The organism is Mesorhizobium sp. RCAM 06353, from assembly GCF_059683585.1.
Genome location: NZ_CM185031.1, coordinates 3429376 through 3485077, shown reverse-complemented (window position 1 = coordinate 3485077; position 55702 = coordinate 3429376). Strand labels below are relative to the sequence as shown.

Genomic DNA, 55702 nt, shown 5'->3' with positions numbered 1-55702 from the left:
CAGAGCGACCGGCTGGTCGACCTCGTGCGCGAGGGCGTCGACTGCGTCATCCGTGTCGGCGAGCCGCCCGACAGCGGCATGATCATGCGGCGGCTGGCCATGATCCGCGAGATGACTTGCGCCAGTCCCGCCTATCTCTCTCGCCACGGCATACCCGCCTCCCCCGACGCACTCGACGGCCATCAGGCGGTCGGCTTCGTCTCGTCGCGCAGCGGCGAGGTGCTGCCCTTCGAATTCACCGTCAACGGCAAGACGCGCGAAGTCCGGATGCCGGGCCGCGTCGCCGCCAACAATTCCGACACCGCCGCCGATCTGGCGCGGCTCGGCCTCGGCCTCATCCAGGCGCCGCGCTATCGCTTCGAGAAGGACCTGGCCGACGGCACGCTGGTCGAGGTGCTGGCCGACTACCCGCCCTCGCCGACGCCGCTGTCGGCACTCTACCCGCAGAACCGCCAGCTCTCTCCACGCCTGCGCGTCTTCCTCGACTGGGCGGCGCGCATCTTCGCCGAGGCGAACCTTTAAAAGCAATTCCAGGAAAAGTGTGCAGCGGTTTTCCGTCCGGAATTGCGTCAAAAGAGAGAGTAGGCATGCAGCCATCGGTTCCGTTGCCCATCATGGTAGCTCGCCGCTATCGACCCCATCGCTGACGAAACCGTAGGTGTTGAGGCAAAATGGCATTACTCTGCAAAATCTGGGGTCTTGGGGCAAAAGGATGGATTTCAGCACAGGCCATGGCTACCTCCTCATCGGCGGCCTCATCCTGGTCGGTGCCGGGCTGCTGATCCTGTCGCTAATCGTCAATCTCCGCGTCGCTCACAGCGTGCGCGACGACGTGCGCCATCGCGAAAAGCTGCTCGAATATTACCGCAACATCTTTTCACAGCTGGGCGTGATCCTGATCGGCATCGGCGTGTCCCTGTTCATCTTCTTCTTCCAGCAGAACTATCAGGACCAGCGCAGACGCGAGACGGAACTGCAGCAGGTTCTCGCCAAACTGGCGGCGCGCATTGCCCGCGGCGCTCCCGTCGTCGGCTCGCTTGGAGAATTCGACGCGCTGCTGGATGAAGGCGGACCCTATGTCAGTCCGGAGCTTGGGGGAACGAACGCCGCGGTCAGCGCGCAGGGAACCGAGCTCGGCAAGCAGGTCGCCGAGGTCCTTCTGGTCGAGCGCGACGTCGATATCAGGGACTTCGACATCCTGAACCTGTCGCGCGATTTCGAATCCTCCTTCGTCGTCAACGAACTCGATCCGACGCTGTGGTTCAACATCGTGCGCGACGAGAGCGAGATCAAATACGCCACCACCCAGCTCGCCCTCGATTACAAGGACCTGCAGGACGCGATCGGTGGCGATCCGGTCGAGGTCGCGCTCGCCGATCCTGAAAAGCAACGCAAGGTCAAACATGAGGTGCTCGACATCTTTTACGATGCCGACCTGCTGCGCCAGCGCAGCAGGCGATTCCTCGGCCGTGCGTGCTGGCTCCTAGGCAACGGGCGTGGTTTCGTCGGCCTTCGGCCGATCGATGCCATCGAGGCCGATGCGAGATCGCACCAGGAGTGGATCGAGCGCTCGAAACCGCTACTGACGCAGGCAAAGTCGGGCAGCGGCGATTGCTTCAAACTGCTCCAGTACGGCCCGCCGGCATGAGCTGAGAACGAGAGGGCAAGGCCCGCCACTCTGGTGTCAAATCCAATCACTCTCAACAACCGGGCTCGACCCATTGCGCCCCTGCGAATGAAGCCAGTCGTCCTAATCCCTTTTCCCGCCTATCCGCCCGCGCCCGTCTGCCGGCATCTGCCCCGATGAGCCCAACGCAGCTTGTATGACTCCAAGCTAATATGATACCCTTGCATAATGCGCGGACTGCTGGCACTTGGGATGCTGGTACTGGCGGCTACAACGGCAGCCGCAGGTGAGCAATTGTTCGACTCCATCGCCGCCGGCGACAAGGGTGCCGTCGAGCAAGCCCTGGCAGGCGGTGCCAACGTCGACAGCCGGGCACGCGACCAGGCAACCCTCCTCATCGCTGCAGCGCTCGACAACCAGCCGGAAATCGCCGAATTCCTGCTGAGCAAGGGTGCCGACGTCATGGCGCGTAACTCGGGCGGCTTTACCCCGCTTCATGCTGCGGCCTTCTCGGGAAGCCTGCCGATCGCCAAGCTGCTGCTGGAAAAAGGCGCGGTGCTCGACGATGCCGCCAACAAGGCGGGCGCTACGCCGTTGTTGGTGGCCGGCGAGGAAAACCACGTTGAACTGGCCGAATTCCTTATCGCGAAAGGCGCCGATGTGAACCATCCCGAGGGTCATGGCTACATGCCGACAACGCGCGCATTCTGGAAGGGCAACACGGATATCTTACGACTGTTCAAACGCCATGGTGCTACCTGCCAAGTCAAAATCCTTGGCGAGGCGAACGCGGCGAAGTGCGCGGAGATCCACGATTAACGGAGGATGCAGATGAGCACGATGATCAAGTCACGACTGGTTCGGAATTTGGGAGCGGCTGCCTTGGTCGCGGTAGCTGCGGTCGCCGGGGCGGGATCGGCCTGGGCCGACGATTCGGTAAACACCGGCTATTTCGGCGGTGTGGCGATCATGGGCTACGACACGGTCGCTTACTTCACTGACGGCAAGGCGGTGAAGGGCTCCGAAGAATTCACTTATGAATGGCTGGGGACACCCTGGCATTTCGCCAGCAAGAAACACAAGGAAATGTTCATGAGCGAACCGGTCAAGTACGCTCCTCAATATGGCGGCTACTGTGCTGGCGAAGTCGTGGGCGGCGGGGTCACGATCAATGTCGATCCGGAAGCATTCAAGATTATCGACGGCAAGCTCTACCTGATCTACGACGTCGGCAATGCGGACGATTTCGCCGCGCATGCGGCTGAAAACATACCGAAAGCCGATGCCAACTGGCCGAAGGTCGCGGCCAATTTGGAGCTCGACAAGTATCACTGAGACCAAGGTCGCCTACTGGACGACCGTGAAGTGAAACACCTTACTTGTATTGACAAAGGAGTAGCCTTTGCCGGCTGCGTCGTTGCGTCTGTAGACGGGACCGCAGTCGGGGCGCCCGAACAGGTTCTCGCTCTGCTCGCACAAGAGATCGCCATCGACGTAGACGGTCTCTGTGACCAGCCGCGTCGTCGTGCGGAAGGCCGCCTTGCCGTCGCTCCCGATCTGAAGGAAGGCTGGTTGTAGTGCGGGTTCGATCTGGCCTTGCAGTGTATGGCCAATGACGAGGGACGCGATCTCCGCACCCTTCAAATGGTCGTGTTCGTCCGGGGTAAAGCCGTAGGGCCATTCGGGTAGTCCTGCCTGGCGCAGCGCATTGACGATGGTCGCCAGATCCTGCGGGTTTCGGAAATGTTGAGTCATCTGCCACCCAGCCAAGGAGTCCACGTAGCTGGACCCTGCTCCGAGGCGGAGCCCATCGGCAATTGCGGCTTTCGCATCCGGTAGACGGCCGCCGCGGACATACGCCGCAGCGAGCGTAAACCGAAAGTTGGCAACGGTGGGCGCGTCGTCGCGTGTGCGTTCGAGAGTCTCGATCGCTTTCTCGACATTCCCCTGCAGAAGAAAAGCCAGCCCAGCAGCTTCCCGGTTGATGGCGGAAAGGTCGGGGTCGAGCCTGAGCGCCGTCTCGACCGCATTGGCCGCTTCGGCGTGATTGCCGGCGTATAATTGAACATATCCAAGGGCAGCTTGCGCGTCTGCATCGCCCGGACCGATTGAAACAGCCTTCTTGGCAGAGGCAATCGCATCTTCGTAGCGGCGATTCACGACTTGCATGATACCGAGGATCGCATAGGGCGACGAAAGGTCCGGTTCGAGTTCCAAAGCTCGGCTCGCCTTCTCATAGGCGCGCTTTCGTGCGGGCGCGCTCTGGATGATGTCGTTGAAGGACTCGCGCCAGACATAGACGGTCGTGCGCGCGTCGGCCGCAAAGGCTTCTGCGAAGGCGGAGTCGAGCCCCTCCGCCTTTTCATAGAGCGCAAGCGCCTCCCGCAGACCGGCCAGCAGGCCGCTGCGTGACGCCGTCTCGGCTTGTAGATAGTAATCGTAGGCCTCGAGATTATTCGTCGGCGGGCGTGCCATGCGCTCGCTCTCCGCTGCCGAAGCCTGGATACCGAGCGCTTTGGCGATCTCCCCGCTCATCTCGTCCTGGACGGCAAACACGCCGGCCATGCCACGGTCGAACCGATTGGCCCACAGATTATCGCCGCTTGCTGTGTCGATGAGCTGAGCATTGACGCGGATTTGCTCGCCGGTGCGGCGGACGCTGCCCTGAACGACATAGCGGACGCCCAAGTCGCGCGCGACATCGGTTAGCACCGCAGGCTTGCCCTTGTAGGCGAACACCGAGTTGCGCGCGATGACGTCCAGACCGGAAAGCTTGGTGAGGTCGGTGATCAGATCCTCGGTGATGCCGTCAGCGAAATAGTCCTGGCCTGGATCGCCGCCGAGGTTCGCAAACGGCAGCACGGCAACCGATGGCCGCGATGGCATCGAGAATTTGTGCCATGCGAAAACGCCGGCAAGCACGGCAAATGCCAGAGCCGCGACACTCGCCAGGATCATGACGCGCGAGACCGACCGGTGGGGCGCAGCCACGACCTTGCCCGAGGCTGCGGGATCCAGCAGCAGCCGATAGGCGCGAACGGGATCAGCGATGTTCTTGAGGCGCTGCTCGCCAAGACTGGCAAAGCCGACATCAACCTTGTGCACCGCGTGATCGAACGCCGTGCCCGAGATACATACTCCGCCTGGCTCGGCCATAGCCTCAAGGCGCGCGGCGATGTTGACGCCATCGCCGTAGATGTCATTTTCCTCGACGATGACGTCGCCGAGATTGACGCCGATGCGAAACCGGATCTGCCGGGCATCACCGGTGCCTTTGTTGCGATCGGCCATCCGACGCTGGATCATGGCAGCACACTGGACGGCATCGACGACACTCGCGAACTCGACCAGCGCGCCGTCGCCCATGAGTTTGACCATGCGACCGTGGAATTCCTTGATCGCTGGGTCGACCAGTTCGCGACGGCAACTTTTCAACCGCTCGAGCGTACCGACCTCGTCCTCGCCCATGAGCGTGCTGTATCCGACCACGTCGGCAGCAAGGATTGCGGTAAGCCGTCGCTCCATACCTGCCTGCGCCCTCCCGGTCGATCACGCGGCTTCGCTGCAGCCTATTCCAGTCCCGCGTCGGACGCGAGCGTAAGCAGCCGCTTTCACTGAGACGCGTGCATCTACTGAATCACCGCGAAGTGGAACACCTTGCTTGAGTTGACGAAGGAATAGCCGCCGCCTCCATCGTCACGACGTTTATAGACGGGTCCGCAGTCCGGGCGCCCGAACATATTCTCGCTCAGCTCGCACAAAAGGTCGCCATCCACACGGACAGTCTCGGTGACCAGCCGCGTCGTGGAGCGGAAGGCAGCCTTGCCGTCGCTCCCGATCTGGAGGAAGGCTGGTTGGAGACCAGGTTCAAGCTGGCCCTGCAGCGTATGGCCCAGCACCAGCGAGGCGATCTCCTCGCCCTTCAAGCGGTCGTGCTCGTCGCCGGTGAAGCCGAACGGCCATTCGGGCAAGCCGGCCTGCTGCAACGCGTCGATGATGAGAGCCAAATCGCGCGGGTTACGGTATTGGGCACCGTTGAGCCGATATGCAGACAATGAATCGGACCCAGCTGTCGACGTGGAACGTAGTCCCTCGGCGACCGCCGCTCTTGCATCGGGCAAACGGCCGGCGCGGGCGTAGGCCGCAGCGAGGTCAATCCTGAAATCTCCAACTGACGGCGCCTCGTCGCGGGCGCGTTCGAGCGCCTCGATCGCCTTGTCGGTGTTGCCTTGAATGAGAAAGACCAGACCGGCAATTTGCCGGTTGATGGGGGAAAGGTTGGGATCGAGCCTGAGCGCCGTCTCGACGGCAACGGCTGCCTCGGCATGATTGCCGGCAAACAGCTGGACATATCCCCGCGCGATCTGTGTCTCGGCATCTCCGGGGCCGAGCGCGACGGCTCGCTCGGCCGAAGCGATGGCTTCCTCGTAGCGACGGTCCACGACCTGCATGACGCCGAGAATCGCATAAGGCGACGAAAGGTCCGGGTCGAGTTGCAGCGCACGGCTTGCCTTCTCATAGGCGCGCTTGCGCGCGGGCGCGCTCTGCATGATGTCGTTGAACGATTCGCGCCAGATATACACTGTCATGCCTGCATCCGCCGCGAAGGCTTCGGCAAAGGCGGGGTCAAGCTCCTCCGCCTTGTCGTAGAGCGTGAGCGCCTCCCGCAGCCCGTCGCGCCGGCCGGTCCGCGCCGTCTGCTCGGCCCGAAGATAGAAGTCGTAGGCTTCGAGGTTTTCGGTCGGCGGGCGCGCCATACGCTCGCTTTCCGCTGCCGAAGGTTGCATGCCAAGCGCCTTGGCGATCTCCCCGCTCATCTCGTCCTGGACGGCAAATACGCCAGCCATGCCACGGTCGAACCGGTTGGCCCACAGATTGTCGCCCGTTGCCGTGTCGATGAGCTGGGCATTAAGGCGGATCTGCTCGCCGGTGCGGCGGACGCTGCCCTCGACAACGAAGCGCACGCCAAGGTCGCGCGCGACGTCCGCCAGTGCTGTAGGCTTGTTCTTGTAGGCAAATACCGAGTTGCGCGCGATGACGTCCAGACCGGAAAGCTTGGTGAGGTCGGTGATCAGATCCTCGGTGATGCCGTCAGCGAAATAGTCCTGGCCTGGATCGCCGCCGAGGTTTGCAAACGGCAGCACGGCAACCGATGGCCGCGATGGCATCGAGAACTTCTGCCACGCAAACATACCGGCAAGCACGGCAAATGCCAGAGCCGCGACACTTGCCAGGATCATGACGCGCGAGACCGGCCGGTGGGGAGCGGCCGTGACCTTGCCCGATGCCGAGGGATCCAGCAGCAGCCGATACGCACGAACGGGATCGGCGATGTTCTTGAGGCGCTGCTCGCCAAGACTGGCAAAGCCGACATCAACCTTGTGCACCGCGTGATCGAATGCGGTTCCGGAGATGCAGACTCCGCCTGGCTCGGCCATAGCCTCGAGGCGCGCGGCGATGTTAACGCCATCGCCGTAAATGTCATTTTCCTCGACGATGACGTCGCCGAGATTGACGCCGATGCGAAACCGGATGTGGCGGGCATCAGCGGTGCCTTTATTGCGATCGGCCATCCGGCGTTGGATCATGGCAGCACACTGGACGGCATCGACGACGCTGGCGAACTCGACCAGCGCCCCGTCGCCCATGAGTTTGACCATGCGGCCGTGGAATTCCTTGATCGCAGGATCGACCAATTCGCGACGGCAACTTTTCAACCGTTCGAGCGTACCGACCTCGTCCTCGCCCATGAGCGTGCTGTATCCGACCACGTCGGCAGCAAGGATTGCGGTGAGCCGTCGCTCCATGTGATGGTGTCCTGCCTCGTCCACCCAAGCTTCGCCGACGAGCGTATTCGACTGGCATACCGAATGCGAGCGTGCTCAGCACACTGGGCAGCGATAATGCAACCACGTCGTTTTTGCGGCCATTGCCCACATGGATCAGTTTACGAGCCAAAAGCGGATGCTGCCGAATGGATGCCCTGGGCCTACGAGATCGGACCTTTGAGGTTGAAGGTCCGCTATCGTTCTTCCCTCCCCATAAGCGGACCTACTGCTCTCGGCCCAAAACCGGACGCTCCTGTCTGGCGCTGAGCGTCGGCAGTTGGCGCGCAACAGCCTTTCGGACGCGCCAAGAGGGGCGACGTTCGCTCCAACATCCATGCCGCGGGAACGGCCGGCTAGGTCAAGGTAACGGCCACGATGCTGGGCATTGCCGAAATGGTGCGCCCCAAATTGATCGTCGACGGCATGTTCCTAGTCGGTCTCGACATCGTCGGCGACAGGCTTCTGGAAATCAACGTCTTCACACCAGGCGAGCTGACCTGGCTCGCCGACATGTACGTGACAGACTTTGCCGCGAGCGTCATCCCCGCGCTGGAAGAGAGGCGGACGCTGCGGCAAGCCTATGGAAAGGTGATGACCAATTCGCGGCTGGCGACGCCGTGAGGAATGGAGGCATGACGCGATCAGATCCGAAGCAGACATCCACAAATGAAGGCGTGCATAACTGCTTTGCGCCTCGACGGCGACGCTTCTGCCGTGTGGTCCCACGGGCAAATCGACAACGCATTCCCGCACACGTCTCGCAGTAAATTTGCTATGCATATGCGAGGGAGAGGGGGGAAACAGATGAAAGACGATCCTGGATTGCCGTCCGACGCGACGCCGACGCTCCTCTTTCCGAAGACCTGATACAAATGCAAAGTAAGATCTCATGTCTTCGCAAGATGTGACCGGCTCATCCCGCCCCTCGGGCTGGGGCTTGGCCGCAAAGCTGTTTACAACCCTCGTCCTTCTAGGCGCGATCGCGGTCCTGGTGACCGGGACGCTCGGTTACTTCCGCGCCCGCGACGCCCTCGAAAAAGCCGTCTTCGACCAACTCACGGCCGCCCGTCAGACCAAGACGCGCCAGGTTGAAACCTACTTCCGCACGATCCGGGCGGAACTGCGCCTGCTTGCCACTTCCAAGATGGTGGTCGATGCGACACGCGAGTTCCGGACCTCGGTCGACATACTCGACCAGGCAGGCGCTCCGCCTGAACTGCAGCAAAAGGTCGGCGATTGGTACGCTGAGAACTTCATCCCCGGAATGACGCGCACCCTTGGCAGGGAACCAGCCCTGTCGGACTACCTGCCGGTCGATGGTGCCCCCTACTATCTGCAGGATCACTACATTGTGGAAAATCCCAACCCCGCAGAACGGCGCAAGCTTCTCGACGACGCCGGCGACGGAAGCGAATACTCCAGGCTGCATGCCATATATCATCCATTGATGCGCGCTGCGGCCACCACGGTCGGCTTTTTCGATCTCATGATTGCCGATCCCAAATCAGGTCGCCTGATCTATACGGTCGAGAAGGAGGTGGATTTCACCACTTCTCTTCAGTTGGGTCCCTACCGCGGCATCAACGTCGCGGCGGCCGTCGCCCGATGCTCGCAGATCGCAGACCCGTCAGCAATCTGCCTGGAAGATTTCGCCTCTTATGCGCCATCAGGCGGCGCACCGATCGCCTTCATGGCAGCACCGGTGATTGCCCAGGGCGTCGTCATCGGCGTGCTGGTCGCGAAACTGTCGAATGATGAGATCGACAACGTTGTCACCGGTAACCGCGGTTGGCGGCAGGAAGGGTTCGGCGACACGGGTGGGGCCTATCTCGTCGGCCCCGATTATCTGGCGCGCTCTGGCCCGCGGGCGTTCTACGAGAACCGGGATGACTTCTTCGCCGACCTCAAATCCGTCGGCGCTTCGGACGAGGAGATCGCCGTCATTCAGCGTTACGGGACACCAGTGCTGCATCAGCGCATCGACACCAGGGCCTCCCGTGCCGCGCTCGCCGGTGTCGAGGGCACGGGCGAGATCATCGGATACCGTGGCGTCCCGACGCTCGCTTCATGGGGACCGCTTGCGATTTCCGGTGTCAAGTGGGCTCTTGTCGCCAAGATCGACAGCGCCGAGGCCTTCGCACCGATCGCCGAACTCCGCCGGAATCTGTTGCTCGTCGGAGGACTGGCGATGCTCGTGGTCGCCGCCACCGCCGCCTGGCTTTCGCGTTCGCTGCTCGGACCGCTCCGCGATCTGACTGCCGGGGTGAAACGCTTCTCGGCTGGCGACTATGCGACCAGCGTGCCGGTCCGCACGCGCGACGAGATTGGCGAGCTCTGCTCAGCCTTCAATGGCATGGTTGAGGATCTGCACCAGAAGAATGTTGTGATCGAGAACAAGAACCGCGAGAACGAGCAGCTGCTGCTCAACGTCCTGCCGGCACCGATTGCCAATCGGTTGCGCGCTGGCGAGGAGAGGATCGCCGACGGCTTCGCCGAGGTCACGGTCGCCTTCGCAGACCTGGTCGGGTTCACGGCACTGGCATCGGAAATGCCGCCGCACGATGTCGTGATGTTTCTCAACGGACTCTTCACGCGCTTCGACATTGCCGCCAATGATCTCGGCATCGAGAAGATCAAGACGGTGGGCGACTCCTATATGGCGGTGTGCGGCCTACCCGTGCCGGTGGCCAACCACGCCGAGCGCATGGTCCGCATGGCCATCCGCATGGTCCACATTACCCGCGAGCACGCGATGGAACATAACGTCTCGCTAAAGCTCAGGGTTGGCGTCAACAGCGGGCCAGTGGTCGCCGGCGTCATTGGGAAGAGTAAGTACATCTATGATTTATGGGGTGACACGGTGAACCTGGCGAGCCGCATGGAGTCTGGCGGAGTTCCCGACTCCGTTCAGGTGACGCGCCCCGTCTACGAACAGCTCAAGGACCAATTCGTCTTCGAGACGCGCGGCGCTATCGAAGTCAAAGGCAAGGGAAAAGTCGAAGCCTGGGTATTGCGATTTTAGTCGCGGGGGCAGCTCCGATGCCGGCTTGCCTCCACCTGTCCGCCGTCAATGGTTTTCGCCGCGGGCACGACTAGGCGCCCTGATCCTCACGGGCTTCCTGGAATCTCGCGTTGCGTCTGACCGAAGTGCTCTTCGTCGAGGTTTTGCGAAGCTGGATCAAGTCGCTCGGCCCCGGAGAAGGCGGGTGGCTGGGGGCGATGGCGGACCCGCACATAGGACCGGCACTTCAGTTGATCCACGAACGGCCGGAGCGGCCCTGGACGCTTGGCGACCTCGGGCAAAGCGTGGGACTTGGTCGTTCGGCGTTTTCGGCTCGCTTCACCAAGCTTGTTGGCGAGTCCATGTACCGCTATCTGATCGCACGCCGGATGTCGGAGGCCGCGTTTCTGCTCGAAACAAGCGACGAGGGGATTGCACGGATTGCGACCCGTGTCGGCTACGAGACCGCGGCCGCGTTTTCGAAGCTCTTCCATCGACATCACGGCCTATCGCCTGGCCGTTATCGAGCAGTTCGCCGCTCTGAGGGTGGCCAGAGGCAAGGGGACGATCTGGAAGCAGAAGTCGTCGATTGACCACGACCAAGCTGGTATCTGGAAGGTCTGGCGATGGGCGGCGGGGCGGCTCCGGCAGGAGTGCCCGGTTTTTGTTTACAAATGGCGCGCCGGAAGCCACGCAGCATTTTCCACTTTGAGGCGAAATAATTCTCAACTATGGTCCGTCGGGCTAAAGGCATGGGGGATTGCCGATGGTTTTATCACGCAGGGATGTCGTGCTCGGCGGCCTGGCCTTGGTCGCGGTCGGTGCAACCGGCAATATTGGTCAAGCCGCGCCGGCAAAATCCTTTTTCGCCGGTACCGCCAGCGACAACGATTTTGTCTATCGCAAGACCAACTTCGCCAAGATCGACAAGAGATGGCATCGCCAGATCGTCAAGTATTTCAGCAGCGAGTCGGTCGGTACGGTCGTGGTCGATACCCGTCACCACTTCCTCTACCTCATCATGGAAAACAAGACCGCTATCCGCTACGGCGTCGGCGTAGGCAAGGAGGGCTTCAAATGGTACGGCCGCGCGACGATCGACCGCCGCGCGCTGTGGCCGCAATGGGTCCCGCCCCCCGAAATGCGCAAGCGCAGGCCGGAGCTACCGCCCATGATCGCAGGCGGCGCGTCCAACAATCCGCTCGGGCCGCGCGCGCTGTATCTGTACCGCGACGGCGCCGACATCGGCTACCGCCTGCATGGCACGCTGGAGCCATGGAGCATCGGCACCGACGCTTCCAGCGGCTGCATCCGCATGTTCCCGGAAGACATCATCGACCTCTACCAGCGGTGCCCGATCGGAACCGCGGTGGAGGTCCTGCCGCACATCGCCGACCAGGCGCCCGCTTCCACCACTGTCGAATGATTGGCGCATCATGAACCGCATGATTGAAAATACGCGCCGGCTGTTCGCCGCCAGCCTGCTGGTGTTGGCCGCATCCTGCTCGACCAGCAACACGCTGGCCCCTCCCACGCCCGACGTCACCAACGCCGAGATTGCCGGCTTCCAGAACGTGCAGCCGGGCAGCGAAGAGGATTTTATCCTCAATGTCGGCCGCCGCACCTATTTCACGAAGGGTTCGGCCGCGCTCGATTCTGTCGCCAAGGCCACCCTCGACACCCAGATCGCCTGGTTAGCAAAGCATCCGCGCTGGCTGCTCAAGCTGCAGGGTTTCGCCGACGATCCCGGCGCAAGTGAAACGGCGCTGTCGCAGCAGCGCGCCGATGCGGTGATGGACTACCTCGCCGCCGGCGGCATAGACCGCAACCGCATGTGGGCCAAGGGCTACGGCAAGGACAGGCTCGTCCGCGACTGCCCCGACTCCGCCTGCAGGTCACAGAACCGCCGCGTCGTGTCTAATTTGCGCGATGAGAGGGACGAGTCGTAGGGGCTGCTGTTTTGCTTGTCACCAAATCAAAGTCTCACGCGCGACGGCGGCATGGCCGCTTCGCACCTGCTTGTATCATCCGTCGCCGCCTGCGTTGGCTTCCGGCATAACTTGCAGCAACGGTTGCGGCGATACTGCGATCTCGCCCGTGAAGGGCCGGTCGTGGGCGAGAATCAAGAGAACGGATGCCGCCACGCCGGTCGCAAAACTTCCAAGAGCGATCGCCGATGCCAGTCGGTTATCACTGTGCACGACCGCGATGGCGAGAAGAGCACAGAAGGCTTGCAGGATCAGGCAGGCCCACTTCGTGGCGTTGATTTGTGCCGAGCTGACGAGAACCCGTTGGCGACGCGCCTCGAAGGCGTCTTCAAGCCACCTCGTAATCTCGCGCTGCGCGATCTCCTGGCCGGGATTGCTTGGCTCCAAGGCCAGCGTCGTCCGCAGCGCCTCGTTAAGCGCCGGCGGGATTATGGTGAGGGTCGCGGCGCCCTCGGCCATCAGCGGCCACTCCTGGCTCGTGGTTTCCTCGATATAGCTGCGCACCAGCGTCCGTAGGCGCGCCTCGGGCTCCCCGGGAAAGCTGCTCGCCAGAACCACGATCGACCGCAATGCACTGGCCTCGCGATTGACTGCCGCATTGGCGCGATCGTTGTCGCTCCAGACCTGAGCCGCGGTGAACGCCACAAATAGGCCAAAGATAATACCGAGCGGCGGCAACATGCCAGGCGAAACCGCCTTGAATGACCGCGCCGTGGAGCCCACGGAAAGAGCGGCTATACCTTGGTGCAAAATGAACGCGACCATATAGGTGGCCCCGAACACGACGAGAGCCATCCAAGCGAGTGGAAGAATATGCAACCAGCCACTCATAGTAGCGCCTGCCCTATCCTGAGAATTCGTCGTCAGGCGTTTGTAAGGCCGTCGTTCCACTCGTGGCAATGCCACTGTGTTCCATCGTGTCAACAAATGGGGGCCAGTTGGAGACGTCATCTTAGATCGCTGAGTGTTTGCTATCACGTTTCTGGACGCCAGAAGCTGACGGTCTGCTCTCGGCCCCGTCCCGGTCGTTGAGAAACGCACGTCCGAAGAGCTACTTCTGGCGCAATGTGCTCGTTCTAACAGCTGAGCCGAACGGCAACTCCACCCTGCTCAGCCCCTAGTCACCCACCCGCCGCAGCGTGCCGAGATGATTGTCGTCGAGGAAGCCTATGGTCATTGCCGACGCCTTGCCGTCGGGGCCGACGACGAAGCTCACGCCGGTCGGCCTGTCCGGCGTCTCGGCATCGGGGAAGGTCAGGAACAGATCGCCGTCGAAATGCGTCAGTGAGTAGGACCGGGCGCCGGCCGGACCGACCTTGAGCACAAGGCTGTCTCCCGCGCTCACCACGACGGCATCGCCGATGAAGTCGTTGGTGTAGCGGCCGGCATAGGCACCGGCCGGTGCGGCCGGCCTTGCCGGAGACGGCGGCGTGGCATAGGTGGCCTTGGCCGCCTCGACCACCGGACCGAACATTCCGTTGTAGATGCCGTCCCACGCCTTGATCCAGTCCTTCTCGACCGAACCCTCGAAAACGAGATCGGCAAAACTGTCGGACAGCCCCTCCGGCACACCTGTCGGGAAGGCGTTGGCGAGGATGACGATGCCAAGCTTCTCCTCCGGGAAGACCGTCACCAGCGTACGCGCGCCGACGCTGAAGGCACCGGCATGGCCCCAGCTCAGGCCATGGCGGCCGAACTCGACATTCCAGCCGAGGCCGTAGAACGATGCGCCGCCCGAGACAGGGTTCTTGCCCCGCGTCATCAGCGGCACATGCGTCTGATCCAACGCATCGGCGGCAATCAGCGTCTTGCCGGCGTAGACGCCATTGCCGATGATGAGGCGCACCCATTGCGAGAGATCGCGTCCGGTGGAACTGACGCCGCCCGCGGGCGCCTGCGCATCCGGATCGCGCTTTATCTTGGCGGCCCAGGCGCCATCGACCTTTATATGCAGGGCTGCGCGGTCGGCGTGCTCGACGAAATCGGCGAGACGCGAACTGGTCGAAGCCATGCCAAGCGGACGATAGAGCTTCTCCTCGGCGACCTCCTCCCAAGGCTTGCCTGTCGGCTTCGCGGCCGCGATGGCGCCCTCGGTCAGTCCGAAATTGCTGTAGGAATAGCCGGCGCGAAAGCTCGACGATGGCGGCACGAACCGCAGGCGGTGCAAGATCTCGGCGCGATCGTAGCCAATGTCCTCGAGGTCGTCTCCGGCGGTGCCCGGAAGCCCGCTGCGGTGCGAAAACAGGTCGCGCACGGTGAGCTGACTGGTTGGGTAGGGATCGGCCAGCCGGAAGGCCGGATCGAGGTCGGTGATCTTAGAGTCCCAGGACACGATTCCGTCGCTGACCAGCGCCGCCACCACGGTGGCGGAGACCGGTTTGGAGAGGGAGGCGATCTGGAACACCGTGTCCGGATCGACGGTCTCCGGCTTGCCGGCCTCGCGATGCCCGAACCCTTTCAGGAAGACCACTTGGTCATCATGCACGACCGCTATGGCGAGACCTGGCACGCCACCGTCGGCGACGGCGGCTTGCGCCAGCGCTTCCAGCTTCGGCAGGGCGGCAGCGATGCGCTCGGGCGTGACGGGGTCGGCCGATGCGGCATGGGGCCAAAGCACCATCACGGCGATGACGGCCCAAATCCTCAAATGCCAAATCCTCAGATGACAGAGTTTCCGATCAAGCCGCATGCTCGCGCCTCCCGTCCGTGCATTCACCCGACAATAGTACAGCCTGGCGCCGGCGAGGCCAATGCTGGCTCACCCTCTGGACTTTCGCCGCAATCGACCCGCGCTGCGTTTTCGGGCAATCTCCCGGCGGCGCATCCATGGGGAGAAGATGCGCCGCCGAGGGAGGATCGCCATGACCAGGACGCCAGCAGCCAGCCTGCCGCGCTACGACGATGCCGTTGCGGCCTTTCGCATCGAGGATGAAGTTGCCCGGCTTCACGGCGACCCGGCGACCGGCATCAATGCCTATGTCGAATGCTGTGGCCGCCACACCGGCCAGAACCGGCTGGCGCTGCGCGCGATCTCCGCCGGCGGCGAGTTGCGCGAATTCAGCTTCGACGATCTCGCTGATATGTCGGGCCGCGTCGCCAACCTGCTCAAGCAATTGGGCGTCGGTCCTGGCGATGTCGTCGCCGGCATGCTGCCGCGCATCCCCGAACTGGTGGCGCTCATCCTCGGCACCTGGCGCATCGGCGCCGTCTACCAGCCGCTGTTCACCGCCTTCGGCCCGAAAGCGATCGAGCATCGGCTCGGCTACAGCGGCGCCAAGCTTGTGGTGACCAATCCAGCCAATCGCGGCAAGCTAGATGAAATCGAGACCTGCCCGCCGATCGCCACCATTCTTGGTGCCGGCGACGCCTTGCCCGCAGGCGATATCGATTTCCGCACCGCCCTCGCCGCCGCCTCCCCCGATTGCGAACCCGTCATGCGCAAGGGCGATGACCTGTTCATGATGATGTCGACCTCGGGCACGACGGGCTTGCCCAAAGGCGTGCCGGTGCCGCTCAGCGCCCTGCTCGCCTTCGGCGCCTATATGCGCGACGCCATCGGGCTCCGCTCCGACGACATCTTCTGGAACATCGCCGATCCCGGTTGGGCCTATGGCCTCTACTACGCCATCACAGGTCCCCTGCTGCTCGGCATCGCCACCACCTTCAACGAGGGCGCCTTCACCGCCAAGAGCACCTATGACGTCATCGAGCGGCTCGGCGTCACCAGCCTGGCCGGATCGCCCACCGCCTTCCGCCTGCTGCTCGCCGAAGGACCCGAGGCCGCCGCGCGCATCAAGGGCCGCCTGCGTGTCGTCAGCAGCGCCGGCGAGCCGCTCAACCCGGAAGTGATCCGCTGGTTCGACGCCCACCTCGCCGCGCCCATCCACGACCATTACGGCCAGACCGAGAACGGCATGATGGTCAACAACCACCATGGCCTGGCGCACACCGTGCGCGCGGGGTCCGCAGGCTTCAGCATGCCGGGCTACCGCATGGTGGTGCTCGACGACGCCGGCCATGAACTCGGCCCCAACCAGCCCGGCATCCTCGCCGTCGACATCGCCAACTCGCCGCTGCGCTGGTTCGACGGCTATCACCAGGAGCAGACGCCGGCGATTGTGGGCGGCTATTACCGCACCGGCGACACCGTCGAATACGAGCCGGACGGCTCGGTCTCCTTCATCGGCCGCGCCGACGATGTCATCACCTCGTCCGGTTACCGCATCGGCCCCTTCGACGTCGAAAGCGCACTGATCGAACATCCAGCCGTCAACGAGGCGGCCGTGGTCGGCGTGCCCGACCCGCAGCGCACCGAAATCGTCAAGGCCTTCGTCATCCTGGCGCCCGCTTACCAGGGCAGCCCGGAACTGGCCGAGGAACTGGCGCAGCATGTCCGCAAGCGGCTCTCGGCGCACGCCTATCCGCGTGAGATCGATTTCGTTAGTGAATTGCCGAAGACGCCAAGCGGCAAGATCCAGCGGTTCCTGCTGAGGAAGGCGGAGGTGGAGAAGCGCAAGGGGTGAGAGGGCCGCACCCGCAATCAGACCGCGATCTTCAGCCGAGGCGCGCACGAAACAAGGTGCAGCCGTCCGTCAGACGCGACCTGGAAATGTCGAGCAATCCAGCCTCGGTCATCCACGTTCGATACTGACCCTCAGTGTAGGATTCGCCGTGGCGATAGAGATTCAGGAAGGTGAGGTTGAGAAAGACACCCTCAGGTGGGCCGAGGCGATCGTCGTCGACGACACCCCACCCCGCAATTGCGATCTCGCCTCCGGGTGTGAGGCAACGCGCCGCGTTCAGGATCGAACTGCGCGCCTGGTCCGGCGGCAGGACCTGGACGACGGCCTTCAGGATCGCCAGATCGTGCCGACCGATCGATGGCGCGACGGTTATGTCCCCCTCTTCGACGACCACGTCATTGGCGCCGTATTCGGCCAGGATAGAAGGCGCGACCGCCGCGACCGTTGGCAGTTCCATCAGCGTCGCCGCAATCCGTGGCCACCGCTCGCGAAGTCCGACGAGAATGGTCCCGGCGCCGCCGCCGATATCGATCACCGAACGAATAGCCGAGAGGTCCAACTCGCGGGCCAGGTTTCGGCCGAAAATCACCCCGCCCGGCGCCAGCATGCGGCTGAAGGCCGCCGCGGACTCAGGGCCCGCTTCGGAAAAGTCGTGCAGCGCGGCGGGCCGGTTCTGTCGCAGCGACTCCGCGGTCAAGAGGTCGGCTCCCCAGAGCTCGCGCAGCAGCGCATGATCGCCGCCGCGATAGGCGGGCTTCGACGCATCGAGGAAGGCCGACGCTTCGGCTCCGTTGCGAAATTGACCATCCTTGACTTCGAGGAGACCGATGCTGGCGAGCGCGTAGAGGAGCCGCGACAGACGACCGGGCTCGACGTCGAGCGCGGCCCCAAGGCTGTCGGCGGTCGCGGCATCGCCACCGAGCCGGGTGAAGACGCCAAGGTCCAGCCCGGCTCGAAGCGCCAGGGCGGAGGGCACCGCCGCGATCAGCCTGTCGATCCGGTCAGAATCCACCACGTCACCTCCCCTTCCGCGGTCCAGGACCGAACTCGAAGCAGCTCCCATAAGATTTCAACCACCGTTCTCCTGCAAGCGAAGACATAGTCAGGGTTTTCGAGCGAGCCGACACGATGACGCGACGAGGCGGCCGTGGTCGGCGTGCCCCCGCCTAGTGAATTGGTCGCAGCCGCTTGGCGGCTCCTCCGACGGCAGTTCGGAAGGCGGCATCGAAGTTTACGCCAGCGATCTCCCAGCGCGCATCTTTCGCACTAAGGGGCAGCCGCCAAATGGCATGCCAACCCGGCTCGTTGGTTTCCCAATCAAGACGACCGACCAAGACCGCATCGGCGCCCAATCTGGATTTCAGCGTCATCAACCTGTCAGCCGGAATTGCATCAATGCTCCCGAGCGTGACCGCTGCCGCCGCCAGATCGGCTTCTTTCGCGAATATCACAGGCATCGAGAAGCGCGCCGAGGCATCCTCAAAGCTCGCGCGCATGTCGGAGCCGTGGGCGCCATCCGCCGCGAGCATATAGCTCCGCGCCATATCGGTGACTTCGAGGACGATTGCCAGCTTCGGGCGCGGGCCTAGCCACGCCATCTCACCCAGCGCCGCCATCGCATCGTCCATCCGCTTTCGGTCAAACTGGAAAGTGAGGTCAAAGGGGCGGTCGTGTGTCCCTTGCTCGTCATGGATGGGAATGCCGAACATGCGATCATGATACGTATACGACCAAACCATGGCGGTGGCCCGGGTCGCCAACGAAGCGAAGACCGGATTTTGCGCAATATCAGGGTTTCCCGTCAGCTTTTGCGCCGCCAGTTCGAAGCCCTGTGGAACGGCGGGGATGCGTGTTTCCTCACGATCTCCGGTGACAATCAGGCTTGAGCGATAGAGCACATCGTCATCCGCCTGCGCCAGGTTAGAGAATGCGAACCACGCGACGAGCGTCAACAAGGTGGCCTTCATGGATGCCTCGCAGCTCTCTTGAGTAACCGTATAAACGGTTACATATTGGATGGATGGAATCAACTGAATTTGTCCGTACCTACCTCTCGCCGCTCGGCCCCATGCGCATGTTGGGCGGCGCACCGGCGCTGGACCTTGCAAACACTTTGCACTGGCGTGACGGGAGCGAGGTCGATTTCATTCCGACCTATCAAGACATGTTGGCCTTTTGCGCTCCTGCCCAGTTGCTGTCTGACGACGAGGGGCGTGCGCTGAAGCGCATGGCGGGACATCATGGAAGCGCAGCCGGCAAGGTGCATCTCGAGGTGCTGAAACTGCGCCAGGCCCTCAAATCGTGGCTCACTGTTTCGGCACAAAATCTGAACCATGGAATGGTGCCCAAGGAACTTGCCACGCGCAGCATCCAGGAAGCGATAGCCCGGGCGGGAGGCACAGCCGGCTTTGGTGATATTTTGAAACTCACATCCGCTTCCGCAATTGAGGCCATTTACCTGCCCCTGCGCCGGTCCGCGGCCGCTGCTGCCATGTTGGTGCTGTTTCCTCCGGGAAATGACATCCGGCAATGTGAGGCCGATCATTGCGGCGGCTTCTTCATAAATGACAGTCGCTCGAAACCGCGGCGCTGGTGCTCGATGGATGGTTGCGGCAATCGTGCCAAGGCAGCGCGCTATCGCCTGGCACACCGGAAATCCATTGCGTAGCATCCGCCCAAGGCGCACGCTCTTCCACAGACGTTGCGTGCCTGTCACGGACCGTTCCTGAGCCTGGCTATCAGCTTCTGACCGTCTCATGCAATGTGATACCAGCGCCCGCCGGCTTTTGGCGGGCTTTTTGTACCGGGAAGCCCCACAGTCTCGGCCGGCAAGGGAGGTGCCCACCATGGAAAAGATCATTCTCGACTGCGACCCTGGGCATGATGACGCCATCGCCATCCTGCTGGCGGCGGGCAATCCGAAGATCGACCTTCTCGGCATCACCACGGTTTCGGGCAACCACAATGTCGAGAACACCACGCGCAATGCGCTCTCCGTGTGCACGGCCTATGGCATCAAGGTGCCGGTGGCCAAGGGCTCTCCCGGTCCGCTCATCATCGACCAGGTGCTGGCCGTCGAAATCCACGGCGATACCGGGCTCGACGGCCCCGTGCTGCCGCCCGCATCGTTCGAGCTCGACAAGCGCCATGCCGTCGACTTCATCATCGACACCGTCATGGCGCATGAGCCGAAGACGGTGACGCTGGTGCCGGTCGGGCCCTACACCAACATCGCGCTCGCCGTGCGCAAGGACCCGCGCATCGTCGGGCGAGTGAAGCGGGTCGTCGCGATGGGCGGCAGCTACACGCGCGGCAACATCACGCCGGCGGCGGAGTTCAACGTCTATGCCGACCCGGAGGCCGCCGACGTGGTGTTCCGCGCCAATTGGGACGTCACCATGGTGGGGCTCGACCTCACCCACCAGGCGCTGGCCACCCCGGACCTGCAGGACAGGGTGCGCGCCATCGGCGGCCCGATGGCCAAGTTCATCCTCGATATCTGGGAGTTCATAGCGACCACGCATGGTGGCCTGCTGCAGATCGAATATCCGGCCATCCATGACGCCTGCTGCGTCGCGGCGATGATCGACGGAAGCGTCTTCACCACCGAGAAGGCCGACATCCGTGTCGAGCTTGCTGGCCGCTGGACCAAGGGCATGACCGTCTGCAATTTCGAGAAAATGGGCGGCATGCACCATTTCGGCGGCACGGCGAGCGAGCAGACCGACTTCCGCCACACCGTGGCGATGAAGCTCAACCATCCGAAATTTTGTGATCTGATCGTCGATGCGCTGGAGCGGTTGGTGAGGCAGAAGGTGTGATTGAGGCGTTGTCCGAACGAGCCGGTCGCCGCCGGTTCCCCTTGGACTTTCTCAATCCCAGAAGCAGTCAGCCCGGCAAATAACCGAACCGTTCCATTTGAGCATGGTGCTTGGTTACGATCTGGTCTACCTGGCTCGGCGTTAGAACCTCGCGCCATTGATCGGTTTTGCCCGCACGGAAGAAGTTCGCCGTGGCCGCTTCAGGTCGCTCGCGAAAACCGCCTTCCTTTTCCTCAGCCTGCAGTCTCTCGAATGACGACATGTCGAGCGCGCTGTCGAGTTCAGCGGCCGATGGGTTCATCTTGAGATGATTGGCAAGTCCGGCGAAGGTCTTGGCTTGGTCGGCAAGCATGTCTTCATATCGCATGACGTAGATTGCCGGATGCTCCGACCGGGTCCAGCTGTGCACATGCTCGCTCCAGGAGCCCCAGATTTCATACACCTGCTTTTCGCTGATCGTCGTGCGCATGCCTTCACAGGCCATGAAATCGATTGTCTCATCGATGGGCCTGCCGCGATGGTGCGACAATGAGATGACCACATCGAGCGGGTTCCTGACGATGTAAACGGCGCCGGCGGTCGCGGCGGGACTGATGACTGGCTGTCCCTCGTCCATCAGCAAGGCATTGTGCGTCTTGATAAAGGCGACGCCACCCGCCTCGTCAGCGAGCTTGACCTGCACTTTGGGACGCAGCGTCGGGATCAGCTCTACGTCGTCCTTGGTTATTTCCCGCCCGGCCAGGACGGAATAGCGCCATCTCCCGGCCTCGCCGCTGGAGAAGCGCCCCATCTTGTTGATAGACTGCGCGCCAGCCTCGCCATGCAAGACCCTCAGGAGACTGTGAAGGAAATGCCGCGTCCAGGTGTTGCCGGACTTCGGGTATGACGCCAGCCAAACTATTCCGGATTGATGGGACAAACTGGCCTCCTTACCGCCTTGCCGTCGCTGATAGCGTCTCTGGCATTTTTGCAACAGATACGAGAATTCTAATTTAATAACATCCGCGTGAGTTGAAACCTTAACCGGCCCGGGTGCATGTGACGTTGCGGAATGAATTGGGCTGGGGAATTATGATGCATCTGAGAAGAGTACTGCTTCTGGGCGTTTCGTCCATTGCGTTGGCGGCCTTGGCGCCGGCGGCGCGCGCCGCCGATCTCGCCGATACCTCGCTTCCGGTTGCGGCTTCGTTGCCGCTGACGGTCTTCATCGAAGGTGGGGTGAACTGGGCGGGTGGTGACCGGTTGTACCCGAACACGCCTCTCCCTGACTTCTTCTCTCCCTTCGCGGGAGCCGGCGGTGAAGTGGCAGCGGGTCTCGACTACCGCATCAATGAAGCCTGGCATGTCAGCGCAGCCTTCCGCTACGGCTGGAACAAGCGCAACAAGAACCACGACGCGACTGAAGTCGTCACCTTTGCGCGACCGCCGGGAGACGGCACAAGCGGACCCAACACCTCATTTGACACCACGGACGCGCGTGCCGGAACCGTCCATGTGCGCTCATCGCATTTCGTTGCCGATTTCGCGGTGGGCCGCGACCTCGGCATCGGATCCGGACAGGCTCAGGTCAAGCTTGGGCTGCGCTACGCCGACCTGAGCGAGAAGATAAGCGGTCCAGGTGTTGCTTACACCGATTCCGGCCTGGGATCGCTGACGTCTACCGACAACGCATCTCTGAAAAGCCGCTTCCAAGGCCTCGGCCCACGCATCGCGGTCGAAGGCAGCATGCCCATATCGGGCCAGTGGGGCGTCGACTATGGCGCGGGCGCCGCATACCTGTTCGCTCTCAAGCGCGACCGGACATTTGCGCTCGAAGACGGTGAGACGATCACCCAGTCCGACAAAAAGGGCGTGTTCAACCTCGATGCGTCATTGGCGTTGACGTACAATTTCACGGAAACCACCAAGGTGGCGGTGGGGTACCGAGCGGACGCGTATTTCGACGCCCTGCCTGGAATCGATTTCACGAAACCGGGCGGAGGGGCCGATACGACCCGTGTCTATCACGGAGCGTTCCTGAGACTGACGACCAACTTCTGACCGTCTCACGCATTGTGAGGCCAATGGCCCGCCGGCCTCCGGCGGGCTTTTTTTGTGCCGAGAGGCCGGGTTGACAAAGCCACATATGCCCACTGCCAGAGGGCTGTCGGCGCGCCATGCTGGGCGCCGGCTGAGATCAATGTCTCGTTGTTAGGGGACGGTTTGGCCGAGATCAGTGCGCAACACCATCCGCTGCGTGCAGCAACCTCCAGGCCAAACCAACCCGTCCATCAAACTGCGCCGCAAAACGCTCCGCGGCCACATCCTCCAGCCCGTCATCGACGAGCGCCTCGACGCTTCGCCGCATCAGGGCGAGTTGCATCTGCCTGGCGTGCTCCAGGTCGGCCTCTCGCATGATTGCAGTGACGTGGTAGGCGACGACTGGCTGGCCCAGGCACGACAACAGAGTGCTGGCCTCGGCTGTTGCAGCAGTAACCGCATCTTCGATCTTCATTCTGGCGCTCCACATCAAAATGATGCTGACGCCTCCCCGCAAGGCGACGGTGGTCCGTCGCTTCTTTTTTAAAGTTAACCTGCCGCGTGCTCCCGAAAGCCGCGCGCCAGTCTAAAAATTACTGTCTTCTCCGGGTCCCTCGAGCAGCCTCGTTTGGCCAAGAACAATATCCGCCAAATTTGATTCAAAGGCGAACGGATAGTTAACTGATGGTTAATGGCAGCGCTTGCCATCCCTGCCCGATCAAGATGTTTCGCCTCGGCGGTTCCTGCCGCGCAATCGCCGCAAAGCTGCCCGATGGCTGCCTTGCCTGTTGATCGCCACGAAGAAAGGTTCTGTCATGCGGTTGGTCTGGACGGTCATGTTTGCTCTTGCGAGCAGTGCGGCTTTCGCGGCCACACCCGAGGACGACTATATCGCCGCGCGCGACAAGGCGATTGCCGAGATCGCGGCGATGGACAGCGCCAACACCCCGGTGGAAACGCTCGATGCGGCCAATGAAAAGGCGCGCGCCGATCTCGAAAAGCGTCTCACCACCCTGCTCGGTCCCTTCACGGTCAAGGATTTTCCGGCGGCCGGCACAATCAATATCGAAAGCCTCAGTTCCTCCGACGTCGGCTTCGGCATGCTGGACGGGCTGCGCCATGGCACCGAGGATGGCCCGAGCATCGTGGCTTCGACACGCGGGCTGGTCGAGCGCTGGCTGCAGTCGCGCGCCGCCGAGACGGACGCCGATCTCAAACTGCCCACCAGTTTCGACGCGGCGCTGAAGCTCGATGCGTTCTACACCCAGGCCATCGGCAGCGACGCCGCCTTCACCGGCACGCTCGACTTTGCGCTGAAGACACCCGACGGCGCCGACATGGCGATCGCGCGGCTCGGTGGCTGGGCGCAGGATGTCGGGCCGAACTACGACCAGGAGGTCGTCGTTACGGTCGTCAAGGGCAACAGCGTGCTGATCGCCGAAGCGCCCGCGACACCGCCCGTCCCCAAGATCGCGGCCTGCGACGCCGTCTGGACTGCTGCCGACGCCGCCGCCCAGAAACTCGTCAAGCAAGCCACCGACGACAGCGACGAAAACACATCCGACGCCGCCAACGCCGCCTGGACGAAAGGCGACAACGACTTCCGCGCCTGCCTGGGCAAGAGCCTGCCGGCGGATGCTGCCTTTCCGGCGCTCCTCGCCCAGGCGCAGGCGCTGGCAGACAAGATGGCGAGGAAGTAGGCGCGAAAGGCGGGTGCGGCGGCGACGCTGCCAATCTCCCCACCTGTGGGGGAGATGGCCGGCAGGCCAGAGGGGGGCGCTGGCCCGCCGACATCTCCTAGCGTTGGATTGCTGTCGTCTTAAAAGGACGCGCACCGCTTAGCCAAATTGGCGAAGCCGAGATCCTTTGCGCCCCCCTCTGCCCTGCCGGGCATCTCCCCCACGAGGGGGGAGATCGGCGGTTTCACCGCCGGCACCCTCTTGTCGCCCTCCCATCCCACCGCCATATCGTCGGCGCGCTGGCTTGCTTAAACGCAGTTGCCAGCACCGCTAAAAATGGTTGAAAGGAAGTCCCGCACGCACTTCGGCGCGGTGGGCGGATGAACAGCGTGGGAAAATTGGAATGACGACGGATACGAAAGCGACGGAAACCAGGGCGTTCGAGGCGGATGTCTCGCGGCTGCTGCACATGATGGTGCACTCGGTCTATTCCGATAAGGACGTCTTCCTGCGCGAACTGATTTCCAACGCCGCCGACGCCTGCGAAAAGCTGCGCTTCGAGGCCGTCAGCCATCCGGAATTGCTGGGCGACGACCCCAAGCCGCGCATCTCGATATCGGCTGACGCGGACAACAAGGAGATCACCGTCGAGGACAACGGCATCGGCATGAGCCGCGACGATATGGCCGAGGCGCTGGGCACCATCGCCCGCTCTGGCACGCGCGCCTTCATCGAGCGCGTCGGCGCAGGCTCAGAAGACACGCAGCTCATCGGCCAGTTCGGCGTCGGCTTCTATTCCGCTTTCATGGTCGCCGACCGGGTCGACGTCATCAGCCGGCAGGCGGGAGGCGAGGAGGCCTGGCGCTGGTCGTCGGACGGCAAGGGTTCCTACGAGATCGCGCCCGCCCCGCTCGACGCGGCACCCAGGCGCGGCACACGCGTCGTGCTGCATCTGATGGACGACGCCGTCTCCTACACCGGATCCTACCGGCTCGAGCAACTGGCCAAGTCGCAGTCGGGCCATGTGCCGGTGCCGATCACGCTCATCGAAAAACCCGGCGCGGAGGCGCGCGACATTGCCGACGGCACCGCACTCTGGGTCCGGCCGAAGAGCGAGATCACGCCCGAGGAATACACCGACTTCTACCGCGGCGTTGCCGGCCAGTATGACGAGCCGGCGGCCACCATCCATTTCCGCGCCGAGGGCCGGCAGGAATACTCAGTGCTTGCCTTCGTGCCCGGCTCGCGTCCGTTCGATCTCTTCGACCAGGACCGCAAGGGCCGCATGAAGCTCTATGTGCGCCGCGTCTTCATCACCGACGAGGCCGATCTTCTGCCGCGTTATCTGCGCTTCGTGCGCGGCCTGGTCGATTCCGCCGACCTGCCGCTCAATGTCTCGCGCGAAATGATCCAGGAAAGCCCGCTGCTCGCCTCGATCCGCAAGGGCCTGACCAACCGCGTGCTCGGCGACCTCGTCAAGCTGGCCGAGAACGACGCCGAAGCCTACGCGAAGATCTGGGAGAATTTCGGCGTCGTCCTCAAGGAAGGGCTCTACGAGGACCACGAGCGGCGCGAACAATTGCTGAAGCTCGCCCGCTTCCACTCGACCACATCCGGCGAAGGCTGGCGCGGCCTTGCCGACTATGTCGCCGCGATGAAGGAAGGCCAGAAGGCGATCTTCTTCATGGCTGGCGACGACCGCGCCCGGCTCGAAGCCTCGCCGCAGCTCGAAGGTTTCAAGGCGCGCGGCATCGAGGTGCTACTCTTGACCGATCCGGTCGACAGTTTCTGGGTGACGATGGCGCCGGACTTCGACGGCAAGCCGTTCAAGTCGGTAACGCAGGGCGTGGCGGAGCTTTCCGACATTCCGCTGCTCGACGAGGCCAAGAAGCCGGATGTGACGGCGACGCCGGAAGTCGACAGCTTCCTGGCTTTCGTCAAGTCCGCGCTCGGCGATGCCGTCTCGGACGTGAAGGCTTCCGATCGCCTGACCGAAAGTGCTGTCTGCCTCGTCGCGCCCGAACACGGCCCCGACCGGCAGTTCGAGCGGCTGATGAACGCCGCCGGCCGTCTCGACAAGGCAGCCAAGCCCATCCTCGAGATCAACCCAAGGCACGAGCGCGTGCTGGCGCTGGCCGGCCTTGGCGAAGAAGACCAGGCCTTCAAGGACGACGCGGCCCACCTCCTCTACGACGAGGCGCGCGTGCTCGACGGCGACAAACCGGCGGACGCCAGGGCGTTTTCGCAGCGTCTGGCACGGCTGATCGCGCGCGGCATTTCGAAGGGCTAAGGCAGCGCCGACCGACCGTCCCCGACACTGGCTCAATCGCCGACTGTAGACATCAGGCCTCCAATCACCCAATCTTGGCCCCGGGAACAAAACAGGCGCTTCAAAGCGAGCGCACCGGGTGCTCATGAAACGACGATGGACATTGTATGATCCACGGCTGGCCTGGATGCTCGTCGCGCCGGTGTTCTTGCTGCTGATCTTCTTCCTGGTGCTGCCGATCGCGGTGATGGCCGCCTACACCTTCTTCACCTTCGTCACCGCCGGGGTGGAAACCAGTTCGCTGACGACGGCGAACTGGCACGAATTCCTGACCGACAGCTATTATTCCGGCTTCCTCCTGAAGACGCTGAGGGTCGGCGCCATGACGGCGGTGCTCTGCGGGGTGCTCGGCTATTTCCCGGCCTATTTCATCTGGGCCACGACCTTCAAGCACAAATGGCTGCTGCTGCTTCTGCTCATCGTGCCGTTCTGGATCAGCTTCACCATCCGCACCTTTTCCTGGATCAACATTCTGGGTGAACAGGGCGTCATCAACGTCGCGCTGCTGAAACTGGGCATCATCAACGAGCCGCTGCCGATGCTTTACAATGAGGGCGCGGTGATCCTCGGCATGCTGCACTTCTTGCTGCCCTACATGATCCTCAACGTCTATGTCAGCCTCGAGGGCATCGACCGCACGTTGATTTCAGCGGCCCGCTCGATGGGCTGCACCAGCGCGCAGGCGTTCCGTGAGGTCACACTGCCGCTGTCCCTGCCCGGCCTGGCGGCAGGCCTGCTGCTCTGCTTCGTGCTGGCCGCCGGCAGCTATGTGACGCCGCAGCTGCTGGGCTCCGGCCGCGACGCGCTGTTCGGAAATCTGATCTATGACACCATCATGGGCGAGCTGAACTGGCCGATGGGCGCCACGCTTTCGATCGTGCTGTTCGTCGTGCTCGGCTTCTTCGCCGCCGCCTACACCCGCTACATGGGCATGTCGCAGATCGTCAAAGGACTTGGTGGATGAAAGCCAGGCGCAAGCAGGAAGGAAGATGGGCCTGGCGGCTGACCGGCTTCGTCACGCTCTGCGTCTATATCTTCATGTTCGCGCCGATCGTGGCAACGGTGATCCTGTCCTTCAATGCCTCGATGTTCGGCGGCTTCCCGATGACCGGCTTCAGCCTGCAATGGTACGGCAAGCTGATGGCCAACGAGCAGGTGCTGACCGCCTTCCGCACCTCGCTATGGATCGCGCTGGTCACCGCCGCCGTCACCACGGCGGTAGGCGTCGTCACGGCATTCGCGCTGGTGCGCTTCGAATTTCGCGGCAAGCAGGCGCTGAGCACGCTGGTGATCCTGCCGGCGCTGGTACCAGAGACCATCCTCGGCGTCGGCCTGCTGGTGCTGATCAAGGCGATCGACCAGCCGAGGACCATGCTGTTGCTGGTGCTCGGCCATATCCTGCTCGCCGTACCCTACGTTGTGCTGATCACCCAGGCGCGCATGGTCGGTATCCGGCGCGTCTATGAGGAGGCGGCGCTCTCGCTCGGCGCCTCGCGCTTCTCGTCCTTCCGCGAGATCACGCTGCCGCTGCTGATACCAGCTGTGGTGGGCGGCGCCTTGCTCGCCTTCACCATCTCCTTCGACAACACCTCGGCCAGCTTGTTCTGGCGGCCGGCTGGAGTGGAGACCATGCCCACCCAGATCCTTTCGATGCTCAAGATATCGATCAGCCCGGAGATCAACGCGCTCGGCACCGTGATGATCCTGGTGACCGTCGGCATACCGCTGCTCGGCGGCCTGATCCTGCAAAGCCTGACCAGATTGAAAAGACGCGGCCAACCCAAGGAGGAAGCACGATGAAACTGTCCAATGGAAAGCGGCTTGAAAGGCTGCACGATCGGTATCTCAACGGCGGTGTGAGCCGCCGCACTTTCCTGACGCTGAGCGCCGCCGCCGCGGCCGCAGCGGGGCTCGACATGCCTTGGATGCGGCAAGCGCTCGCCGCGGTCGAAGAGGTTCGCTTCGACGGCTGGGGCGGCACGGTGCAGGATGCGATCGACAAATATGCCTTCCAGCCCTACACGGCCAAGACCAAGATCAAGGTGGTCCAGGGCACGTTCGGCGACGAGGACGAGATCATCACCAAGATCAAGACCGCCAAGCCCGGCGACTACCAGGTCATCCATTCCTCCGGCGTCAACTACTACATCAAATATGTGAACGGCGGCCTGACCTCGGAGATCAACGAGGCCAACATTCCCAACATGGCCAATGTGCTGCAGCCGATGATCGATCCGTTCCGCAAGCTGACGCCGAAACTCTCGGCCGTGCCTTACGACTACGGCACGACAGGCATCGCCTACAACACCAAGGTGATCTCTCCCGAGGAAGCCAAGGAAAAGGGTGCGGCACTGCTGCTCGACAAGAAATATGCGGGCAAGGTCGGCGGCTATGACGACATGACCACGCGCGTCTGGTACGCCGCGCTTGCCACCGGACAGGACCCCAACAACCTCAAGGACATGGACGCGATCTGGGCCAAGGTGCGCGAGACGCGCGACCTCGCAAAAAATTCTGGAGCTCCGGCGCGGAGCTGATGGACCTGCTTTCCAAGGGCGAGATCGTGGTGACGGACGCATGGTCGGGCCGCGTCGCCGCCTTGCAGGACCAGGGCGCGCCGATCGGCTATCTCGATCCTGCCGGTTCCTATGCCTGGATGGAGGACATGCTGATCCTGAAAGGCTCGCCCATGGCCGAGTGCGAGGAGCTGATCAACTTCATGCTCGACCCGGCGACCGCCATCGCGGTGGCCGAGGGCCAGAGCTATCCGCCGTCGCTCGACCCGACAAAGGTCAAGCTCACCGAGAAGATCGAGAAGCTGCCGGCCTTCGACAAAACGGGCACGATGAAGGCGCTGACCTTCGCCGACCCGGTCTACTGGGCGACCAACGAGGACGCCTGGACCAAGCAGTGGAACAGGATCTCGAAAGGTGCCTGACAGCCGGGCCACGACATCCAATCCCCGGCCGGCCTCGGCCGGGGCAGCAGGCTTGAGCGCGGCCGCGGAGCCGAACAGCCCGGCGGTCGAGTTCCGCGACATCGACATTGCCTATGGCAAGTTCGTCGCCGTGCGCGATTTCTCGCTCTCGATCGCCAAGGGCAGCTTCGTCACCTTGCTCGGGCCTTCGGGCTGCGGCAAGACCACGATCCTGCGCTCCATCGCCGGCCTGGTCGACATTTCGGGCGGCCAGATCATGATCGACGGGCGTCGGGTCGACGACGTGCCGATCTACAAGCGCAACATCGGGCTGGTCTTCCAGAGCTACGCACTGTTCCCACACAAGAACGTCTTCGACAATGTCGCTTTCGGCCTGAAGTATCGCAACGTGCCGAAGCCCGAGATCGTGCGCAAGGTCGGCCAGGCGCTCGAAATGGTGCGGCTGCCGGGCAGCGAGAAGAAGCTGCCCTCGCAACTGTCGGGCGGGCAGCAGCAGCGCATCGCGCTTGCCCGCGCCATCGTCTTCGAGCCGCAGGTGCTGCTGCTCGACGAGCCGCTATCGGCGCTGGACGCGAACATGCGCGAGGAGATGCGCGTCGAGATCAAGAAGATCCAGAAGGAAACCGGCATCACCGCTATCTTCGTCACGCACGACCAGGAGGAAGCGCTCTCCATGTCGGATCGCATCGTGGTGATGAACGCAGGCGCTGTCGAGCAGATCGGAACCCCGCAGGAAGTCTACGAGCGACCTGCCACGGCCTTCGTCGCCGACTTCCTCGGCAAGGCCAACATGCTTGCCGGGACCGTGAGCGGATCCGGCCAAGGAACGGCGGTGGTGCTTGCCACGGGCCAGACGATCAACGTGGCCTGTCCGAGGCCGCTAGCGAGCGGCAGCAAGGTCACTGTCGTGGTGCGGCCGCAGAAATTGTCGGTCGGCGCGGGGGCGAGCGCCAACCTTCTGTCTGGCCGGGTCGTCTCTGCCTCGTATCTGGGGGGTAGTGCAATCTACGAGATCGACATTGGCGGCAAGACCAGCATCCGCGCCAACGCGCCGATCAGTGGTCGCGTCCTTCGCGAAGGCGAGGCGATCGATCTTGGATTCGATCCCGATGGCTGCGTTCTGCTCGACGAGGACGGTCAGCGGATTTCGTGATGCATGTCGCCCAAGAGTTGGCACGGCGCGGCCGACGCTGAGGCGGCGCGTCTTCGAACGCAATTACCCCGCCGCGCCCGCGGCCATGCGGTTGGGATGCCTGAGATGGGTGGGCGTGATGCCGGTCTGCTGGCGGAACACGCGGCTGAAATGGCCGGCATTGGTGAAGCCGCAGCGATAGGCAATGTCGCCGATCTGCAGGTCGCTGCCTTCCAGCAGCGACTTGGCATGATGCACCCGCAGCGCGAGATAACAGGCCATCGGGCCGATGCCGAGCTCGGTGCCGAAAAGCCGCTCGAGCTGGCGCCGTGAGCAATTCAGGCGGTCCGCGATCTCGCTGACCGGCAGCGTCTCCTGCAGATTGCTCTCCATCAAAAGCAAGGCGCGCTTCACCGCGCGGCTCGACGCCGCTGGAAACAGGTCGCCGACGGGCTGCACGTCGCGGCTGCTTCTGATGCGGTCGAGCACCAGGATCTTGGCCGCCTTTTCCGCCGCCTTCCGGCCGATGAACTGGGACACGAAATGGCCGGCAAGGTCGGCCGCACCCGTGCCGCCAGCGCAGGTCGAGCGGCCCCGGTCGACGGAAAACAGGCTGTCGGCATGGGCATTCACATCAGGGAACTGGCTGCGAAAATCCTTGATGTGGAACCAGCTGACGGCGGCGCTATAGCCATCGAGCAGGCCGTAGCGCGCCAAAACGAAGCTTCCCGTGCAGAGCGCCGTCAGCGGCACGCCCTTCTCGGCCGCGCGCAACAGGAAGGCCTCCTTGTCGGAGCTCAGGCTGCGGTTGGTGTCGAGCAGGCCGCCGACCACAACGACATTGTCGAAATCCTCGGGATTGCCAATCCCTTTGGTCGGCAGCAATTCGACGCCGCAGCTTGCCCGGATCGGCAGGCCGCGTTCGCCGACGATCTCCCAGTCGAACTCGATCCTGCGGCTGCGGTCGCCCTCATCGCCCGCCAGCCGCAGCGTGTCGATGAACAGCGACAGCGGCGACAGGGTGAAGTCGCGCACCAGGAGAAACGCAAACCGCCTTGCCATTGTGTTTCCGGAACCGTCCCTCGCCTGAGCAGGAGCCTGTTATCACCGATGGTATGGTTTGGCACAGTCACCAGGCCCGCGCTCCTCAGGAGCGGCCGCCAGATGTCGGAGATGAGATTGACGACCTTGAGATGAATATCAGGCGCACCACGCCGTAATCCGGGCGCGGGTGAACGAGAAAAACCCGGGCGCCAAGTGCCCGGGCTTTTCATCTCGATCATGCAGCTTCACTTCTTGCCGACGCCGGCAGCCGCCTGTTCGATGATCTTGGCGACGGCCGAGGGATCGGAGACGTAGACCGCGTGGCTGCCGGGCACTTCGACCGTCGTCGCTCCGGCCCGGGTCGCCATCTGACGCTGTGCCGGCGGCGGGATCATGTGGTCGTCGGTGGCGACGAGATACCAGCTCGGCTTCACGCGCCAGGCCGGCTTGGTGACCTTGCCTTCGAGCGCGGCGATGCCCCACGGAACCTGCGAATCCGCCATGAAGGCAGCGAGCGAGGGACGCACATCGGCGGCGAAGGAAGCGGCGAACTTGGCCTTGTCGAGCATCAGGAAGCCGTCGACGGGCGGCAGGATCGGCGGCACGGATGCGCCGGGAGGCGGGTTGGCGATCAGGGTCGAGACCGACTCGCCGGCATCCGCCGCGAAGGCCGCGATATAGACGACGGCAGCCACCTTGGGATCGGTGCCCGCTTCCGACACCACGACACCACCATAGGAATGGCCGACCAGGATGACATCGCCCTTCGCCTCTGCGATGGCGCGCTTGGTCACCGCGACATCGTCGGCGAGCGAGGTGGTCGGGTTCTGGACGATGGTGACGTCATAGCCGTCCTTCTTGAGCTGGTGGTAGACGCCTTCCCAGCCGGAGCCATCGACGAAGCCGCCATGAACGAGGACGACGGAATTTGCTGCAGTGTTCGACATTTGAGTTCTCCTTTTTCAAAGTGTTGTCTGCGTTGGTTGCAGGAGGACTATGCGCCGCAGCCGCCGCGCCCGCTTTGAGGCGGCCTTCAGGACCGCTTGATTTTCCCTTGAGATGGCTTTGATTTTGCGGCCACCACGCGGCTAAGGTGCTCGAGTCGCAATCTTCCACGCGCCTGGAGCCAGCAATTTGCCGTATCTTTTCGAGGATTTCGCCCTGGACGGCGACCGGCGCGAATTGCGTCGCGGCAACGACCTGATCGCTGTCGAGCCGCAGGTGTTCGACTTGCTGCAATATCTGATCGGCAATCGCGAGCGGGTGGTCAGCAAGGACGATCTGGTCGATGCGGTCTGGCAGGGACGCATCGTCTCTGACGCGACGCTGGCCAGCCGTGTCAACGCCGCCCGTAGCGCCCTTCAAGATAATGGCGAGCAACAGCGCCTCGTGCGCACCGTCCCGCGCCGGGGCTTTCGCTTCGTCGGCACCGTGCGCGAGAAAGCCGCCGCCGAGGCGCCGGTGGAACAGGCGAAGCCTGGTCTCGGCATTCCCGCTCGCCCCTCCATCGCCGTGCTGCCCTTCGTCAACCTGAGCGGCGATGCGGATCAGGACTATTTTGCCGACGGCATGGTCGAGGACATCATCACCGGCCTGTCGCGCATCCGCTGGCTGTTCGTCATCGCCCGCAACTCCTCCTTCACCTACAAGGGCCGCGCCGTCGACGTGAAGCAGGTCGGGCGCGAACTCGGCGTGCGCTACGTGCTGGAAGGCTCAGTGCGCAAGGTGGGCAGCCGCGTGCGCATCACCGGCCAGTTGATCGACGCCGAGGACGGCAGCCATCTGTGGGCCGAACGCTACGACCGCGAGCTGACCGACGTGTTCGCGCTGCAGGACGAGATCACCATCAGCGTGGTCGCGGCAATCGAGCCCAATCTGCGCCGGGCCGAGATCGAACGCGTCAAGCGACGGCGGCCCGACAGTCTCGACGCCTACGATCTTTTCCTGCGCGCGCTGCCTGACGTCTACACCTTCATGCCGCAAGGTGCCGCCAAGGGCCTGCCGCTGCTTGAGCAGGGGCTGGCCATCGAGCCGAGCTATGCGCTCGTCCATGGCTTTGCCGCCTGGGCGCATCAAACCCTTTTCATCCGCGGCGGCATGCTGGCGCAGCACAGCGAGAAGGCATCGCGCCATGCCCATGCGGCGATCGAGCACGGTTCGGGCGACGCCATGGCGCTGGCGCTCGCCGGCTTCACCATCGGCCTGGTCGAGCATGACCGCAAACTCGCCGACGAGGCGTTTTCGCAGGCTCTAGCACTCAGTGCCTCCTGTGCCTTCGTCTACGCCTTCGGCTGCGTTCCGGTTGCCTATGGCGGCGACGCGACACGCGCCATCGACTGGGGCGAGCAGGCGTTGCGGCTGAACCCGCTGGACGCCATGAACTGCGTGCCGCAAGGCATGATCGGCTTCGGCAATTTTCTCGCCGGCCGGCATGAGCAGGCCATAGCGGCAGGCCGGCGGGCGGTGGAGATGAACCCCGGCTTCAGCATCCTGCACGGATGGCTGGCCGCACCGCTTGCCCGGCTCGGGCGGATCGAGGAAGCAAAGGCGTCGGCCGCGCGGCTCATGGCGCTCGACCCGCATTTTACGATTGGCCGGTGGTCTGCCGCCGTTGGACTTGCGCCTGAGATTGTCGGTGAGGTGACCGACGCCATGCGACTGGCGGGCTTGCCGGAGTAACGCTGCCCGCCCATTTGGCTTGGGCTTACAAGGAGGATCGACATGGGTCTCGACGCCGCCGTTTTCAAAAGTGTCTCGGCGATGGAGCGGGAATTTCCCGGCTATCGCTTTCAACGAGAGCCGATATCGGGTGAATGCGAGGTAATCCATCCCGAGAACGTGGATCTCGCGCTCGACGCGCTTAGGGCTCGTGCGTGGCGCATCGGAAACATCTCGCATGTCGGCGACCTTCGAGAGTCGATCGCCGGCCATATCGGCAAAGGATCGGCTTTGGAACGGCTTGTGCTTTATTCCGGTAGTCATATGGGAGACACGATCGAGGAGCCGAGCTTTGGCGAACTCGAAAAAGAATTGCGGCTCATCGAATCCAACCCCGACGCATGGGTTCGGGAATTTGCCGACGGACTATCGGAATTGATCGACATCGCACGGCGCGAGAAAAATCCTATCGTGTTTGTGTGAGCGACGATCTAGATCTGCAGTTCCGTTTTCTTGTCCGAGCTACCTTGCCCAAGGCGCGGCTCCGTTCCGGCCAGCAGTCGCCGGATGTTGGCGCGATGGCGTGCGATCACGTAGAGGCCGCCAGCAATCACCAGCAGCCGGTAGGGCAGCGGTTGCTCCATGCCAAGGACGAAAACGATCGCCGTCAACGCTGCCAGCATCGAACTCAGGGAAACAATCCTGGAAAGTGCCAGAACGGCGCAGAAAACCGCTGCCGCACCCAGACCGATCGGCCAGGAAAGCGCCAGGAGCACGCCCAGCCCCGTCGCGGCGGATTTGCCGCCGGTGAAATTCAGCCAGACCGAACGGCCATGCCCCAGCAACACGGCAAGTCCGGCCATGCAGACGGCCCATGGTACGAAGCTTTGCAGATCAAGCCCTGCCGGCGGCGTGAGGAACGGCAACGCATAGAGCCAGCGGATAAAGACGATCGCCGCCACGCCTTTCAACACATCGACCAGCAGCACCACCAAGGCAGGCCCTTTTCCCAGCGTTCGCAACACGTTGGTTGCGCCGGTTGATCTGGAGCCATGCTCGCGGATATCGATGCCCGTGAGCAGTTTCCCCGCCAGATAGCCGGTGGGCACGGAGCCGAAGAGATAGGCGATCGCCAGTCCAGCCACGCTCGCTATCCAGAAAACCATGGATTTACCCTGTTGCTGCAGACCAATCGCCACGACCTTATAGAGCCGCTCTCGGAAAGGGCAGAGTTGGTTTGGTAAGCCCAACTCCTTTCACTACGAAGTCCTTTCGCAGGCAAAAGCTCTGGTCTTTGGCTTCGTGCACGAGATCCCCACGACGAACATCGGACGCTGTCAAGCGCCCAATCGTTCGTCCGTGCGGCGCTGGTCGACCATCGCCCAAGAGTAGTTCATGCAAAGCCACCCGAATAATGCTCGGCAAAGCCAGCACCCACATAGGCGCTTCGTCGGGTATCTGGTCCTGACACGCGCAGAAGCACCGGCGACGCCGGTCGTTTAGGCACCGCTCCGCCGGCAAGTTGAAATGCCCTACATGGGCTAATGCTGAAACTTCCTGTCAGCATGGAAGGGCAAATTTAAGCGTTTGCTACTAGGCTGGATCGATGAGCTATTGTTCAGGACAGCTATCCGGGTCGAATTGACCACAACAAGATTCAGTCTTGGCCGCGCGAGCCGGGCCATTTTTTCTACCGCCAACTTGCCGGCGGCGATCGCTTTTGTCGTGCTTCTGGTCTGCGCCGTCGTTGCCGACCAGCAGAACAGAAGGGTCTCCGATCAACTGGCCCGTGCCGACGTGCTGGCCAAGGTCAACATCATTCGCGCCAAGCTCGAAGGCAATATAAACGGCAATCTTCAGCTTGTGCAGGGGTTGGTTTCGGCCATCGATACCGAACCCTATATGGGCCAGCAAAGATTTGCCTCGCTTGCCCGCAATCTGTTCGAACAGAAATCGCAATTGCGCAACATTGCCGGCGCGCCCGACCTCGTCATCTCGTTGATGTATCCGATGCAGGGCAACGAGAAGGCGATCGGGCTCGATTACCGCAAGAACGAAGCGCAGCGCACGGCAGCGCTCCGGGCGCGCGACCAGCGGGTGCTGGTGTTTGCCGGCCCGGTCGACCTTGCCCAGGGCGGGCGCGGCTTCATCGGCCGCATTCCGGTCTTTGTGCCGACTGCCGGCGGCGGCGACCGTTTCTGGGGCATCGTCTCGGCGGTGGTCGATGTCGACCGCCTGTACGCGGCGAGCGGGCTGACCGATCGGGATCTAAGCATCGATGTCGCGCTCACGGGCAAGGATGCGCTGGGCGGCGGCGGCGAACGCTTTTTCGGCGGCGACCATGTCATCGCCGGAAATCCCGTATCGGCCGATGTGCAGCTGCCGTCAGGCTCCTGGCAGATTTCGGCCATTCCCAAGGGCGGCTGGCCGACGGCTCCGAAGAACGAGTGGACCTTGCGGTCGCTTATGCTGCTCGCCGGCGCATTGGTGGTGCTGCCGATCATGGTGGCCGGCCGGCTATTCGGCGAAAGGCAGAAGAACTACGCCGAGCTGAGGCGCCTGTCCGGACGCCTGGAGCTGGCGCTTGAAGCCTCTGGTATCGGCGTTTGGGAACACGACCTCACCACCAATGAAATGGTGTGGGATGACCGCGTCAACGAAATCTACGGCAAATCAGCCGACGGCAAGCCGCGCGGCTATGATGACTGGGCGCAGACGATCCATCCTGACGATCTCGGGCGGGCCAGACAGGACTTTGATTCGGCCTCGGCCAGTAAAGGCCCCTACTCCTCACAATACCGGCTCCTGCGCCCCGACGGCACCGTTCGCCATGTGCGCACGCGCGCAACCTACTTCCAGGACATCGGCGGCACACCCAAGCTGATCGGTGCCGAATGGGACGTGACCAGCGACGTGCTGCTCAACGAAAACCTCATTCGCGAGCGCCAGTTGACGGAATCGAAGAACGCCGAGCTCAATCTCGCCAAGGCACATATCGAGTATGCGGCGCTGCACGATTCGCTGACCGGCCTTCCCAACCGCCGCTATCTCGATGAACTGCTGGCCGAAAACGGCGAACCGGACCGGCGCACGGCACTGCTGCACCTGGACCTCGATCGCTTCAAGCAGATCAACGACACGCTCGGCCACGCCGCGGGCGATGCCATGCTGATGCATGCCTCCAGGGTCATCAAGGCCAATGCCAGCCGTGACGATTTCGTTGCGCGCATCGGCGGCGACGAGTTCGTTTTGGTCAGCCATGGGCTTGATGACGACGAGCTCTCGGCACTTGCCGACCGGATCATCGAGGAGATGCGCCAGCCTGTCGATTATCGCGGCCATCCGTGCCGTTTCGGGGTCAGCATCGGCATTGCCGCCAACAGCGGCGTCGACGTGAAGCAGTTGCTGGTCAACGCCGATCTCGCGCTTTATCGGGCGAAAAGCCGTGGCCGCAACCGCTTCGAATTCTTCAACGAGGAATTGCAGAGCGAGATCGTGCGGACCAAGCAGATCGCCGACGAGATTCTCGGCGGGCTGGAGCGGCACGAATTCATCGCCTACTATCAGCCGCAGTTCGACGCCAGGACGCTCGAGATCGTCGGCGTCGAGGCGCTGTCGCGCTGGAAGCATCCGCGACGGGGCATCCTGGCTCCCGATGCCTACCTCAAGGTGGCCGAAGAACTCAACGTCGTGGCGCTGATCGACCGCATCGTCCTCGAACACGCGCTGGAGAATTTCGAGCGTTGGTCGCGCAGTCATCTCAACATCCCGCGCGTATCGGTCAACGTCTCGGCCACGCGCCTGGAGGACAAGGACCTGATCGAGGGCCTGCGCAAGCTGGCCATCAAGGCGGGAACCGTGTCGTTCGAGCTGGTGGAGTCCATCTTCCTCGATGAAAACGATGATCTGGTCACTTGGAATATCGACCACATCAAGGAACTCGGCATAGACATCGAGATCGATGATTTCGGCACCGGCCATGCCTCGATCGTGTCGCTGCTTAAGCTGCGGCCGCGTCGCCTCAAGATCGACCGCCAACTGATCACACCCATCACCGGCTCAATGGCGCAACGGCACCTGGTGGCGTCGATCATCGAGATCGGCAAATCCCTCGGCATCGAAGTGGTCGCCGAGGGCGTCGAGACGATGGAGCACGCGCGTATCCTCAAGGAACTTGGCTGCGATATCTTGCAGGGCTACCTTTTTGGCCGCCCGATGGAGGCCAAGGCCTTCAAGGCCTTCGCCCAGTCGCGCAAATGGCTGGCCGCGGGCTAGTTGGCCCCTAATCGATGGCGTTGCCCTTTGCCGCCGCCGTGCCTGTTGCAGACCAATCGCCACATCGCTATATCGCCGCTGTCGGAAAAGGCAGGGTTGGTTCGGTAAGCCCAACTCCTTTCGGTAACGAAAGCTCTGGTCTTTGGCTTCGTGCTCGAGATCCCCACGACGAACATCGGACGCTGTTAAGCGCCCAATCGTTCGTCCGTGTGGCTCTCAACTCGAGGAACGCTCCGGTCGAACACATCGACCAAGGAGTAGTTCATGCCCAACCCGATTCCCTATGATGTCGTCATTGCCGGTGTCGGTCCGGTCGGCCTGTTTCTCGCCTGCGAGCTGCGCCTGGCAGGCCTCTACGTGCTGGTGCTGGAGCAGGCCGAAGACCCGCGCTCACCGTTGAAGCGGCTGCCCTTCGGCATGCGCGGCCTTAACGTGCCCACCATCGAGGCCTTCCACCGTCGCGGCCTGCTGGACGACATTGCGCCGCCCGCGAAGGATGGCGGCGGCGCATTGGCCGCCGCGCACTGGATGCAGCAGCCGCGCCGCCCGGGCGGCCATTTCGCCGGCATCCAGTTCCACCTCGACGCCGTCGACAGCTCGAAATGGCCCTATCGCCTGCCAGGCCCGGCGAGCCCCGGCGTGGCGGTCGAGATGGAGCATCTCGAAATCGTGCTTGTCACCCGCGCGACCGCGATGGGCGTCGAGATCAGGCGTGGCCTCGGCGTCGACGGCTTCGACCAGTCGGACGAAGGCGTGACCATCCGCGCCGGTGGCGAAACCTTTCACGCAAGCTGGCTCGTCGGTTGCGATGGCGGCCGCAGCTCGGTTCGCAAGCTTGGCGGCTTTGCCTTCACCGGCACCGATGCCGAATTCACCGGCTATTCCGTCGAAGTCGAGATGACCGATCCGGACACACTGAGCCCCGGCCGCCACTACACGCCGACGGGTATGTACACCTACTCCCGGCCAGGCACGATCGCGATGGTCGAGTTCGACGGCGCCGCTTTCCACCGGACGGAGCCGATCACACCAGAACATGTGCAGGTGGTGTTGCGCCGCGTGTCGGGCACGGACGTCACCTTGACGGCGCTCAGCCTCGCCACGACCTGGACCGATCGCGCCTACCAGGCGACCGCCTACCGCAACAGGCGGGTGCTGCTTGCCGGCGACGCCGCGCACATCCATTCGCCGCTGGGCGGCCAGGGGCTCAATCTCGGGCTCGGCGATGCGATGAACCTCGGCTGGAAGCTTGCCGCCACCATCCGCGGCGACGCGCCGGCCGGCCTGCTCGACAGCTATTTCGCTGAACGGCATCGGGTGGGGGCGCAGGTGCTCGACTGGTCGCGCGCCCAGGTCGCGCTGATGCGGCCGAGCCGCAGTTCGCGCGCGCTCGAAGCCATCATCCGCGATCTCATCGACACGCGCGACGGCGCGACCTATTTCGCCGAGCGCGTTTGGGGCGTTTCGCTGCGCTACGATCTTGGCGGCAGCCACAAGCTGGTCGGCCGCAGCGCACCTGACTTCGAGCTGGCCGACGGGACGAGGCTCGGCGAACTGCTGAGGAACGGGCAGGGCCTGTTGCTGGACTTTGATGCCAGTCCTGCCCTTCGGGCGCTTACCAGCCGCTGGAGTGGGCGGATCACCTATGTCGCCGGCAACGCAAGGGAGCGGCTGGGCCTGAGCGCCCTGCTTGTGCGCCCGGATGGCTTCGTCGCCTGGGCTGCTGATGGCGAGCCTGACCTTGGGGGCGCTGCCCAGGCGGCGTCACGATGGTTTGGCGAAGCCGAATAGCAGCCTGAGCGTGCTAAAGGAACTGTTTGAGCCTGGTTTCGGTTGTCTGCTGTGCGAACTGCCGTTCCACGAAGGCAGCTGATGAGCGAACATGAAACATGACAGACAAGAAGCGTGGTTCCCTGCGAAAGGTCCTGAGTGGCATCGTCGCGGCAATTGCCACCGGCCCTGACCGCGCATCCGAGCGCGGCAAGGGCACCACCGTGGTCGCCGAATGGCCGCTGCCGCCATCGGCAACGCTTGGCTCCTCCATGCGCCTCAAGGGAATCGAACGCGAAGTTCGAGCCCGCCTGCCATGGGTGGTGAGGAAGTTTGCCAAGGCTGAGACGGGCCGCATCGTCTTGCGCATGTTGAAAACCGACGCGGATGCCTTCCAGGCGGCCTCGGCCACCATCTCCAGGACACTGGAGGGGATCGAAGCCCTGCCCGTGCTTCCGCGCGAGGCAGAAGACATTCTCACCATCTCGGCCCGCGAGCGTCACAAATGGCTCAGGGATGGCCGCCTGAAGAGCATCGGCACGCGCACCGTCAAGATGCGCGGGCGGTCCAAGGCCGTCACCTTCCATGTCTTCGATCCACGCCACATCGAGGACATTCTCGATCGCGACCTGGCGACAGGCTGGCGGGAGGAGGATGCAGAGGAAGTTGCTGAGAACAGGAGGCGCGGTGCCGGCAAGGCCGCACTGACGCGAGCGGGAAAGCGGGAGCGCAAGGCGCCCAGTGCCAGGAAATCGAGTAAGGATGACGCTCCGCAGCCAAAGCTAGAAGGCTGGGACACATTCGAGGCGGAAGGCCTGCTGCGCTAAAAGACGAGGCAGGTTGTCGGTAATTGCCCCGGTCATTCGTCCTCTGGGTGCCACCAAGAACCAGACAGACCAAACCAACCACCCGGAGCCTGCCATGACCCCCACCATTACAGCCTTTGAACGATCGCCCGATGGCGGCAAGGGGCTGGCGCGCGATACGCGCGTTCGCTGGGCGCTCGAGGAAGTGGGGCAGTCCTATGAGGTTCGTCTCGTTTCCTTCGCGGCGATGAAGGCGCCTGAGCATCTGACCATCCATCCCTTCGGCCAGATCCCGACCTATGAAGAAGGTTCGCTCTGCCTGTTCGAGACCGGCTCCATCGTCTTTCACCTTGCCGAGCAGCATGCGGGCCTGCTGCCTGAGGAACGCGATGCCCGCGCCCGCGCGATCACCTGGATGTTTGCCGCGCTCAACACCGTCGAGCCGCCGATCCTCGATTTGACGACGGCCAGGATATTCGAAGCCGACAGGCCCTGGGCTCAGCGGCGCCTCCCGCTGGTGAAAGACCGTGTTCGGGCAGTGCTGGACAGGCTCTCGGCCTATCTGGGCGCCGCAGAATGGCTCGATGGTGCATTCAGCGCGGGTGATCTGCTGATGGTATCGGTGCTGCTTCGCCTGAGATTGTCAGGCATTCTGGACGAATATCAAAACCTGGCCACCTATGTGGCGCGCGGCGAAGCACGGCCCGCTTATGCCAGGGCTTTCGCCGCGCAATTTGCGGTCAACGCCCCGTCAAAGAGCTGACGCTACCGAAACCAATCAGCGGTCCTGCGACCAGGCCCCCAGGCCGGCCATATCGGTCAGCCGGATCGCGGCCAAGGTCTCGATTTCCCTGGAGATCGGCGTCTGCCGCATGCTCTGCGCCTCAGGCTCGCTCTTGGCAGTGGTGAAGCGGGCTTGGCCAATCATGGCTCGAACGGCGGTCAGCATGTGTGATGTTCCTTCGCTTGTCCTGGGCTAGGAACTTGGCGAATGCATTTACGTTCCAAGGGCCGCTGACAAAACCGTTCGGTGGAATCCAATCCACTGGCGGTAACGATGAGCCACGCAGCCCTTATCCAAAAACAGAAAGTGATGGTCGGGATCGAAACCGTTTTGGGCAAGCTGCGAGTGAAGCGCTACGGTGGTTGTCAACCGAGGCAGGCAAATGATTGGAATGAAGTGGAACGCAACGACAGCGACTGAGGTGCCCAGCTCAACCGGCTCAAATAGCCCCAATGAGACTATCGCTGGAACCAACAATTCTGGAAGCGCAACGCAGGAACCGGTTCGCATTGAACAATTTTGGGACAGGAACAGATTGGTTCCGCCATCGATGGAGAGCTATCTTCCAAGCAATAGAATGTGGGCAGACGGCATATCAACGGTTCTTCAGCTCTTCATCGCATTTGTTATATTTGCAATAGTTTTTCACGTTGTTTTAAAGATCGATAAAATATTTGCGGCAGTTACTCTCGCGGCGTTCTCATATATATTTGGCAGCTTTAACGCAAGAATGGCTCGCGCACAGCGCAGATTTTATCTAGCCAAGAAAACAGAGTGAAGAAATTCGCAGGCCCTGCGGCCCGCTGGGCGCGAGCCAGGCAAGCCGGTCGTATCCCCGTTCACCGATGTCGAGGAGATTGAGCCGATGGACTGTCCTCGGCATTCGGCACGACACATCGATCCACTTGAGGACTTCCGCTGACGTTGTTACAAGAGGTCGTGGCGGGTTCAAATCCCGTTCGGTGGTGGCAGTCTCTGGCGGGCAACTAGAGGCCACCAATACCGGTAGCTCAGTCAGGTTAGAGCAAAGCGGCGCGCCGGTCCGCCGTTGCCATTGGCCGGCATTTTCACAGCGCTTGGCATTTGTATGAGTGCCCGCATCGTAGGCGGAAATCTCCGCGACCTGAGCTACATCGCGGCGATCCTGCGGCTGGAAGACAAGGCACAGATCGACTGCCAGCCACTGGCTACGGATATTGCGCCTTTGCGACCGCCGGGCTCAGATCGCCCTGCAATTCCTTCGGCAAAGGCAGGCTCGAGCATTGCAGGTGCACGTTGCGGGCGTAAAACTTCCGATGCTTCTGCTCGGCCTCCTTGGTGGCCGCTATGATGCCCAGCCCATACGGGCCAAGTGCCGCGAATTCCCAGCCCGGATGCTGTTTCTCGCGAACCGCGTAGTCTGAAGCAGCCGCCCGCGCCTGCTGGCATTCCGGCGACGCCCATTTCGGGTCCTGCGGCGAAAGCGACGTCCCATAGTCGACCGGAGAGGTCGCGCATCCCGCCACCGTCGCAGCCAATGCGGACATTGCAATTCGCGTCGCAATTCTCATCCCCAAGCCCCTTCCCGTCAGTCGCATCATCTTAAATTCCGCACGACCGCAGCGAAATGGGCGTGCCATGAATCCGGCAGAGCCCGCCATACCAATCACGTATACGCGATATCAAGCCCTTGCGCTTGCCATCGGCTCCGCTTCATGGCGATCTTCCCACAGCCCGATTCAAGCGGCGTGATTGGAACCAAATGACGGGCGAGACTGTTCAGTTGAAACTTTGACACGACGCTGACATCCCAGCCGGCAAAGCGGCGACCTTGAGGAGCTCTCCATCATGAACATTTCGTCCGGATTTCGTAAGATCGCGGTTGCCGCCATCGCCACCGCGGGCATTGGCTTTGCCAGCGCAGCACACGCCGACAGCGGTACCATCCGCTTTGCCGTCTACAAGGCGGCCTTCTTCGTCGGCGGCTCCGGCGGCGAAGGCACGTTCACCTTCCACGGTAAGTCGTATCCAATCTCCATCGGCGCCGTTTCGGGCGGCCTCGCCTTCGGCGTTTCCAAGACCTATTTCCACGGCACGGTGCGCCATATCAGGCGCGCCCGCGACGTGACGGGTGTCTATGGCGCGGCGGGTGGCGGCGGCACGATCGGCAAGGGCGCCCAGGTAATCGTCATGACAAACGACAAGGGTGCCCAGCTCGAACTCACCGGCAAGCAGGTTGGCCTGCAGGTCAATGCCGATCTCAGCGGCTTTGCCATCTCGCTGAAGTAATGGCCTCGTCCCTTTCGGGGGCACGCTGGACAGCAAAGAGGGCGGCGTCAGCTCGACGACCGCCTTTTTTCCACCCATAGGCTTTTGATCCAGTAAGAACTTGATGGCGGCGAGGAAATTGTCGGCGCTGGCAAGCAGGTTTATGCGTTTACGGCCCAAACGACACTTTGTAGGTTGGACACATGACGCTCAAACGGATGGACAACATCGGAATCGTCGTCGATGACCTCGAAGAGACGATTGATTTCTTTCGCGAGCTCGGCCTTGAGCTCGAAGGGCGGGCGACGATCGAAGAAGAATGGGCCGGACGTGTCACCGGACTGGGCGATCAGCGCGTCGAGATTGCCATGATGCGCACGCCGGACGGCCACAGCCGGCTCGAACTATCCCGCTTCCTCACGCCGCCTGTCGTCGCGGATCACCGCAACGCCCCGGTCAACGCTCTGGGCTACCTGCGTGTCATGTTCACTGTCGACGACGTCGACGACACGCTGGAAAGGCTCCGCAATCGCGGCGCGCGGCTCGAAGGCGAAGTCGTCCAGTACAAGGACGTGTATCGGCTCTGCTATATCCGCGGGCCTGGCGGCCTTCTCATCGGACTTGCCCAGGAACTCGGCTGAGCGCGACACGAAGACGATGTCAGGAAACGCGTCTCCGTCGTTGGATCAGCTCCTCAGCCCCGGCGCTTCCTGCCCGGTGCGCTCGACATATTCCGTATAGCCGCCGCCATAGGTGTGGATGCCTTCCGGCGTCAGTTCCAGCACGCGGTTCGAAAGTGCTGCCAAAAAGTGCCGGTCGTGCGAGACGAACAGCATGGTGCCTTCATATTGCGACAGCGCCTCGATCAGCATCTGCTTGGTGGCGATGTCGAGGTGGTTGGTGGGCTCGTCCAGCACCAGCAAATTGGGCGGATCGAACAGCATCAGCGCCATCACCAGCCGCGCCTTCTCGCCGCCTGACAGGACGCGGCATTTCTTCTCGATCTCGTCGCCGGAAAAACCGAAGCAGCCGGCGAGTGCGCGAAGCGGCGCCTGGCCGGCCTGCGGGAAATTGTCTTCCAGCGTCTGGAACACGGTGCGCTCGCCTTCGAGCAGTTCCATGGCGTGCTGGGCGAAATAGCCCATTTTCACGCTCGGCCCCCGCGCCACCGTGCCGGTATCGGGGTCGGAAGCGCCGGCCACCAGCTTGAGCAGCGTCGATTTGCCGGCGCCGTTGACGCCCATGATGCACCAGCGCTCGCGGCGGCGGACCTGGAAGTCGAGCCCCTCATAGATGATGCGGCTGCCATAGGCCTTGTGGACGTTCTTCAAGGTGACGACATCCTCGCCGCAGCGCGGCGCCGGCTGGAACTCGAAATTCACGATCTGGCGGCGTTTGGGCGGCTCGACGCGGTCGATCTTGTCGAGCTTCTTCACCCGGCTCTGCACCTGGGCTGCATGCGAAGCGCGCGCCTTGAAGCGCTCGATGAAGGCGATCTCCTTGGCCAGCATCGCCTGCTGGCGCTCGAACTGCGCCTGCTGCTGCTTATCGGCGATCGCCCGCTGCTGCTGGTAGAATTCGTAGTTGCCGGAATAAGCGGTGAGTGAACCGGCATCGATCTCGACGATCTTGTTGACGATGCGGTTCATGAACTCGCGGTCGTGCGAGGTCATCAGCAGCGCGCCGTCATAGCCCTTCAAAAACTGCTCCAGCCAGATCAGGCTTTCCAGATCGAGATGGTTGGACGGTTCGTCGAGCAGCATGACGTCGGGCCGCATCAGAAGGATGCGGGCCAGTGCCACGCGCATCTTCCACCCGCCCGACAGCTTGCCGACATCGCCGTCCATCATCTCCTGCGAAAAGCCGAGGCCATCGAGCACCTCACGCGCCCGGCCATCGAGCGCGTAGCCGTCGAGTTCCTCGAAGCGATGCTGCGCCTCGCCATATTTCTCGATGATCTCGTCCATGCGGTCGACCTGGTCGGGATCGGCCATCGCCGCCTCGAGTTCCGCCATCTCCGCCGCCACGTCGCTCACTGGCCCGGCGCCGTTCATCACCTCGGCGACAGCACTGTGGCCCGCCATGTCGCCGACATCCTGGCTGAAATAGCCGATGGTGACGCCGCGATCGACCTGCACCTGGCCCTCGTCGGGCTGCTCCTGGCTGGTGATCATGCGAAACAAAGTCGTCTTGCCGGCGCCGTTCGGCCCGACAAGGCCGACCTTCTCGCCCTTCTGCAGGGAAGCCGACGCCTCGATGAAGACAAGCTGACGGCCGTTCTGCTTGCTGATGCTTTCAAGTCTGATCATGCGGTTTCCGGACTGTGCCTGCGCTGAAAGGATTTGCCCGGCGCCTTACGCGAAGGACGGCGCCAAAGGAAGAGGCGCAAGCGCCGCAGCGGGCGGAGCGCTGCCTTCCCTTCTCCCCTCGCGGGAGAAGGTGGCCTCGCGAAGCGAGGTCGGATGAGGGGTGCTCCAGCTTGGCGCCGACGGCACTCTGTCACCCACCCCTCAACCGTCTCGGCGCTAGCGCGCCGATCCACCTTCTCCCACAAGGGGAGAAGGAAAAACCCAGCCAGACACACTTCAGAAACAAGATTCAACATCCGGGAAAAACTGAGGAAAAGATCGTCAGTCATAACCATCCTCGCAGCGACCGGACAGCGGTCGCCACATCAACGCAAAGGGATGGTCCCGACAATGCAACGACGTTCGACCGGATGGATGGCTGCCCTCGCCGGCATTGCGCTTGCCATGCTTGCGGTCGCGCAGTCGGGTGCGGCGGCGGCGGTTACCCGGAGCGAATATTGCAGCCGGCTCGGTCTTCAACTCGACGGAGCCATCCGGACCAAAGCCGAACCCGGTGCCGGTGCGAGCCAGATCGCGCAGGCAACGGCACTCCAGGACAAGGCGAACCGGTTCTGTTCCGAGCGCAAGCAGGCGCAAGGCATCCGGACCTACGCCAACGCCCTGAAACTTCTTGGCGTGACGCCGGTCGACCTCGACCAGTGACAGCAACCATCAACCTCTGAAGGCAGCCTCTCATGAACAAGCCCCTCCTCTCCGCCCTCGGCCTGGCCATCGCTCTCGGCCTGGCTATGCCGGTTGTCGGCACCGCCAATGCGGCGGCCACGACCACCACCACGACGACGACCGCTCCGGCGGCTCCCGCTGCCGTGGACGCGGCGAAGACGCCGGTCAAGGCGGCCGCGCACAAGCACCACTACAAGAAGCACCACAGGCATGGGCGCAAGCATGGCCACCGGCACGCCGGCAAGAGGCACGGCCACAAGCACGTCGCCCGGAAGCACCACCACAAGCGTATCCACAAGAAGTACGGCCACAAGCACGCCAAGGCGGCTTAAGCTGTTCTGACCTCTTTCTGACTTCCTCCCGGGAAAAGGCCGCCATTCGCTAGAAAGCGAGGGCGGCTTTTTCTTGTGTGCGATCGAGGCAAGGCAGTCCGCCGGACAAGTGTAAAAACAGACACTTGCAGCAATTCGGCGATTCAGATGGTGAGCTGTTTCATGCGACGCTGGGTTTTCACCACGGCAGTCTTTTGCCGTCGCGGAAAAAGCCGCCGGTCGGGCCGTCATCCGGCAAGGTCGCGGCCCAGACGATCCCGGCCGCCCCTTGCGCCACCGGGCGTCCGCCCGGCCCGCCCATGTCGGTGGCTACCCAGCCGGGGCAGATGGCATTGACCAGCACGCCGGAGCTGTGCAGTTCCGCCGCCAGCACGCAGGTCAGCGCATTGAGCGTCGCCTTCGAGGTCGAATAGGCCGGCGCCCCCGCCCCCATCGAAGCCAGCGAACCGCCTTCCGACGAGACATTGACCAGCCGGCCATGACCGCTGGCCTTGAGCAGCGGCGCGAAGGCGGCCGCCGCGCGCCAGGCGCCGAAGACATTGGTCTCGAACGCCTCGCGGATCACGGTCCAGTCGGGCTGTAAGGCGCGCGAGCCGCTGTCGTAGTGGATGGCGGCATTGTTGATCAGCACGTCGAGCCGGCCGAACCGGCGCTCGACCTCAGCGGCGGCTTGCGCAGCGGCGTCAGGCGCTGCGACATCGAGCGCGATGGCCTCGACATGGCCATCGAGCCCTTTCGCCGCCGCCGCGCCCTTGGCGAGGTCGCGCACGCCGAGCAGCACGGTGAAGCCGAGTTTCGCCAACTGGCGGCCGGTCTCCAGCCCGATGCCGCGATTGGCACCGGTGACGAGGGCGACTTTGTCGGGATGTGTGGTCATGGAGGGATGCCTCTGGATGTCGTCTCAGGGAAAGATGGCACGGGCGGAATTGATTTATTAGGCAGCGGAGGTCGCAATCATTATTCAACTTGATGCATGAGTTTTGATGCATGAGTTGAATCGAGCGGGTCTGACGTCGCGTTCCGTCACACCCCCTCTGTCCTGCCGGACATCTCCCCCGCAAGGGGGGAGATCGGATGTCGCCTCGGCTTTCGCCCAATCTCCAACGTTGGAAGGTTGGCGGAACATCAACTCTGCCAATCTCCCCCCTTGCGGGGGAGATGTCCGGCAGGACAGAGGGGGGTGTTCAAGCGCCGAGGTTTCCGCAATTTGTCCCGCCCAAAGTGGCCGCTGAGATATGAAATACGTACGCAGGAATCGGGTGTCGGCAGACGTCGCACCATGCGATCGTCCAGCCATCACGAGGACCGGCCATGCTCACGCTTCACGATTATCTGCCATCGCAAAATGGCTGGAAAGTCCGGGTCCTGCTCGGCCTGCTGAAGATCCCTTACGAGACCCGCATCGTCTCGATTTTCGAAGGCGAGAGCCATACCGATGCGTTCCAAAAACTCAACCCGGCAGGCGCCGTCCCCGTGCTCCAGCTCGAGGACGGCAGTGCCATCGCCGAATCCAATGCGATCCTCACCTACCTCGCCGAAGGCACGCCGCTCCTGCCGGCGGACCGCTACCGGCGCGCCAAGATCATGCAATGGCTGTTCTTCGAACAGTACAATGTCGAGCCCGTCATCGGCTCGCTGCGCTTCTGGACCTTGACCGGGCGGCTCGAGCGCAACCAGGCGATGGTTGCCGGCAAGCGCGAGGCCGGCGCCCGCACGATCGCCGCCCTGAACCGCAGCCTTGGCGAGACGCCGTTCCTCACCGGAAACGATCTCACCATCGCCGACATCGCCATCTATGCCTACAGCCACCGCGCCGAGGATTGCGGATTCGCTCTGGCGGACTATCCGACATTCCTCGCGTGGACCGGCCGCGTGCGCGACGCCATCGGCGAGGGTTATCCGGTCCATCCCTACAGCATCGATCCGCACTCGGGCGCTTGAGGGCTGGCCCATCCCACCCGCCAGAACCTGTCTGTTTACACTCCGGCAGAATAGGGATATTTCATATCCTTAATAGAGTTCGGTCGGCCGGAATCCGTGGATGATCCTGAAAAGCCAAGTCGAATGGGCGCTGCACTGCTGCGCCATTCTCGCCGGCCTGCCCGAGGGGCGCTATCTCTCGACAAAAGCGCTCGCCGAATTCCACGGCCTTCCCAAGGAATATCTTTCCAAGGCGCTGCAAAGCCTGTCGCAGGCGGGCCTGGTCGCTACGACGCTGGGTCCGTCGGGTGGATACCGGTTGGCGCGGCCACCGGTCGAGCTGACCTTTCTCGACATCGTGGAGGCGGTTGAGGGCAAGGCGCGGACGTTTGTGTGCAACAACATCCGCGAGAACAATCCGTGTCGTCCGCAGGGCTATTGCGAAAGCGGCCCTTGCCCGGTGGCGCGCATCATGTGGGAAGCCGATGAGGCCTGGCGTGAAAAATTGCGCGCCGTCAGGCTTTCCGACCTCACCGAGGCATTGGCGCAGGATATCCCCGCCGAACTCTGGAAGAACAGCTTCGAATGGGTGCTAGAGCGCGCCGGATGAACGCGAACGCATGACCGGCGCGGGCGGCAGGTCTCTCATCGCGGACAGTGCGCCGGCATAACTCTGGGGCGGCAGGGCAAGGGAAAGGCCGCTCACCTCGCAATGGCGATGGACAAGGTCGATCACCTCATTCCTCGCCGTCATCCGGTCGCCCGGACCGGCCACGTAAAAGAGCAGATCCATCCCGACTGCCACCGCGTCGATCTCCTTGAGCGCGACAAGCGGTGCCGGCTGCTGGATGATCCGTTGGCAGCTCGCGAGAACGGTACGCATGGCCGCTTCGATGACGTGCGGCGCCTGCGTGGCCGCGATCCGCACCGTCAGGGTCATCTGCTGCGTCGCGTCGGGACGGCTGAGATTGGTCAGGCTGAGCTTCGCCAGCACGCTGTTGGGCAGGACGACGATGTTGTTTGCGCCGGTCAGCAGATGCGTGGAGCGCCAGGTCGTCTCGACGACCCGTCCCTCCGTGCCGTCGCCGAGCATGATCCAGTCACTGAGCGTGTAGGGTCGCCCCAGCGTCAGCGCGATGCCGGAGAAGACGTCACCAAGCGTGTTCTGCAGCGCCAGTCCGACAATGATCGCGACCACGCCCGACGTTGCCGCCAGCGTTCCGATAGGAGCACCGAAAACGAAGCCTGTTATCGACAGCGCCACGCCGAGATAGATGGCAGCGACGACCAGGTCCTGGAGCATGCGCGCCTCTCGCGGCCGGTGTTCCAGGACAATGTAGAGGCGCACGAAACCGACAAGCGTCCAGGCAAGGTGTACCCACCAGAGGATGCGCGCGGACTTCGCCAGATACGCGACCGCGCCTTGAACATCTGTGAAATCTGTCTCACCCACCCAATGCGGCAGGATACCGCTGAGGCCGAGCACCGCGGTCATGCCGGCGAAGAACAGGATCTGGACGATCAGGCGCGCCATCGGACGCCCACGCCCCTGGAAACACCAGACGACAATGCCGGCAGCCCCGAGAAGGTTGATCAGGATCAGAGCCAGATGATCGCCGAACATGGACTCACTGGTGGATTTGAGCTTGCAGGCACGGCCGGACGCCAGGAAGGCGTCCGGCCTTTGCGCCTACTTCTTGACCGGATAGGTCAGTTCTTTCTGGGCGGTATCGACCACGAACACCGCCAGCAACTTCGCGGGCTTCGTCTTGCTGCCGTTCTCGCTCACGCTGTGGCGATCGCCCGGCATCTCCGAAAAGCTCTCGCCGGCCCTGTAAACCTTGACCGGGCCGTCATTGACCTGGTTGCGGATGGAGCCTTCCAGAACCGTCGCGTAGATGAAGGCGGAGCTTGGATGCGTATGCGCCGGCGAGGTGCCGCCGGGGCCATATTCGACCAGAATACCCTTGATGCTTTTGCCCGGAACATTCGGCAGTTCATGCTCATAGACGAGGGTGACCTTGGCGGCCTTCTCGCCCGCGTGATGGGCCTCAGCGGCTCCGGCCGGGCCGGCCAGTGCTGCCGTCATGACGAGAGCGGCGGCGATTGACTTGATCATCTGAAAACTCCTTTTTGTGTTGAGCGATGTGCCGCGCCTGAGCCAAGGCACATCTGGCGGTCACTTCCGCGCCGAGGTGGGAAACCACTGCTCGAAGGTGATGCGGCCAAGGCGGGGATTGTTGTCGGAGACGAGCGAAGTGTCGTTCAGCCGCGCGCCGAAGTAGAGCGCCTCCGGATCGGCCACCACCTCGCGAGGATCGCCGACAGCCTTGAGGTAGCGGGCGACGAGCTCGCTCATGCGTACGCGCTCCGGACCCGAAATCTCGATCATGCCGTTGATCGGTGCCGCGAGCGCGACACCGGCCATGACGTCGGCGACGTCGTCGGATGCGATGGGCTGCACATAGGCCGGCGACAGATGCACGGCCTCGCCGACAGTGCCCGACTTGGCGATGCCGGCCAGGAATTCCATGAACTGCGTGGAATGAACGATGGTGTAGGGAATGCCGGAAGCCTTGATCAGGTTCTCCTGGACGAGTTTGGCACGGAAATAGCCGCAATCCTGCAGGCGCTCGGTGCCGACAACCGAGAGCGCGATATGGTGCCTGACGCCGGCGACCTTGTCTGCCGCGAGCAGGTTGCGGCCCGACGTCTCGAAGAAGTCCATCGCCGCCTTGTCCTCGAAGGAGGGTGAGTTGGCGAGGTCGATCACGACCTCCGCGCCTTCGAGCGCTTCCCGCAGGCCTTCGCCGGTGATGGTGTTGACGCCGGTATTCGGCGCGGCGGCAATCACCTCGTGGCCCTGCTTGCGCAGGCGTTCTGTGGTCTTGGAACCGATGAGACCGGTGCCGCCGATGATGACGATTTTCATAATAGTCTCCGTTTGCGGACGCACTGTTGCGCCGCATCGATTGATGGGTTTGATCAGGGAAGGGTTAGTTCAGGCCGGCCTTGTCGAGACCGTAGGCCTTGTCCGCGGAGCCCGGCACGGTCTTGAAGGCGACGTTGACGCGGTTCCAGGCATTGATGGACATGACCGAGAAGGTGAGGTCGGAGATTTCCTTCTCCGAAAGCTGCCCGCGCACACGCTCGTAGAGCTCGTCCGGGATGCCACCTTCGGGGAGTTTGGTGATGGCCTCGGTCCAGGCAAGGGCGGCGCGTTCACGGGGAATGAAAAGGGTCGATTCCCGCCAGACGGCGACATGATGGAGCCGCAGCTCGCTCTCGCCGTGGATCTTGGCTTCCTTGACATGCATGTCGAGGCAGAAGGCGCAGCCATTGATCTGGGATGCCCTGATATGGACCAGGTCGCGGATCTTCTCTTCGATGGCGCCGTGTGTCTCGGCCATGCTGAGATCGATGAGCTTCTTGAACAATTCAGGCGATTGCTGCGCGGCATTGAGGCGCTGTGTCATGGCTTGCCCCTATTTGTGGATACCGTATGTCCTTAAGGACAATTAATATCCATAATAGCTGGACAGTAAAGCGCCACTCGCCTAGGATGCCGACATAAGGCTTATGTCGAAAAGTATGAGGGCGAGGATGGACGTCGTATCGGCGTTGCGAACGTTCCTGCGCGTGACGCAGACAAAATCCTTCTCGGCGGCTGCCCTCGACCTCAATCTGACGCAGCCGGCCGTATCCCGACAGGTCTCGGCTCTGGAGGCGCATCTGAAGACCCGCCTTCTGCACCGCACGACGAGCGCGCTCGCCTTGACGGCGGAGGGTGAACAGATGCTGCCGATGGCGCTGCGCGTGATCGAAGCGGTCGAAGCACTCGGCCAGGCCAACGGCGCCGAAGCGGCGGCCGTATCCGGAAAGGTGAGGCTCAGCCTGCCGACGCCGCTCGGCTTCTTCATCAGCGATCGCCTGGCAACGCTGCTGGAGCGCCATCCGGCACTTCAAGTCGAATTGCTCCTCCGCGACGAGCCGTCCGACCTGGTCGCGAACGCAATCGATCTCGAGGTACGGCTCGGGCCGGTCGGTGACAGCAGCCTGATGTGCCGCCGGATCGGCTGGACAACAGCCTTTCTCGTCGCCTCGCCAGCCTATCTCAAGGGACGCGACGCACCGCGAACTCCGCAAGACACAAGGGATCATTCCTGCATCTGTTACAGCCGTGGCGGCGACGGCCGGTCATGGTCCTTCTCCAGCGGAGCGGATGAAGTTGTTCTGCGCATCGAACCTCGCCTTGTCGCCAACAATTCAATGGCCGTCCATCGGGCAACACTGGCTGGAAGCGGGCTTGCGGTGCTCTCGCATATCCTGGCCGGGCCGGACATCGAAGCAGGCAGACTGGTCAGGCTGATGCCGGACTTTCCGCCGACACGCCTGCCGATCAACGTCGTCTATCCATCCCGCCGGAATATACCGCTGCGTGTGACGACGGTCCTCGACTTTCTTGTCCAGGCCGTGCGCGACGACATCCTGATGTCGTCGGCGGCGCCCTCGCCGACCATCCCTATAACGTCGCCCCGCGCTCCGGCGCCGGACGCGCCCTACTTCTTGCCCTGCGGATAGATCGTCTCGCCGCGCTTCAGCATCGCCACGAAGGTCTCGATCTTCTTCCGGCGGCCGGCCTCGGTCTTCATGTTGTGGGTGCGGAAGGCGAGCGAGAAGCGGTTCTGTGCGCTGAGTTTCTCCAGCATCGCCTTCGCCGCTGGTTCGGCATCGATCGCCGCCTGCAGATCGTCAGGGATTTTCATCTCCTTGCCGCTGCCATAGGCGCGCGCCCAGCGTCCGTCGGCCTTGGCCGCCTCGACCTGGCTCAACCCATGCCCGGTCATGCGGCCCTCATCGACCAGCCGCGCGACATTGTCGATGTTTATCTTGCTCCAGATGCTCTTCTTGCCGCGCGGCGTGTAGCGCTGGAGAAAACTCTTGTCGTCCAGCCCCTTGCGCACCGCGTCGATCCAGCCGAAGCACAGCACGACGTCGATGGCCTCTTTCGGCGTGATCGACTTCAGCCCCGATCCGACCTTGTGCACCTTGATCCACACCTCGCTTTCCGTAGCGTGGTGCTGACCGAGCCAGGCATAGAAACTCGCCGCATCGGGGAACTCCCGGACCTTGTCGGGATCGACCTTGACCGGCGCCATCAGCGGGCCTGCCGGGTCAGAATTGTTGTCGCTGTCGCCACCGTCATCATGCCTCCGTCATCGTGCGATTCCCGGCATTATGGCATGGTCCACTGTCGGTTTTCGTCAGCAGCGGGACACGCTGCCGCGAAGCAACGGAACGCACCATCCATCGCCGCGTTGCGGCGGGAGCGCAACCGACCAGATGGACGAGCGCGACACTTCCCTCACCGTGCTATAGGACCACAGACGCCACGCGGGGGATACGTCACAATGAAATCTCTGCTCTTCGCCCTTGCCTTGTTGCTGCCGACCGTGGCCCTCGCCGAGCCTATCGAAACCCGCAAGATCATCACCGCGCTGACCGGCGACTTCAATGGCGACGGTGCGCCGGACCTTGCCATGGTGGTCGAGACCAAGCCGGGCAGCCCGATGGACATCCACTTCTTCCTCAGGGATATCGAGCACAATTACCTCAAGCCCGTCGAAATCGTACGCGAACAGATCGGTGGCGAGTGGAACGGTTACGACCGGCCGGGCTATGAGAACTCCGACACCGAGCCGGAGCTGACGATGCTGCCCAACGGCTCGATCAAATTCTATCTGCCGGCGCCGGAGATCGGCAGCGAGCGCACCAACCAGACGCTGACCATCGCCTACCGCAACGGCGCCTTCATCGTTGCCGGCTTCGCCTACGATTCCGATGATTACCTACAGGAGAATGCCGCCAGTGCCTGTGACTACAATGTGCTGACCGGCAAGGGCACCAGCTCGAAGCAACAGCCGGACGGCAGCACCAAGCACAAGACCG

54 protein-coding genes and 1 pseudogene (2 of these 55 running past the window's edge) are annotated in these 55702 nt (G+C 62.9%); 35 read left to right on the top strand and 20 right to left on the bottom strand.

The annotated features are described in order from the left end of the window. The 4 genes from AC56QX_RS16810 to AC56QX_RS16795 all read left to right on the top strand — a co-directional run. Nucleotides 1-522 carry the 3' portion of a LysR family transcriptional regulator gene (locus tag AC56QX_RS16810; protein ID WP_497117464.1) on the top strand. Its footprint begins 372 nt before the window's first position, so 522 of the gene's 894 nt are visible here — the last part of the coding sequence; its start codon lies beyond the left edge, outside the window; its stop codon occupies nucleotides 520-522. 190 nt (nucleotides 523-712) lie between these two features. Then, on the top strand, nucleotides 713-1648 hold the full coding sequence (locus tag AC56QX_RS16805) for a hypothetical protein (protein WP_497117462.1): 936 nt from the start codon (nucleotides 713-715) through the stop codon (nucleotides 1646-1648). A 207-nt stretch (nucleotides 1649-1855) separates the two neighbouring features. Next, nucleotides 1856-2446, top strand: a complete 591-nt coding sequence (locus AC56QX_RS16800; RefSeq protein WP_497117460.1) for an ankyrin repeat domain-containing protein — start codon at nucleotides 1856-1858, stop codon at nucleotides 2444-2446. Nucleotides 2447-2458: 12 nt separating this feature from the next. After that, nucleotides 2459-2962 carry a YHS domain-containing (seleno)protein gene (locus AC56QX_RS16795; RefSeq protein WP_497117457.1) on the top strand — a complete coding sequence of 168 codons (504 nt, stop codon included), beginning with the start codon at nucleotides 2459-2461 and terminating at the stop codon, nucleotides 2960-2962. 12 nt (nucleotides 2963-2974) lie between these two features. Here AC56QX_RS16795 and AC56QX_RS16790 read toward each other — a convergent pair whose 3' ends face one another. Together AC56QX_RS16790 and AC56QX_RS16785 are read right to left on the bottom strand one after the other, a co-directional pair. Further along, nucleotides 2975-5152: an adenylate/guanylate cyclase domain-containing protein gene (locus tag AC56QX_RS16790; RefSeq protein ID WP_497117456.1), complete on the bottom strand. Its 2178-nt coding sequence runs from the start codon at nucleotides 5150-5152 to the stop codon at nucleotides 2975-2977. A 104-nt stretch (nucleotides 5153-5256) separates the two neighbouring features. Then, on the bottom strand, nucleotides 5257-7434 hold the full coding sequence (locus AC56QX_RS16785; RefSeq protein ID WP_497117454.1) for a tetratricopeptide repeat protein: 2178 nt from the start codon (nucleotides 7432-7434) through the stop codon (nucleotides 5257-5259). A 396-nt stretch (nucleotides 7435-7830) separates the two neighbouring features. Here AC56QX_RS16785 and AC56QX_RS16780 point away from each other — a divergent pair, with 396 nt between their 5' ends. The 5 genes and pseudogenes from AC56QX_RS16780 to AC56QX_RS16760 all read left to right on the top strand — a co-directional run bounded on the left by AC56QX_RS16780 (nucleotide 7831) and on the right by AC56QX_RS16760 (nucleotide 12405). Continuing rightward, nucleotides 7831-8076 (top strand): ATP-grasp domain-containing protein, encoded by a 246-nt coding sequence (locus AC56QX_RS16780; protein ID WP_497117453.1) that lies wholly within the window; start codon nucleotides 7831-7833, stop codon nucleotides 8074-8076. 268 nt (nucleotides 8077-8344) lie between these two features. Beyond that, nucleotides 8345-10477: an adenylate/guanylate cyclase domain-containing protein gene (locus AC56QX_RS16775; protein ID WP_497117451.1), complete on the top strand. Its 2133-nt coding sequence runs from the start codon at nucleotides 8345-8347 to the stop codon at nucleotides 10475-10477. A 113-nt stretch (nucleotides 10478-10590) separates the two neighbouring features. After that, nucleotides 10591-11049: pseudogene (locus AC56QX_RS16770) on the top strand (helix-turn-helix domain-containing protein); the annotation flags it as partial. A gap of 173 nt (nucleotides 11050-11222) precedes the next feature. Next, the gene (locus AC56QX_RS16765) at nucleotides 11223-11882 is read left to right on the top strand and encodes a L,D-transpeptidase (RefSeq protein WP_497117449.1); all 660 of its coding nucleotides are present in this window, start codon (nucleotides 11223-11225) and stop codon (nucleotides 11880-11882) included. A gap of 10 nt (nucleotides 11883-11892) precedes the next feature. After that, nucleotides 11893-12405 (top strand): OmpA family protein, encoded by a 513-nt coding sequence (locus AC56QX_RS16760; protein WP_497117448.1) that lies wholly within the window; start codon nucleotides 11893-11895, stop codon nucleotides 12403-12405. A 75-nt stretch (nucleotides 12406-12480) separates the two neighbouring features. Here the strand turns inward: AC56QX_RS16760 and AC56QX_RS16755 are convergent, their stop codons facing one another. Beyond that, on the bottom strand, nucleotides 12481-13263 hold the full coding sequence (locus AC56QX_RS16755) for a bestrophin-like domain (RefSeq protein ID WP_497117446.1): 783 nt from the start codon (nucleotides 13261-13263) through the stop codon (nucleotides 12481-12483). Nucleotides 13264-13561: 298 nt separating this feature from the next. Further along, on the bottom strand, nucleotides 13562-15133 hold the full coding sequence (locus AC56QX_RS16750) for a serine hydrolase (protein ID WP_497117444.1): 1572 nt from the start codon (nucleotides 15131-15133) through the stop codon (nucleotides 13562-13564). 172 nt (nucleotides 15134-15305) lie between these two features. Here AC56QX_RS16750 and AC56QX_RS16745 point away from each other — a divergent pair, with 172 nt between their 5' ends. Next, nucleotides 15306-16967 (top strand): acyl-CoA synthetase, encoded by a 1662-nt coding sequence (locus tag AC56QX_RS16745; protein ID WP_497117443.1) that lies wholly within the window; start codon nucleotides 15306-15308, stop codon nucleotides 16965-16967. 31 nt (nucleotides 16968-16998) lie between these two features. On the opposite strand, the gene AC56QX_RS16740 is transcribed toward AC56QX_RS16745, so the two are convergent. Both AC56QX_RS16740 and AC56QX_RS16735 read right to left on the bottom strand, forming a co-directional pair. Further along, complete coding sequence (locus AC56QX_RS16740) at nucleotides 16999-18030, bottom strand: methyltransferase (RefSeq protein WP_497117441.1); 1032 nt, start codon at nucleotides 18028-18030, stop codon at nucleotides 16999-17001. Between the two features lie 103 nt (nucleotides 18031-18133). Continuing rightward, the gene (locus tag AC56QX_RS16735) at nucleotides 18134-18934 is read right to left on the bottom strand and encodes a DUF8605 domain-containing protein (protein ID WP_497117439.1); all 801 of its coding nucleotides are present in this window, start codon (nucleotides 18932-18934) and stop codon (nucleotides 18134-18136) included. A gap of 53 nt (nucleotides 18935-18987) precedes the next feature. Between AC56QX_RS16735 and AC56QX_RS16730 the strand changes: the two genes are divergently transcribed. Together AC56QX_RS16730 and AC56QX_RS16725 are read left to right on the top strand one after the other, a co-directional pair. After that, on the top strand, nucleotides 18988-19635 hold the full coding sequence (locus AC56QX_RS16730; RefSeq protein ID WP_497117437.1) for a CGNR zinc finger domain-containing protein: 648 nt from the start codon (nucleotides 18988-18990) through the stop codon (nucleotides 19633-19635). A gap of 178 nt (nucleotides 19636-19813) precedes the next feature. Continuing rightward, nucleotides 19814-20788: a nucleoside hydrolase gene (locus tag AC56QX_RS16725; protein ID WP_497117435.1), complete on the top strand. Its 975-nt coding sequence runs from the start codon at nucleotides 19814-19816 to the stop codon at nucleotides 20786-20788. 67 nt (nucleotides 20789-20855) lie between these two features. On the opposite strand, the gene AC56QX_RS16720 is transcribed toward AC56QX_RS16725, so the two are convergent. Beyond that, nucleotides 20856-21707 carry a sulfotransferase domain-containing protein gene (locus AC56QX_RS16720; protein ID WP_497117434.1) on the bottom strand — a complete coding sequence of 284 codons (852 nt, stop codon included), beginning with the start codon at nucleotides 21705-21707 and terminating at the stop codon, nucleotides 20856-20858. A gap of 155 nt (nucleotides 21708-21862) precedes the next feature. Between AC56QX_RS16720 and AC56QX_RS16715 the strand changes: the two genes are divergently transcribed. Beyond that, the gene (locus AC56QX_RS16715) at nucleotides 21863-22828 is read left to right on the top strand and encodes an Lpg1974 family pore-forming outer membrane protein (protein ID WP_497117432.1); all 966 of its coding nucleotides are present in this window, start codon (nucleotides 21863-21865) and stop codon (nucleotides 22826-22828) included. 172 nt (nucleotides 22829-23000) lie between these two features. Here AC56QX_RS16715 and AC56QX_RS16710 read toward each other — a convergent pair whose 3' ends face one another. Continuing rightward, nucleotides 23001-23282: a hypothetical protein gene (locus AC56QX_RS16710; RefSeq protein WP_497117430.1), complete on the bottom strand. Its 282-nt coding sequence runs from the start codon at nucleotides 23280-23282 to the stop codon at nucleotides 23001-23003. A 340-nt stretch (nucleotides 23283-23622) separates the two neighbouring features. Here AC56QX_RS16710 and AC56QX_RS16705 point away from each other — a divergent pair, with 340 nt between their 5' ends. From AC56QX_RS16705 to AC56QX_RS16675, 7 genes are all read left to right on the top strand, one after another. Next, nucleotides 23623-24507, top strand: a complete 885-nt coding sequence (locus tag AC56QX_RS16705) for a hypothetical protein (RefSeq protein ID WP_497117429.1) — start codon at nucleotides 23623-23625, stop codon at nucleotides 24505-24507. Nucleotides 24508-24889: 382 nt separating this feature from the next. Next, a complete protein-coding gene (gene htpG / locus AC56QX_RS16700) occupies nucleotides 24890-26776 on the top strand; it encodes a molecular chaperone HtpG (protein ID WP_497117427.1) in 1887 nt (628 codons plus the stop codon). 166 nt (nucleotides 26777-26942) lie between these two features. Further along, nucleotides 26943-27779 carry an ABC transporter permease gene (locus tag AC56QX_RS16695; protein WP_497117786.1) on the top strand — a complete coding sequence of 279 codons (837 nt, stop codon included), beginning with the start codon at nucleotides 26943-26945 and terminating at the stop codon, nucleotides 27777-27779. Continuing rightward, nucleotides 27776-28615 carry an ABC transporter permease gene (locus AC56QX_RS16690; protein ID WP_497117426.1) on the top strand — a complete coding sequence of 280 codons (840 nt, stop codon included), beginning with the start codon at nucleotides 27776-27778 and terminating at the stop codon, nucleotides 28613-28615. Before AC56QX_RS16695 ends, AC56QX_RS16690 begins: the two co-directional genes overlap by 4 nt. After that, entirely contained in the window at nucleotides 28612-29352 is a 741-nt protein-coding gene (locus tag AC56QX_RS16685; RefSeq protein ID WP_497117425.1) for a twin-arginine translocation signal domain-containing protein, read from the top strand. Before AC56QX_RS16690 ends, AC56QX_RS16685 begins: the two co-directional genes overlap by 4 nt. Next, nucleotides 29352-29753, top strand: a complete 402-nt coding sequence (locus AC56QX_RS16680; protein WP_497117424.1) for an extracellular solute-binding protein — start codon at nucleotides 29352-29354, stop codon at nucleotides 29751-29753. The genes AC56QX_RS16685 and AC56QX_RS16680 overlap by 1 nt, the downstream gene beginning before the upstream one ends. Before the next feature lie 52 nt (nucleotides 29754-29805). After that, complete coding sequence (locus AC56QX_RS16675) at nucleotides 29806-30906, top strand: ABC transporter ATP-binding protein (protein ID WP_497117423.1); 1101 nt, start codon at nucleotides 29806-29808, stop codon at nucleotides 30904-30906. Nucleotides 30907-30969: 63 nt separating this feature from the next. On the opposite strand, the gene AC56QX_RS16670 is transcribed toward AC56QX_RS16675, so the two are convergent. Next, the gene (locus AC56QX_RS16670; RefSeq protein ID WP_497117421.1) at nucleotides 30970-31947 is read right to left on the bottom strand and encodes a GlxA family transcriptional regulator; all 978 of its coding nucleotides are present in this window, start codon (nucleotides 31945-31947) and stop codon (nucleotides 30970-30972) included. Between the two features lie 227 nt (nucleotides 31948-32174). Further along, nucleotides 32175-32876, bottom strand: a complete 702-nt coding sequence (locus tag AC56QX_RS16665) for an alpha/beta hydrolase (RefSeq protein WP_497117420.1) — start codon at nucleotides 32874-32876, stop codon at nucleotides 32175-32177. Nucleotides 32877-33063: 187 nt separating this feature from the next. Between AC56QX_RS16665 and AC56QX_RS16660 the strand changes: the two genes are divergently transcribed. Both AC56QX_RS16660 and AC56QX_RS16655 read left to right on the top strand, forming a co-directional pair. Beyond that, on the top strand, nucleotides 33064-34608 hold the full coding sequence (locus tag AC56QX_RS16660) for a winged helix-turn-helix domain-containing protein (protein WP_497117417.1): 1545 nt from the start codon (nucleotides 33064-33066) through the stop codon (nucleotides 34606-34608). Between the two features lie 42 nt (nucleotides 34609-34650). Then, on the top strand, nucleotides 34651-35070 hold the full coding sequence (locus tag AC56QX_RS16655; protein ID WP_497117415.1) for a hypothetical protein: 420 nt from the start codon (nucleotides 34651-34653) through the stop codon (nucleotides 35068-35070). A gap of 8 nt (nucleotides 35071-35078) precedes the next feature. On the opposite strand, the gene plsY is transcribed toward AC56QX_RS16655, so the two are convergent. Then, entirely contained in the window at nucleotides 35079-35753 is a 675-nt protein-coding gene (gene plsY, locus AC56QX_RS16650) for a glycerol-3-phosphate 1-O-acyltransferase PlsY (RefSeq protein WP_497117414.1), read from the bottom strand. 475 nt (nucleotides 35754-36228) lie between these two features. On the opposite strand from plsY, the gene AC56QX_RS16645 reads away from it, so the two are divergent. The 4 genes from AC56QX_RS16645 to AC56QX_RS16630 all read left to right on the top strand — a co-directional run bounded on the left by AC56QX_RS16645 (nucleotide 36229) and on the right by AC56QX_RS16630 (nucleotide 42201). Further along, complete coding sequence (locus tag AC56QX_RS16645; protein ID WP_497117412.1) at nucleotides 36229-38862, top strand: bifunctional diguanylate cyclase/phosphodiesterase; 2634 nt, start codon at nucleotides 36229-36231, stop codon at nucleotides 38860-38862. A 264-nt stretch (nucleotides 38863-39126) separates the two neighbouring features. Then, a complete protein-coding gene (locus tag AC56QX_RS16640) occupies nucleotides 39127-40653 on the top strand; it encodes an FAD-dependent monooxygenase (RefSeq protein WP_497117411.1) in 1527 nt (508 codons plus the stop codon). Nucleotides 40654-40751: 98 nt separating this feature from the next. After that, complete coding sequence (locus tag AC56QX_RS16635; protein WP_497117408.1) at nucleotides 40752-41459, top strand: hypothetical protein; 708 nt, start codon at nucleotides 40752-40754, stop codon at nucleotides 41457-41459. A 94-nt stretch (nucleotides 41460-41553) separates the two neighbouring features. After that, nucleotides 41554-42201: a glutathione S-transferase family protein gene (locus AC56QX_RS16630; protein ID WP_497117407.1), complete on the top strand. Its 648-nt coding sequence runs from the start codon at nucleotides 41554-41556 to the stop codon at nucleotides 42199-42201. Between the two features lie 15 nt (nucleotides 42202-42216). Here AC56QX_RS16630 and AC56QX_RS16625 read toward each other — a convergent pair whose 3' ends face one another. Further along, entirely contained in the window at nucleotides 42217-42387 is a 171-nt protein-coding gene (locus tag AC56QX_RS16625; RefSeq protein WP_477224483.1) for a hypothetical protein, read from the bottom strand. 108 nt (nucleotides 42388-42495) lie between these two features. Here AC56QX_RS16625 and AC56QX_RS16620 point away from each other — a divergent pair, with 108 nt between their 5' ends. Continuing rightward, entirely contained in the window at nucleotides 42496-42642 is a 147-nt protein-coding gene (locus AC56QX_RS16620; protein ID WP_497117406.1) for a hypothetical protein, read from the top strand. 767 nt (nucleotides 42643-43409) lie between these two features. On the opposite strand, the gene AC56QX_RS16615 is transcribed toward AC56QX_RS16620, so the two are convergent. Next, nucleotides 43410-43772 (bottom strand): hypothetical protein, encoded by a 363-nt coding sequence (locus AC56QX_RS16615; protein WP_497117785.1) that lies wholly within the window; start codon nucleotides 43770-43772, stop codon nucleotides 43410-43412. Nucleotides 43773-44049: 277 nt separating this feature from the next. Here AC56QX_RS16615 and AC56QX_RS16610 point away from each other — a divergent pair, with 277 nt between their 5' ends. Then, nucleotides 44050-44490, top strand: coding sequence for a hypothetical protein (locus AC56QX_RS16610; protein WP_497117405.1), 441 nt, complete (start codon nucleotides 44050-44052; stop codon nucleotides 44488-44490). Between the two features lie 182 nt (nucleotides 44491-44672). Continuing rightward, nucleotides 44673-45110, top strand: coding sequence for a VOC family protein (locus AC56QX_RS16605; RefSeq protein WP_497117404.1), 438 nt, complete (start codon nucleotides 44673-44675; stop codon nucleotides 45108-45110). A gap of 45 nt (nucleotides 45111-45155) precedes the next feature. On the opposite strand, the gene AC56QX_RS16600 is transcribed toward AC56QX_RS16605, so the two are convergent. Then, nucleotides 45156-46778, bottom strand: a complete 1623-nt coding sequence (locus AC56QX_RS16600) for an ABC-F family ATP-binding cassette domain-containing protein (protein WP_497117402.1) — start codon at nucleotides 46776-46778, stop codon at nucleotides 45156-45158. Between the two features lie 390 nt (nucleotides 46779-47168). Between AC56QX_RS16600 and AC56QX_RS16595 the strand changes: the two genes are divergently transcribed. Both AC56QX_RS16595 and AC56QX_RS16590 read left to right on the top strand, forming a co-directional pair. Next, nucleotides 47169-47480: a hypothetical protein gene (locus AC56QX_RS16595; RefSeq protein ID WP_497117401.1), complete on the top strand. Its 312-nt coding sequence runs from the start codon at nucleotides 47169-47171 to the stop codon at nucleotides 47478-47480. Nucleotides 47481-47512: 32 nt separating this feature from the next. Beyond that, nucleotides 47513-47833: a hypothetical protein gene (locus AC56QX_RS16590; protein ID WP_497117399.1), complete on the top strand. Its 321-nt coding sequence runs from the start codon at nucleotides 47513-47515 to the stop codon at nucleotides 47831-47833. Nucleotides 47834-48011: 178 nt separating this feature from the next. On the opposite strand, the gene AC56QX_RS16585 is transcribed toward AC56QX_RS16590, so the two are convergent. Next, complete coding sequence (locus AC56QX_RS16585; RefSeq protein WP_497117398.1) at nucleotides 48012-48710, bottom strand: SDR family NAD(P)-dependent oxidoreductase; 699 nt, start codon at nucleotides 48708-48710, stop codon at nucleotides 48012-48014. Nucleotides 48711-49144: 434 nt separating this feature from the next. Here AC56QX_RS16585 and AC56QX_RS16580 point away from each other — a divergent pair, with 434 nt between their 5' ends. Then, the gene (locus AC56QX_RS16580; protein ID WP_497117396.1) at nucleotides 49145-49774 is read left to right on the top strand and encodes a glutathione S-transferase family protein; all 630 of its coding nucleotides are present in this window, start codon (nucleotides 49145-49147) and stop codon (nucleotides 49772-49774) included. Nucleotides 49775-49874: 100 nt separating this feature from the next. Beyond that, on the top strand, nucleotides 49875-50363 hold the full coding sequence (locus tag AC56QX_RS16575; RefSeq protein WP_497117395.1) for an RrF2 family transcriptional regulator: 489 nt from the start codon (nucleotides 49875-49877) through the stop codon (nucleotides 50361-50363). On the opposite strand, the gene AC56QX_RS16570 is transcribed toward AC56QX_RS16575, so the two are convergent. The 4 genes from AC56QX_RS16570 to AC56QX_RS16555 all read right to left on the bottom strand — a co-directional run bounded on the left by AC56QX_RS16570 (nucleotide 50346) and on the right by AC56QX_RS16555 (nucleotide 53229). Continuing rightward, nucleotides 50346-51377 (bottom strand): mechanosensitive ion channel family protein, encoded by a 1032-nt coding sequence (locus AC56QX_RS16570; protein WP_497117393.1) that lies wholly within the window; start codon nucleotides 51375-51377, stop codon nucleotides 50346-50348. The genes AC56QX_RS16575 and AC56QX_RS16570 overlap by 18 nt on opposite strands. Before the next feature lie 66 nt (nucleotides 51378-51443). Next, complete coding sequence (locus tag AC56QX_RS16565; protein WP_497117391.1) at nucleotides 51444-51872, bottom strand: cupin domain-containing protein; 429 nt, start codon at nucleotides 51870-51872, stop codon at nucleotides 51444-51446. Nucleotides 51873-51932: 60 nt separating this feature from the next. After that, a complete protein-coding gene (locus AC56QX_RS16560) occupies nucleotides 51933-52685 on the bottom strand; it encodes an SDR family oxidoreductase (protein ID WP_497117389.1) in 753 nt (250 codons plus the stop codon). Nucleotides 52686-52749: 64 nt separating this feature from the next. Next, nucleotides 52750-53229 (bottom strand): carboxymuconolactone decarboxylase family protein, encoded by a 480-nt coding sequence (locus tag AC56QX_RS16555; protein WP_497117388.1) that lies wholly within the window; start codon nucleotides 53227-53229, stop codon nucleotides 52750-52752. A 127-nt stretch (nucleotides 53230-53356) separates the two neighbouring features. Here AC56QX_RS16555 and AC56QX_RS16550 point away from each other — a divergent pair, with 127 nt between their 5' ends. Further along, nucleotides 53357-54334, top strand: a complete 978-nt coding sequence (locus AC56QX_RS16550) for a LysR family transcriptional regulator (protein WP_497117386.1) — start codon at nucleotides 53357-53359, stop codon at nucleotides 54332-54334. Here AC56QX_RS16550 and AC56QX_RS16545 read toward each other — a convergent pair. Then, nucleotides 54313-54912, bottom strand: a complete 600-nt coding sequence (locus AC56QX_RS16545) for a YdeI/OmpD-associated family protein (RefSeq protein WP_497117384.1) — start codon at nucleotides 54910-54912, stop codon at nucleotides 54313-54315. The genes AC56QX_RS16550 and AC56QX_RS16545 overlap by 22 nt on opposite strands. 252 nt (nucleotides 54913-55164) lie before the next feature. On the opposite strand from AC56QX_RS16545, the gene AC56QX_RS16540 reads away from it, so the two are divergent. Next, a protein-coding gene (locus tag AC56QX_RS16540; protein ID WP_497117382.1) for a hypothetical protein crosses the window boundary here: on the top strand, nucleotides 55165-55702 show its 5' portion. The gene runs 74 nt beyond the window's last position; the window shows 538 of its 612 coding nt (coding positions 1-538); it begins with the start codon at nucleotides 55165-55167; its stop codon lies beyond the right edge, outside the window.

What these genes read in the sequence shown, in the direction of transcription:
- AC56QX_RS16805 (WP_497117462.1), top strand. Translation starts at nt 713, where the DNA reads ATGGATTTCAGCACAGGCCATGGCTACCTCCTCATCGGCGGCCTCATC.
- AC56QX_RS16800 (WP_497117460.1), top strand. Translation starts at nt 1,856, where the DNA reads ATGCGCGGACTGCTGGCACTTGGGATGCTGGTACTGGCGGCTACAACG.
- AC56QX_RS16795 (WP_497117457.1), top strand. Translation starts at nt 2,459, where the DNA reads ATGAGCACGATGATCAAGTCACGACTGGTTCGGAATTTGGGAGCGGCT.
- AC56QX_RS16790 (WP_497117456.1), bottom strand. Translation starts at nt 5,152, where the DNA reads ATGGAGCGACGGCTTACCGCAATCCTTGCTGCCGACGTGGTCGGATAC.
- AC56QX_RS16785 (WP_497117454.1), bottom strand. Translation starts at nt 7,434, where the DNA reads ATGGAGCGACGGCTCACCGCAATCCTTGCTGCCGACGTGGTCGGATAC.
- AC56QX_RS16780 (WP_497117453.1), top strand. Translation starts at nt 7,831, where the DNA reads ATGCTGGGCATTGCCGAAATGGTGCGCCCCAAATTGATCGTCGACGGC.
- AC56QX_RS16775 (WP_497117451.1), top strand. Translation starts at nt 8,345, where the DNA reads ATGTCTTCGCAAGATGTGACCGGCTCATCCCGCCCCTCGGGCTGGGGC.
- AC56QX_RS16765 (WP_497117449.1), top strand. Translation starts at nt 11,223, where the DNA reads ATGGTTTTATCACGCAGGGATGTCGTGCTCGGCGGCCTGGCCTTGGTC.
- AC56QX_RS16760 (WP_497117448.1), top strand. Translation starts at nt 11,893, where the DNA reads ATGAACCGCATGATTGAAAATACGCGCCGGCTGTTCGCCGCCAGCCTG.
- AC56QX_RS16750 (WP_497117444.1), bottom strand. Translation starts at nt 15,133, where the DNA reads ATGCGGCTTGATCGGAAACTCTGTCATCTGAGGATTTGGCATTTGAGG.
- AC56QX_RS16745 (WP_497117443.1), top strand. Translation starts at nt 15,306, where the DNA reads ATGACCAGGACGCCAGCAGCCAGCCTGCCGCGCTACGACGATGCCGTT.
- AC56QX_RS16740 (WP_497117441.1), bottom strand. Translation starts at nt 18,030, where the DNA reads ATGGGAGCTGCTTCGAGTTCGGTCCTGGACCGCGGAAGGGGAGGTGAC.
- AC56QX_RS16735 (WP_497117439.1), bottom strand. Translation starts at nt 18,934, where the DNA reads ATGAAGGCCACCTTGTTGACGCTCGTCGCGTGGTTCGCATTCTCTAAC.
- AC56QX_RS16730 (WP_497117437.1), top strand. Translation starts at nt 18,988, where the DNA reads ATGGAATCAACTGAATTTGTCCGTACCTACCTCTCGCCGCTCGGCCCC.
- AC56QX_RS16725 (WP_497117435.1), top strand. Translation starts at nt 19,814, where the DNA reads ATGGAAAAGATCATTCTCGACTGCGACCCTGGGCATGATGACGCCATC.
- AC56QX_RS16715 (WP_497117432.1), top strand. Translation starts at nt 21,863, where the DNA reads ATGCATCTGAGAAGAGTACTGCTTCTGGGCGTTTCGTCCATTGCGTTG.
- AC56QX_RS16710 (WP_497117430.1), bottom strand. Translation starts at nt 23,282, where the DNA reads ATGAAGATCGAAGATGCGGTTACTGCTGCAACAGCCGAGGCCAGCACT.
- AC56QX_RS16705 (WP_497117429.1), top strand. Translation starts at nt 23,623, where the DNA reads ATGCGGTTGGTCTGGACGGTCATGTTTGCTCTTGCGAGCAGTGCGGCT.
- htpG (WP_497117427.1), top strand. Translation starts at nt 24,890, where the DNA reads ATGACGACGGATACGAAAGCGACGGAAACCAGGGCGTTCGAGGCGGAT.
- AC56QX_RS16695 (WP_497117786.1), top strand. Translation starts at nt 26,943, where the DNA reads ATGCTCGTCGCGCCGGTGTTCTTGCTGCTGATCTTCTTCCTGGTGCTG.
- AC56QX_RS16690 (WP_497117426.1), top strand. Translation starts at nt 27,776, where the DNA reads ATGAAAGCCAGGCGCAAGCAGGAAGGAAGATGGGCCTGGCGGCTGACC.
- AC56QX_RS16685 (WP_497117425.1), top strand. Translation starts at nt 28,612, where the DNA reads ATGAAACTGTCCAATGGAAAGCGGCTTGAAAGGCTGCACGATCGGTAT.
- AC56QX_RS16680 (WP_497117424.1), top strand. Translation starts at nt 29,352, where the DNA reads ATGGACCTGCTTTCCAAGGGCGAGATCGTGGTGACGGACGCATGGTCG.
- AC56QX_RS16670 (WP_497117421.1), bottom strand. Translation starts at nt 31,947, where the DNA reads ATGGCAAGGCGGTTTGCGTTTCTCCTGGTGCGCGACTTCACCCTGTCG.
- AC56QX_RS16665 (WP_497117420.1), bottom strand. Translation starts at nt 32,876, where the DNA reads ATGTCGAACACTGCAGCAAATTCCGTCGTCCTCGTTCATGGCGGCTTC.
- AC56QX_RS16655 (WP_497117415.1), top strand. Translation starts at nt 34,651, where the DNA reads ATGGGTCTCGACGCCGCCGTTTTCAAAAGTGTCTCGGCGATGGAGCGG.
- plsY (WP_497117414.1), bottom strand. Translation starts at nt 35,753, where the DNA reads ATGGTTTTCTGGATAGCGAGCGTGGCTGGACTGGCGATCGCCTATCTC.
- AC56QX_RS16640 (WP_497117411.1), top strand. Translation starts at nt 39,127, where the DNA reads ATGCCCAACCCGATTCCCTATGATGTCGTCATTGCCGGTGTCGGTCCG.
- AC56QX_RS16635 (WP_497117408.1), top strand. Translation starts at nt 40,752, where the DNA reads ATGACAGACAAGAAGCGTGGTTCCCTGCGAAAGGTCCTGAGTGGCATC.
- AC56QX_RS16630 (WP_497117407.1), top strand. Translation starts at nt 41,554, where the DNA reads ATGACCCCCACCATTACAGCCTTTGAACGATCGCCCGATGGCGGCAAG.
- AC56QX_RS16625 (WP_477224483.1), bottom strand. Translation starts at nt 42,387, where the DNA reads ATGCTGACCGCCGTTCGAGCCATGATTGGCCAAGCCCGCTTCACCACT.
- AC56QX_RS16620 (WP_497117406.1), top strand. Translation starts at nt 42,496, where the DNA reads ATGAGCCACGCAGCCCTTATCCAAAAACAGAAAGTGATGGTCGGGATC.
- AC56QX_RS16615 (WP_497117785.1), bottom strand. Translation starts at nt 43,772, where the DNA reads ATGAGAATTGCGACGCGAATTGCAATGTCCGCATTGGCTGCGACGGTG.
- AC56QX_RS16610 (WP_497117405.1), top strand. Translation starts at nt 44,050, where the DNA reads ATGAACATTTCGTCCGGATTTCGTAAGATCGCGGTTGCCGCCATCGCC.
- AC56QX_RS16605 (WP_497117404.1), top strand. Translation starts at nt 44,673, where the DNA reads ATGACGCTCAAACGGATGGACAACATCGGAATCGTCGTCGATGACCTC.
- AC56QX_RS16600 (WP_497117402.1), bottom strand. Translation starts at nt 46,778, where the DNA reads ATGATCAGACTTGAAAGCATCAGCAAGCAGAACGGCCGTCAGCTTGTC.
- AC56QX_RS16595 (WP_497117401.1), top strand. Translation starts at nt 47,169, where the DNA reads ATGCAACGACGTTCGACCGGATGGATGGCTGCCCTCGCCGGCATTGCG.
- AC56QX_RS16590 (WP_497117399.1), top strand. Translation starts at nt 47,513, where the DNA reads ATGAACAAGCCCCTCCTCTCCGCCCTCGGCCTGGCCATCGCTCTCGGC.
- AC56QX_RS16585 (WP_497117398.1), bottom strand. Translation starts at nt 48,710, where the DNA reads ATGACCACACATCCCGACAAAGTCGCCCTCGTCACCGGTGCCAATCGC.
- AC56QX_RS16580 (WP_497117396.1), top strand. Translation starts at nt 49,145, where the DNA reads ATGCTCACGCTTCACGATTATCTGCCATCGCAAAATGGCTGGAAAGTC.
- AC56QX_RS16575 (WP_497117395.1), top strand. Translation starts at nt 49,875, where the DNA reads ATGATCCTGAAAAGCCAAGTCGAATGGGCGCTGCACTGCTGCGCCATT.
- AC56QX_RS16570 (WP_497117393.1), bottom strand. Translation starts at nt 51,377, where the DNA reads ATGTTCGGCGATCATCTGGCTCTGATCCTGATCAACCTTCTCGGGGCT.
- AC56QX_RS16565 (WP_497117391.1), bottom strand. Translation starts at nt 51,872, where the DNA reads ATGATCAAGTCAATCGCCGCCGCTCTCGTCATGACGGCAGCACTGGCC.
- AC56QX_RS16560 (WP_497117389.1), bottom strand. Translation starts at nt 52,685, where the DNA reads ATGAAAATCGTCATCATCGGCGGCACCGGTCTCATCGGTTCCAAGACC.
- AC56QX_RS16555 (WP_497117388.1), bottom strand. Translation starts at nt 53,229, where the DNA reads ATGACACAGCGCCTCAATGCCGCGCAGCAATCGCCTGAATTGTTCAAG.
- AC56QX_RS16550 (WP_497117386.1), top strand. Translation starts at nt 53,357, where the DNA reads ATGGACGTCGTATCGGCGTTGCGAACGTTCCTGCGCGTGACGCAGACA.
- AC56QX_RS16545 (WP_497117384.1), bottom strand. Translation starts at nt 54,912, where the DNA reads ATGGCGCCGGTCAAGGTCGATCCCGACAAGGTCCGGGAGTTCCCCGAT.